This is a genomic window from Phycicoccus sp. DTK01 (genome assembly GCF_017312765.1).
GTDB lineage: Bacteria > Actinomycetota > Actinomycetes > Actinomycetales > Dermatophilaceae > Phycicoccus > Phycicoccus jejuensis.
In genome coordinates this window covers 57290-114433 of record NZ_BOPU01000007.1, presented here as the reverse complement: position 1 = coordinate 114433, position 57144 = coordinate 57290, and the positions used below count along the sequence as shown (strand labels likewise).

The 57144-nt window shown below is 74.6% G+C and carries 53 protein-coding genes (2 of these 53 only partly in view); 26 read left to right on the top strand and 27 right to left on the bottom strand.

What is annotated here, in order from left to right; genetic code table 11:
• On the top strand, positions 1–493 hold the 3' portion of the coding sequence (locus J3473_RS14985) for a DedA family protein (protein WP_207024679.1). 212 nt of this gene lie to the left of the window's left edge; the window shows 493 of its 705 coding nt (coding positions 213–705); its start codon lies beyond the left edge, outside the window; it ends in the stop codon at positions 491–493.
• 10 nt (positions 494–503) lie between these two features.
• Here J3473_RS14985 and J3473_RS14980 read toward each other — a convergent pair whose 3' ends face one another.
• From J3473_RS14980 to J3473_RS14970, 3 genes are read right to left on the bottom strand one after another with little or no spacing between them, the layout of a single operon-like run.
• The gene (locus J3473_RS14980) at positions 504–2279 is read right to left on the bottom strand and encodes an ABC transporter ATP-binding protein (protein ID WP_207024677.1); all 1776 of its coding nucleotides are present in this window, start codon (positions 2277–2279) and stop codon (positions 504–506) included.
• Positions 2279–4003, bottom strand: coding sequence for an ABC transporter ATP-binding protein (locus tag J3473_RS14975; protein WP_207024675.1), 1725 nt, complete (start codon positions 4001–4003; stop codon positions 2279–2281). The genes J3473_RS14980 and J3473_RS14975 overlap by 1 nt, the downstream gene beginning before the upstream one ends.
• A 51-nt stretch (positions 4004–4054) precedes the next feature.
• Positions 4055–4585: an MOSC domain-containing protein gene (locus J3473_RS14970; protein WP_242525897.1), complete on the bottom strand. Its 531-nt coding sequence runs from the start codon at positions 4583–4585 to the stop codon at positions 4055–4057.
• Between the two features lie 226 nt (positions 4586–4811).
• Between J3473_RS14970 and J3473_RS14965 the strand changes: the two genes are divergently transcribed.
• The 7 genes from J3473_RS14965 (at position 4812) to J3473_RS14935 (ending at position 12318) form a co-directional block, all read left to right on the top strand.
• Complete coding sequence (locus J3473_RS14965) at positions 4812–5573, top strand: SURF1 family protein (RefSeq protein WP_207024673.1); 762 nt, start codon at positions 4812–4814, stop codon at positions 5571–5573.
• Between the two features lie 22 nt (positions 5574–5595).
• On the top strand, positions 5596–5940 hold the full coding sequence (locus J3473_RS14960; protein ID WP_256437950.1) for a DUF3817 domain-containing protein: 345 nt from the start codon (positions 5596–5598) through the stop codon (positions 5938–5940).
• Between the two features lie 67 nt (positions 5941–6007).
• Positions 6008–7597, top strand: a complete 1590-nt coding sequence (gene guaA / locus J3473_RS14955; protein ID WP_084696836.1) for a glutamine-hydrolyzing GMP synthase — start codon at positions 6008–6010, stop codon at positions 7595–7597.
• 88 nt (positions 7598–7685) lie between these two features.
• A complete protein-coding gene (locus J3473_RS14950) occupies positions 7686–8612 on the top strand; it encodes an alpha/beta hydrolase (RefSeq protein ID WP_207024669.1) in 927 nt (308 codons plus the stop codon).
• Between the two features lie 172 nt (positions 8613–8784).
• Positions 8785–10083: a Mur ligase family protein gene (locus J3473_RS14945; RefSeq protein WP_030528795.1), complete on the top strand. Its 1299-nt coding sequence runs from the start codon at positions 8785–8787 to the stop codon at positions 10081–10083.
• Entirely contained in the window at positions 10080–10844 is a 765-nt protein-coding gene (locus J3473_RS14940) for a type 1 glutamine amidotransferase (RefSeq protein WP_036830189.1), read from the top strand. The genes J3473_RS14945 and J3473_RS14940 overlap by 4 nt, the downstream gene beginning before the upstream one ends.
• A 208-nt stretch (positions 10845–11052) precedes the next feature.
• Complete coding sequence (locus J3473_RS14935; RefSeq protein WP_207024667.1) at positions 11053–12318, top strand: M18 family aminopeptidase; 1266 nt, start codon at positions 11053–11055, stop codon at positions 12316–12318.
• Positions 12319–12339: 21 nt separating this feature from the next.
• Here J3473_RS14935 and J3473_RS14930 read toward each other — a convergent pair whose 3' ends face one another.
• Together J3473_RS14930 and J3473_RS14925 are read right to left on the bottom strand one after the other, a co-directional pair.
• Positions 12340–13413: a lysylphosphatidylglycerol synthase transmembrane domain-containing protein gene (locus tag J3473_RS14930; protein ID WP_242525896.1), complete on the bottom strand. Its 1074-nt coding sequence runs from the start codon at positions 13411–13413 to the stop codon at positions 12340–12342.
• On the bottom strand, positions 13410–14267 hold the full coding sequence (locus tag J3473_RS14925; protein ID WP_207024665.1) for a PIG-L deacetylase family protein: 858 nt from the start codon (positions 14265–14267) through the stop codon (positions 13410–13412). The genes J3473_RS14930 and J3473_RS14925 overlap by 4 nt, the downstream gene beginning before the upstream one ends.
• 26 nt (positions 14268–14293) lie before the next feature.
• Here J3473_RS14925 and J3473_RS14920 point away from each other — a divergent pair, with 26 nt between their 5' ends.
• On the top strand, positions 14294–15427 hold the full coding sequence (locus J3473_RS14920) for a glycosyltransferase family 4 protein (RefSeq protein ID WP_242525895.1): 1134 nt from the start codon (positions 14294–14296) through the stop codon (positions 15425–15427).
• A 14-nt stretch (positions 15428–15441) separates the two neighbouring features.
• Positions 15442–16092 carry an NUDIX hydrolase gene (locus J3473_RS14915; protein WP_242525894.1) on the top strand — a complete coding sequence of 217 codons (651 nt, stop codon included), beginning with the start codon at positions 15442–15444 and terminating at the stop codon, positions 16090–16092.
• Here J3473_RS14915 and J3473_RS14910 read toward each other — a convergent pair.
• Together J3473_RS14910 and J3473_RS14905 are read right to left on the bottom strand one after the other, a co-directional pair.
• Complete coding sequence (locus J3473_RS14910; RefSeq protein WP_207024662.1) at positions 16089–16469, bottom strand: hypothetical protein; 381 nt, start codon at positions 16467–16469, stop codon at positions 16089–16091. The two genes, J3473_RS14915 and J3473_RS14910, sit on opposite strands and share 4 nt — an antisense overlap.
• A 2-nt stretch (positions 16470–16471) precedes the next feature.
• The gene (locus J3473_RS14905) at positions 16472–17830 is read right to left on the bottom strand and encodes a PspC domain-containing protein (protein WP_207024660.1); all 1359 of its coding nucleotides are present in this window, start codon (positions 17828–17830) and stop codon (positions 16472–16474) included.
• Positions 17831–17945: 115 nt separating this feature from the next.
• On the opposite strand from J3473_RS14905, the gene J3473_RS14900 reads away from it, so the two are divergent.
• Genes J3473_RS14900 through J3473_RS14890 form a run of 3 tightly spaced genes read left to right on the top strand, consistent with a single transcriptional unit; the run spans position 17946 to position 20329 of the window.
• The gene (locus J3473_RS14900; protein WP_242525893.1) at positions 17946–19211 is read left to right on the top strand and encodes an ATP-binding protein; all 1266 of its coding nucleotides are present in this window, start codon (positions 17946–17948) and stop codon (positions 19209–19211) included.
• On the top strand, positions 19208–19921 hold the full coding sequence (locus J3473_RS14895) for a response regulator transcription factor (RefSeq protein ID WP_030528785.1): 714 nt from the start codon (positions 19208–19210) through the stop codon (positions 19919–19921). The genes J3473_RS14900 and J3473_RS14895 overlap by 4 nt, the downstream gene beginning before the upstream one ends.
• Before the next feature lie 51 nt (positions 19922–19972).
• Entirely contained in the window at positions 19973–20329 is a 357-nt protein-coding gene (locus J3473_RS14890) for a hypothetical protein (protein WP_207024659.1), read from the top strand.
• Positions 20330–20450: 121 nt separating this feature from the next.
• Here J3473_RS14890 and J3473_RS14885 read toward each other — a convergent pair whose 3' ends face one another.
• The 3 genes from J3473_RS14885 to J3473_RS14875 all read right to left on the bottom strand — a co-directional run bounded on the left by J3473_RS14885 (position 20451) and on the right by J3473_RS14875 (position 23006).
• Positions 20451–21434, bottom strand: a complete 984-nt coding sequence (locus J3473_RS14885; protein WP_207024648.1) for a quinone oxidoreductase — start codon at positions 21432–21434, stop codon at positions 20451–20453.
• A 125-nt stretch (positions 21435–21559) separates the two neighbouring features.
• Complete coding sequence (locus J3473_RS14880) at positions 21560–22132, bottom strand: GNAT family N-acetyltransferase (protein WP_207024647.1); 573 nt, start codon at positions 22130–22132, stop codon at positions 21560–21562.
• Positions 22133–22172: 40 nt separating this feature from the next.
• Entirely contained in the window at positions 22173–23006 is an 834-nt protein-coding gene (locus tag J3473_RS14875; RefSeq protein ID WP_207024645.1) for a uracil-DNA glycosylase, read from the bottom strand.
• Positions 23007–23082: 76 nt separating this feature from the next.
• Here J3473_RS14875 and J3473_RS14870 point away from each other — a divergent pair, with 76 nt between their 5' ends.
• Entirely contained in the window at positions 23083–24024 is a 942-nt protein-coding gene (locus J3473_RS14870; protein WP_207024643.1) for an FAD-binding oxidoreductase, read from the top strand.
• A 22-nt stretch (positions 24025–24046) separates the two neighbouring features.
• Here J3473_RS14870 and J3473_RS14865 read toward each other — a convergent pair whose 3' ends face one another.
• The 3 genes from J3473_RS14865 to ligD all read right to left on the bottom strand — a co-directional run bounded on the left by J3473_RS14865 (position 24047) and on the right by ligD (position 27041).
• Complete coding sequence (locus tag J3473_RS14865) at positions 24047–25534, bottom strand: peptide MFS transporter (protein WP_242525892.1); 1488 nt, start codon at positions 25532–25534, stop codon at positions 24047–24049.
• A 74-nt stretch (positions 25535–25608) separates the two neighbouring features.
• On the bottom strand, positions 25609–26055 hold the full coding sequence (arfB, locus tag J3473_RS14860; protein ID WP_207024784.1) for an alternative ribosome rescue aminoacyl-tRNA hydrolase ArfB: 447 nt from the start codon (positions 26053–26055) through the stop codon (positions 25609–25611).
• Positions 26052–27041: a non-homologous end-joining DNA ligase gene (gene ligD, locus J3473_RS14855; protein ID WP_207024639.1), complete on the bottom strand. Its 990-nt coding sequence runs from the start codon at positions 27039–27041 to the stop codon at positions 26052–26054. Before ligD ends, arfB begins: the two co-directional genes overlap by 4 nt.
• A 114-nt stretch (positions 27042–27155) precedes the next feature.
• Here ligD and J3473_RS14850 point away from each other — a divergent pair, with 114 nt between their 5' ends.
• From J3473_RS14850 to pcrA, 3 genes are all read left to right on the top strand, one after another.
• Entirely contained in the window at positions 27156–27497 is a 342-nt protein-coding gene (locus J3473_RS14850) for a PadR family transcriptional regulator (RefSeq protein ID WP_030528776.1), read from the top strand.
• Positions 27498–27507: 10 nt separating this feature from the next.
• Complete coding sequence (locus J3473_RS14845) at positions 27508–28221, top strand: hypothetical protein (RefSeq protein ID WP_207024637.1); 714 nt, start codon at positions 27508–27510, stop codon at positions 28219–28221.
• Positions 28222–28406: 185 nt separating this feature from the next.
• Positions 28407–30839 (top strand): DNA helicase PcrA, encoded by a 2433-nt coding sequence (gene pcrA / locus J3473_RS14840; protein ID WP_207024635.1) that lies wholly within the window; start codon positions 28407–28409, stop codon positions 30837–30839.
• A gap of 75 nt (positions 30840–30914) precedes the next feature.
• Here the strand turns inward: pcrA and J3473_RS14835 are convergent, their stop codons facing one another.
• Entirely contained in the window at positions 30915–31694 is a 780-nt protein-coding gene (locus J3473_RS14835; protein WP_207024633.1) for a M23 family metallopeptidase, read from the bottom strand.
• Between the two features lie 405 nt (positions 31695–32099).
• Positions 32100–33029, bottom strand: a complete 930-nt coding sequence (locus J3473_RS14830; protein ID WP_207024631.1) for a triacylglycerol lipase — start codon at positions 33027–33029, stop codon at positions 32100–32102.
• 237 nt (positions 33030–33266) lie between these two features.
• Here J3473_RS14830 and J3473_RS14825 point away from each other — a divergent pair, with 237 nt between their 5' ends.
• The 3 genes from J3473_RS14825 to sucD all read left to right on the top strand — a co-directional run bounded on the left by J3473_RS14825 (position 33267) and on the right by sucD (position 37638).
• The gene (locus tag J3473_RS14825) at positions 33267–35321 is read left to right on the top strand and encodes a M4 family metallopeptidase (protein WP_207024630.1); all 2055 of its coding nucleotides are present in this window, start codon (positions 33267–33269) and stop codon (positions 35319–35321) included.
• 212 nt (positions 35322–35533) lie between these two features.
• Positions 35534–36712: an ADP-forming succinate--CoA ligase subunit beta gene (gene sucC / locus J3473_RS14820; protein WP_207024627.1), complete on the top strand. Its 1179-nt coding sequence runs from the start codon at positions 35534–35536 to the stop codon at positions 36710–36712.
• Between the two features lie 32 nt (positions 36713–36744).
• Complete coding sequence (sucD, locus tag J3473_RS14815) at positions 36745–37638, top strand: succinate--CoA ligase subunit alpha (RefSeq protein ID WP_030528769.1); 894 nt, start codon at positions 36745–36747, stop codon at positions 37636–37638.
• A gap of 129 nt (positions 37639–37767) precedes the next feature.
• Here sucD and J3473_RS14810 read toward each other — a convergent pair whose 3' ends face one another.
• Together J3473_RS14810 and J3473_RS14805 are read right to left on the bottom strand one after the other, a co-directional pair.
• Entirely contained in the window at positions 37768–38580 is an 813-nt protein-coding gene (locus J3473_RS14810; protein ID WP_207024626.1) for a hypothetical protein, read from the bottom strand.
• On the bottom strand, positions 38573–39097 hold the full coding sequence (locus J3473_RS14805; RefSeq protein WP_207024624.1) for an RNA polymerase sigma factor: 525 nt from the start codon (positions 39095–39097) through the stop codon (positions 38573–38575). The genes J3473_RS14810 and J3473_RS14805 overlap by 8 nt, the downstream gene beginning before the upstream one ends.
• Before the next feature lie 194 nt (positions 39098–39291).
• Here J3473_RS14805 and J3473_RS14800 point away from each other — a divergent pair, with 194 nt between their 5' ends.
• From J3473_RS14800 to purH, 4 genes are all read left to right on the top strand, one after another.
• Positions 39292–40533, top strand: a complete 1242-nt coding sequence (locus J3473_RS14800) for a DUF6350 family protein (RefSeq protein WP_207024622.1) — start codon at positions 39292–39294, stop codon at positions 40531–40533.
• A 20-nt stretch (positions 40534–40553) separates the two neighbouring features.
• Positions 40554–41114 carry a phosphoribosylglycinamide formyltransferase gene (gene purN, locus J3473_RS14795; protein ID WP_242525903.1) on the top strand — a complete coding sequence of 187 codons (561 nt, stop codon included), beginning with the start codon at positions 40554–40556 and terminating at the stop codon, positions 41112–41114.
• Complete coding sequence (locus J3473_RS14790; protein ID WP_207024619.1) at positions 41105–41530, top strand: TIGR03618 family F420-dependent PPOX class oxidoreductase; 426 nt, start codon at positions 41105–41107, stop codon at positions 41528–41530. Before purN ends, J3473_RS14790 begins: the two co-directional genes overlap by 10 nt.
• A gap of 220 nt (positions 41531–41750) precedes the next feature.
• Complete coding sequence (purH, locus tag J3473_RS14785; RefSeq protein WP_207024617.1) at positions 41751–43376, top strand: bifunctional phosphoribosylaminoimidazolecarboxamide formyltransferase/IMP cyclohydrolase; 1626 nt, start codon at positions 41751–41753, stop codon at positions 43374–43376.
• Positions 43377–43416: 40 nt separating this feature from the next.
• On the opposite strand, the gene J3473_RS14780 is transcribed toward purH, so the two are convergent.
• The 6 genes from J3473_RS14780 to J3473_RS14755 all read right to left on the bottom strand — a co-directional run bounded on the left by J3473_RS14780 (position 43417) and on the right by J3473_RS14755 (position 48713).
• Complete coding sequence (locus tag J3473_RS14780) at positions 43417–44208, bottom strand: formate/nitrite transporter family protein (RefSeq protein WP_207024615.1); 792 nt, start codon at positions 44206–44208, stop codon at positions 43417–43419.
• Positions 44209–44332: 124 nt separating this feature from the next.
• Positions 44333–44914, bottom strand: coding sequence for a hypothetical protein (locus J3473_RS14775; protein WP_207024613.1), 582 nt, complete (start codon positions 44912–44914; stop codon positions 44333–44335).
• Between the two features lie 166 nt (positions 44915–45080).
• Complete coding sequence (locus tag J3473_RS14770; protein WP_207024611.1) at positions 45081–45755, bottom strand: urea carboxylase-associated family protein; 675 nt, start codon at positions 45753–45755, stop codon at positions 45081–45083.
• Entirely contained in the window at positions 45752–46531 is a 780-nt protein-coding gene (gene gntA, locus J3473_RS14765; RefSeq protein WP_207024610.1) for a guanitoxin biosynthesis heme-dependent pre-guanitoxin N-hydroxylase GntA, read from the bottom strand. Before gntA ends, J3473_RS14770 begins: the two co-directional genes overlap by 4 nt.
• Positions 46532–46637: 106 nt before the next feature.
• A complete protein-coding gene (locus tag J3473_RS14760; RefSeq protein WP_207024608.1) occupies positions 46638–47765 on the bottom strand; it encodes a ring-opening amidohydrolase in 1128 nt (375 codons plus the stop codon).
• 12 nt (positions 47766–47777) lie between these two features.
• The gene (locus J3473_RS14755; protein WP_207024607.1) at positions 47778–48713 is read right to left on the bottom strand and encodes a carbamate kinase; all 936 of its coding nucleotides are present in this window, start codon (positions 48711–48713) and stop codon (positions 47778–47780) included.
• A gap of 201 nt (positions 48714–48914) precedes the next feature.
• Here J3473_RS14755 and J3473_RS14750 point away from each other — a divergent pair, with 201 nt between their 5' ends.
• The gene (locus tag J3473_RS14750) at positions 48915–49850 is read left to right on the top strand and encodes a DMT family transporter (RefSeq protein ID WP_242525891.1); all 936 of its coding nucleotides are present in this window, start codon (positions 48915–48917) and stop codon (positions 49848–49850) included.
• Between the two features lie 99 nt (positions 49851–49949).
• Here J3473_RS14750 and J3473_RS14745 read toward each other — a convergent pair whose 3' ends face one another.
• Both J3473_RS14745 and J3473_RS14740 read right to left on the bottom strand, forming a co-directional pair.
• Positions 49950–51449: a carboxyl transferase domain-containing protein gene (locus J3473_RS14745; RefSeq protein WP_207024603.1), complete on the bottom strand. Its 1500-nt coding sequence runs from the start codon at positions 51447–51449 to the stop codon at positions 49950–49952.
• Positions 51446–52642, bottom strand: a complete 1197-nt coding sequence (locus J3473_RS14740; protein WP_242525890.1) for a CaiB/BaiF CoA-transferase family protein — start codon at positions 52640–52642, stop codon at positions 51446–51448. Before J3473_RS14740 ends, J3473_RS14745 begins: the two co-directional genes overlap by 4 nt.
• Before the next feature lie 334 nt (positions 52643–52976).
• Here J3473_RS14740 and J3473_RS14735 point away from each other — a divergent pair, with 334 nt between their 5' ends.
• Positions 52977–55889 carry a M36 family metallopeptidase gene (locus J3473_RS14735; RefSeq protein WP_207024600.1) on the top strand — a complete coding sequence of 971 codons (2913 nt, stop codon included), beginning with the start codon at positions 52977–52979 and terminating at the stop codon, positions 55887–55889.
• Positions 55890–55977: 88 nt separating this feature from the next.
• Here J3473_RS14735 and J3473_RS14730 read toward each other — a convergent pair whose 3' ends face one another.
• Both J3473_RS14730 and J3473_RS14725 read right to left on the bottom strand, forming a co-directional pair.
• On the bottom strand, positions 55978–56841 hold the full coding sequence (locus J3473_RS14730; protein ID WP_207024598.1) for an NmrA family NAD(P)-binding protein: 864 nt from the start codon (positions 56839–56841) through the stop codon (positions 55978–55980).
• Positions 56841–57144: the end of a hydantoinase B/oxoprolinase family protein gene (locus tag J3473_RS14725; RefSeq protein WP_242525889.1), read on the bottom strand. The gene runs 1688 nt beyond the window's last position; the window shows 304 of its 1992 coding nt (coding positions 1689–1992); its start codon lies off the right edge, out of view; its stop codon occupies positions 56841–56843. The genes J3473_RS14730 and J3473_RS14725 overlap by 1 nt, the downstream gene beginning before the upstream one ends.

Genomic DNA, 57144 nt, shown 5'->3' with positions numbered 1-57144 from the left:
CTACTGGGTCGGCTACGCCCTCAGCTACGAGCGGCTCTACCAGCTGGCCGGCAAGCGCTGGTTCCTCCTCTTCGGGCAGAAGGACCTCGACCGCGGCTTCCGGTTCTTCGACAAGCACGGCTCGGTCGTCGTCCTCGTCGGCCGGTTCATCCCGTTCATCCGGTCCGTCGTGTCGGTCCCCGCCGGGATGGACCAGATGCCCCTGCCGCGCTTCCTCGCCCTCACCGCGCTGGGCAGCGGCATCTGGAACGCCGCCTTCATCGCCCTCGGCTTCCGCCTCCAGGAGAACTACGACGTCGTCGAGCAGTACGTCTCGCCGGTGAGCCGCGGCGTCGTCGCCGTGCTCCTGCTCGTGCTCGTCTGGCTCGTCGTGCGCCGGGTGCGCCAGCGGCGGGCCGTCGAGGCGGGCGAGGAGCCCGCGCACTTCCACCCGCGCTACCAGCCGCCGACCGACGACGACGAGGCGCCGGAGCCCGCGTCCGCCCGCGACTGAGCAGCCGCGCTCAGCCCTCGTCGCGCCAGGAGCGCCACAGGGCCGCGTAGTCGCCGTCGGCCGCCACGAGCTCGTCGTGCGTGCCGAGCTCGCGGACCCGTCCGTCGTCGACGACCGCCACCCGGTCGGCGTCGTGCGCCGTGTGCAGCCGGTGGGCGATGGCGACGACGGTCCGGCCGGTGAGCACCGCGCCGAGCGAGCGCTCGAGGTGGCGCGCCGCGCGCGGGTCGAGCAGCGAGGTCGCCTCGTCGAGGACGAGCGTGTGCGGGTCGGCGAGGACCAGCCGGGCGAGGGCCACCTGCTGGGCCTGCGCCTCGGTCAGCGGGTGCCCGCCGGAGCCGACACGGGTCGCGAGCCCCTCGGGGAGGGCTTGCGCCCAGTCGAGGGCGTCGACGGCGGCGAGCGCGGCGCGCAGCTCGGCGTCGTCCGCCGCCGGCCGGGGCAGGCGCAGGTTCTCGGCCAGCGTCCCGACGAACACGTGGTGCTCCTGCGTGACGAGGGCGACCTCGCCGCGCAGGGCATCGAGCTCGAGGTCGACGAGGGGCACGCCGCCGACCGTGATGCGCCCGGTGCGCGGGCCGTCGACGCCCGCGAGGAGCCGCCCGAGCGTCGACTTGCCGGCGCCGGAGGGGCCGACGACGGCCAGCCGCTCCCCGGGGCGCAGGTCGAGTGAGACGCCGTGGAGGACGTCCTGCCCCTCGCGGTAGGCGTACCGGACGTGCTCGACCGACAGGTCCTCACCGTCCGGGGTCGCGCCGGTGGCGACCCGGTCGGCCGGGACCTCGCCGACGCCGAGGATGCGCGACATCGAGGTCGCCGCGAACTGGATCTCGTCGAGCAGCTCGATGAGCTCGCCGAGCGGGTCGAGGAGCCGTTGGACGTAGAGGACGACCGCGGTCGCGGTGGCGACCGGGACGACGCCCTCCCACGCGAGCCAGCCACCCCAGAGCAGCGCGCCGGCGACGGGCGCGAAGAAGCCGACCTCGAGCCACGGGAACCAGCGCAGGCGCAGCCCGATCGTGTAGCGCTCGGCGTCGTGCGCCTCGGCGAGCGCCTCGTCGAAGCGCGCCCCGCGCTCGGCCTGGAGCCCGAGGGCGTCGACCGTCGCGGCGCCCTCGACGGTCTCGGCCGCGACGCCGTTGAGTCGCGCGTACGAGGCGTGCTCCCAGAGGTAGCCGGGCCCCGCGAGGCGCAGGTAGCGGCGGGTCGGGAGGAACCACACCAGGGGCGTCAGCAGCAGCGGCAGGGCCGCCAGCGGTGACGCCACGACGGTCGCCACGCCGGTCACGAGCACCGTCGTCACCGACACGACCATCGTCGGCACGCCGAAGCGGATGACGTAGCTGATGGCGTCGACGTCGTTCGTCGTGCGGGCGAGCAGGTCGCCGGTGCCGGCCCGCTCGACGGTCGAGAGGGGCAGGCGCACGGCCGAGGCGACGAAGTCCTCGCGCAGCCGGGCGAAGACCTGCTCGGAGAGGACGAACGAGCTGCGCCGCGCCACCCACGTCGTCGCGGTCTGGGCGACCAGGGCGGCGGCGAGCAGGCCGACGAGCACGTCGATGCTGTCGATGCTCGCGCGACCGGTCGTCACGAGCCCGACGACCTGGCCGACCACCCAGGGCGCCGCGAGGCCGACGACGGCGGCCAGCAGGTGCCAGAGCAGCACGAGGCCGAGCGCCCCCCGGTGCTCGCGCAGGAGGACGCGCACGTGGGCGCGCACGACCGGCCCGGCCGCGATGGGCAGGGTCCGGCGCGCGTGGTCGGTGTTCCCGCGCAGGGGCGACATCAGTCCTCCTCGCCGCGGACGACGACCGATCGGTAGGCCGGGCACTCCCGCGAGAGCTGCCGGTGGGTGCCGGTCGCGACGACCTCGCCGTCCTCGACGAGGTGGACGACGTCGGCCCGGTCGAGCAGCAGCGGGCTGGCGGTGACGACGACGGTCGTGCGGCCGGCGCGGTGCGCCGCGAGCCGCTCGGCGATGCGGGCCTCGGTGTGCGCGTCGACCGCGCTCGTCGGCTCGACGAGGACGAGCACCTCGGGGTCGCGCAGGAGGGCGCGGGCCAGGGCCAGGCGCTGGCGCTGCCCGCCGGAGAGCGAGCGTCCCCGCTCCTCGAGCTCGCCGTCGAGGCCGCCCTCGACGGCCGCGAGGGCGTCCGCCGCGTCGGCGACGTCGAGCGCCACCCGGCGGGCGTCGTCGTCCGGGCCGCCGAGGGCCTCGCGCAGGGGACCGCTGAAGAGGCGGGGGTCGGGCTGCGAGACGAGCACGAGCCGGCGCACGTCGGCCACGGCGAGGTTGTCCAGGGCCGTGGCCCCCCACGTGACGCCGTGGCGACCCGCGACCGTCCGGCCGAGCCGGGCCGCGACGCCGGCGGTGTCCTCGGGGCGGGCCGCGACGAGCGCGGTCAGGCGGCCGGGCTCGACGACGACGCCCGACGTGGGGTCGACGAGCGGGCCGGCCGGAACCGTTGCGCCAGAGGCCGGCCCGGCCGGTCCGGCCGGGTGGTCGGGCTCGACGGCGAGGATGCGCGAGATGCGGCGCGCCGCCACGCGCGTCGTGATGAGCTTGTCGGCCATCTCGACGGCGGTCTGCAGCGGGATGGTGAGGAAGGCGGTGTAGCCGTAGTAGGCGACGAGCTGCCCGGCGCTGATCCGGCCGTCGACGGCGAGGTGCGCGCCGACCCCGGTGACGACGAGGACGAAGATGCCGGGCAGCAGGACCTGGGCGGCGTCGAGGGTCGCCTGGGTGCCGGCGACCCGGACACCGGCCCGGCGCACGGTCTGCGACTGGCTCCGGTAGCGCTCGAGGAAGGTGTCCTCGCCGCCGATGCCGCGCAGCACCCGCAGCCCCGAGACGGTGTCGGCGCCGAGCGCGGTGAGCCGACCGGCCTCCTCGCGCTGGGCGGTCTGGCGGCGCTGGAGGGGCTTCATGACGAACGCGAGCGACGCCACGAGCAGCGGACCGCCGACGAGCATGATGAGCCCGAGCAGGACGGAGCCGCGCAGGAGGATGACCGCGACGACGACGAACGACACGACGGCCCCCATGAACCGGGCGAAGACGTCGAAGCTGTGGCCCATCCGGCCGAAGTCGCTCGTGAAGCTGGCCAGCACCTCGCCGGCGGGCATCCGGCGGGTCAGCGCCGGTCCGGCGCGGCGGACGGCGAGGTCGGCGACGGTGCCCGCCCGGAAGGCGGCGGTCAGCCAGTTGCGGACCGCGAAGAGGTGGCGCCCGTTGCCGGCCGCGGCGGAGACGAGGCCGAGGCCGACGACCGCGAGCGACCAGAGCACGAGGGCGCGGCCGTCGCGCGCGACGATGCCGTCGTCGACGGCGCGGCCGACGGCGGCCGGCACGAGCGCGACGGAGAGCATCCACGGGATGCCGAAGCACGCACCCGCGACGAGGGTGCGCCACTGGCGGCGTGCGAGCCAGACGAGGAGGCGGTCGGCGCCGGTGGGCGGCAGGTCGTCGGGTCGCACGCCGTACGACCAGGGGGAGGGGTGCGTCGGCATGGTGCTCTCCACGCTAGAGGCCGGGTCGGCGCTCGGGCCAACGGTTTTCGGTCAGGGCAGGCGGTGTGCGCGCGAGGGAGCCGCAGCGGCGCGCGAGCGGGCGGCGCGCTCGGCGGCCTCGGCGGGGTCGAAGGGCAGCTCCTCGTAGGTGTCGCCGACGCCGATGCGCCCGCCCTCGACCACTCGGAAGACCGTGCCGGCGCGGTCGTGCAGGGCGGCCGCGGCACCGGGGGCCACCTCGTCGTCGAGGATGCGGCAGGGCGCCGCCACGCGGACGACCTCGAGCAGCGTCCCGCCGAGGCGGGCGCGGGCGCCCGGGACGGAGACGACCCGGCCCCCCGAGACGGTGACGTTGCGCCGGGTGCCTTGCGGCGGGACCGGCGAGCCGAGGCGCTCGGCGGCCTCGGCGAGCTGGTCGGCGGACTGCACGGTCACGTGGCGGTGGCGGGAGCCGTGGTAGCGGTCGCCGACGAGGCCGGCGCCCGCCTCGGCCTCCACGGCGTCGAGGGCGCGCATCGGCAGCCGGCGCCCCGGGGCAACGTGCAGGGCGGTGACGACGCGGGCGTCCGGGCTGCTGCTCACACGTGCCCCAACACCCCCTCGCGCCTCCACATTTCGGGGTCACCCCGAAATGTCCACGAGACCCCGGCTCGGTTCCGGGGTCTCGCGGACGAACCGGGGTCCCGGGGCGCCGGCGCACCACCATCGGCCGTCGGCCACCGGCGCACCACCGTCGGCCGTCGGCTGCCGATGCACCGTCCCCGGCCGGCGGGCCGGGCGTCCAGCCGGCTCACGTACCCTCGGGAGCGTGCTGCGGACGGCCCTGACCCCGAGGTTCCTCGGGCTGCTCGGGCTCGTCCTCGTCGTGGGCGTCGTGTTCGTCCAGCTCGGCCGCTGGCAGCTCGGGGTGGCGGAGGGCAACGCCCAGCGCGAGGCCGTCGAGGAGGCCCGCGCCGCGAAGCCGGTCGCCCTCACCGAGGTGCTGGGCCCGCACGAGCCCTTCCCCGGCGAGCTGTCGTCGCGGCCGGTCACGGTCAGCGGCCGCTACGTCGACGGGCAGGTCCTCGTCCCCGACCGCCGGCTCGACGGCCGCGCCGGGTCCTGGGTCGTCACCCCGTTCCTCGTCGAGGCGACCGGCGGCACCCTGCCGGTGCTCCGCGGCTTCGTCACCGACCCCGCGCAGGCCGGCGCCCCGCCCACCGGGACCCTCACCCTCGAGGGCGGCCTCGCCCCCTCCGAGTCCCCGACGGACGCCGTGACCCCCGGCCCCGGCGAGATCGCCTCCGTCGACACCTCGGTGCTCGTCAACACCTGGTCGGGCGACCTCTACAACGCCTTCGTCTTCCTCTCCGCCGAGCGTCCGGCCACCGGCCCGCAGCTGACCAAGGTCCCGACCCCGCTCGCGCCGACGGGCGTCACCTGGCGCAACGCCGCCTACGCCGTCCAGTGGTGGGTCTTCGCCGCGTTCGCGCTCTGGTTGTGGTGGCGGATGGTGCGCGAGGCGCACGAGCGGACCGCTGCACCCGCCATCGCGACGGCGGGTGACAATGGAGCCCGTGAGCACTCCTGAGGCCGGCCGCGCCGGCACCGCGATCGCCCCCGAGGACGTCGACGCCGTCCGCCCCCGCCTCACCTTCTTCAAGGTGATGGCCTTCATCGTCGGCATCGGGCTGCTGGTGCTCGTCGTCGAGATGGTCCTGTCCTACGGCTTCCAGATGAAGGGCCAGGACAACCCGCTGTACTGGTGGCCGCAGCCGCACGGCTTCATCTACATGGTCTACCTCGTCGCGACCGCGCTGCTCGGCTTCAAGGTCGGGTGGCCGCTCGGGAAGATGGTCCTCGTCATGCTCGCCGGCTGCGTGCCGTTCCTCTCCTTCTGGGTGGAGCGCAAGGTCGCCGGCGAGGTCGAGGCGAGCCTCGCCGCCGCGCGCCGATAGCCTTGACGCCGTGAGCGACGCCCCGGAGCTGCCCGCCGACCCCTCGCCCGTCGACCCCTCCCACGCCGTGGTCGAGGGAGGTGAGCCCATCCACCTCGCCGACCGGCCCGTCCTCGTCGTCGACTTCGGCGCGCAGTACGCGCAGCTGATCGCCCGGCGCGTGCGCGAGGCCAGCTGCTTCAGCGAGGTCGTGCCCAGCTCGATGCCGGCCGACGAGATGCTCGCCAAGCAGCCCTCGGCGATCATCCTCTCCGGCGGGCCGTCGTCGGTGTACGAGGAGGGTGCCCCGCGCCTCGACCCGGCCGTGCTCGAGGCCGGCGTCCCCGTCTTCGGGATGTGCTACGGCTTCCAGGCGATGGCCCTCGCCCTTGGCGGCAGCGTCGCCCGCACGGGCCTGTCGGAGTTCGGCGCCACGCCCGCGACCATCACCGACACGAGCTCGACGCTCTTCAACGGCCAGCCGTCCGACCAGTCGGTGTGGATGAGCCACGGCGACTCCGTCGAGGAGCCCCCGGCCGGGATGCGCGTCACGGCCACGACGGCCGGCGCCCCCGTCGCCGGCTTCGAGGACGACGAGCGCCGGCTCTACGGCGTCCAGTGGCACCCCGAGGTCATGCACTCGACCTTCGGGCAGCGCGTGCTCGAGAACTTCCTCAGCAAGGGCGCCGGCCTCTCGGGCTCGTGGACGGCGGCCAACGTCGTCGAGGAGCTCGTCGGCGCCGTGCGCGAGCAGATCGGCGACAAGCGGGCCATCTGCGGCCTCTCCGGCGGGGTCGACTCGTCGGTGGCCGCGGCGCTCGTCCAGCGCGCCGTCGGCGACCAGCTGACCTGCGTGTTCGTCGACCACGGCCTGCTGCGCGCCGGCGAGGCCGAGCAGGTCCAGCAGGACTTCGTCGCCGCAACCGGGGTCGACCTCGTCACCGTCGACGCCTCCGAGCAGTTCCTCTCCGCGCTCGCCGGGGTCAGCGACCCCGAGGAGAAGCGCAAGATCATCGGGCGCGAGTTCATCCGCGTCTTCGAGCAGGCCGCGCGCGACATCGTCGGCTCGCACGAGGGCGAGCACCCGGTCGAGTTCCTCGTCCAGGGCACGCTCTACCCGGACGTCGTCGAGTCCGGCGGCGGCACCGGCACGGCGAACATCAAGAGCCACCACAACGTCGGCGGCCTGCCGGACGACCTCCAGTTCAGCCTCGTCGAGCCGCTGCGGCTGCTCTTTAAGGACGAGGTGCGCCAGGTCGGCCTCGAGCTCGGCGTGCCCGAGGGCATCGTCTGGCGCCAGCCGTTCCCGGGCCCCGGCCTCGGCATCCGGATCGTCGGCGAGGTGACGCGCGAGCGCCTTGACATCCTGCGCGCCGCCGACCAGGTCGCCCGTGAGGAGCTCTCGGCCGCCGGCCTCGACCGCGAGATCTGGCAGTGCCCGGTCGTGCTGCTCGCCGACGTCCGCTCGGTCGGCGTCCAGGGCGACGGCCGCACCTACGGGCACCCGGTCGTCCTGCGGCCGGTGTCGTCCGAGGACGCGATGACCGCCGACTGGACCCGCATCCCCTACGACGTGCTCGCGAAGATCTCGACCCGCATCACCAACGAGGTGCGCGAGGTCAACCGGGTCGTCCTCGACGTCACGAGCAAGCCGCCGGGCACCATCGAGTGGGAGTGACCCGCGGGACGCGCTCCCCGCGCGGGGCGCGGCGTGGCAGGCTGGGCGGCAGTACCCGCCGGTAACCCACCCCCGAGGACGGTCATCCATGGAGAGCTCGACGACGAGCGTCACCGCCACCGACGGCACGGCCGTCTTCGTCCACCGCTGGCTGCCGGACGGTGACGCACGCGGCGTCGTCGTCGTGGCGCACGGGATGGCCGAGCACTCCGCCCGGTACGCCCGCCTGGCCGAGGCGCTGACCGCCGCGGGCTACGCCGTCCACGCCCCCGACCACCGCGGGCACGGGCGCACCGCCTCGGCCGCCGACCACGGCTACTTCGCCGACCGCGAGGGCTGGGGGGCCGTCGTCGCCGACCTGCGCGCGGTCATCGCCGACGCCCGCGCCGAGCACGCCGGCCGGCCGGTCTTCCTCCTCGGGCACTCGATGGGCTCCTTCCTCAGCCGCTCGCTCGTCGTCGAGGACTCCAGCGGGCTCGCGGGACTGGTCCTGTCCGGGACCGCCGGCGACCCCGGGCTGCTCGGGAAGGTGGGGGCGGCCGTGGCCGCCGGCGAGGCCCGGCTGCGGGGCCGCCGGCACCAGAGCGCGCTGATGGACAAGCTGACCTTCGGCCAGTACAACGCCGCCTTCAAGCCGACCCGGACCGACTTCGACTGGCTCTCGCGCGACCCCGACGAGGTCGACGCCTACGTCGCGGACCCGCTGTGCGGCAACACCTTCACCTCCGGGTTCTTCGTCGACCTGCTCGGTGGGCTGGCCGGCATCAACGACCCGAAGAAGGTCGCGCGGGTGCGCCGCGACCTGCCGGTGCTCCTGGTCAGCGGCGACGCCGACCCGGTCGGCGACGGCGGCAAGGGCCCGCGAGCCGTCGCGCAGCAGTACCGCGAGGCCGGGCTGACCGACGTCACCTGCACGCTGTACCCCGGCGCCCGGCACGAGCTGTTCAACGAGACCAACCGCGACGAGGTCACCGAGGACGTCGTCCGCTGGCTCGACGCGCACCTGCCCGGCTGACCGGCCGGCGCCATCCGGGCGGGGCGTCGGCCCGAGACCCCGGTTCGTCCACGAGACCCCGGTTCCGAACCGGGGTCTCGTGGACATTTCGGGGTGACCCCGAAATGTCGATGCGCCGGGGGGCCGGGGTCGGATGCGAGCCGGGGCGGCGTCTCTGGCTAGGGTTGGCCGCGTGTTGAGAACGGCCGCCGCCGTCGTCGCGGGCAAGACCGCACGAGCCATCGCCCGACGCCGGGGCGGGGGGTCGGCCTTCCCCGGCCTCGTCGCCGAGCGGATCGACCCGGGCATCCTGCGGCACGCGCTCGCCGACGTCCGCGGCGGCATCGTCGTCGTCAGCGGCACCAACGGCAAGACGACGACGACGAAGATGCTCGTCGCGCTCCTGCGCGCCCACGGCCGCAGCGTCTTCACGAACCCGACGGGCTCGAACTTCACCCGCGGCGTCCTGTCCGAGATGCTCCCGCAGCTGCCGGTCAGCGGCCGCCTGCGCAGCGACCTCGCCGTCGTCGAGCTCGACGAGGCGCACGCGATGCGCTTCATCGCCGAGGTCCCGCCGACCCACTCGCTCCTGCTCAACGTCGCGCGCGACCAGCTCGACCGGTTCGCCGAGATCGACCACACCGCCGACCTCCTCGCGCGGCTCGGCGCCGCGAGCACCGAGGGCGTCGTCGCCAACGCCGACGACCCGTTCATCTCCCGCGCGGCCGGCGCCGTCGACGTGCCCGTGCGCTGGTTCGGGCTCGACGCGTCCATCGCCGACCGGCTGCCGGAGCTGACCGAGCACGACGCCCGCTTCGACGACGAGCCGACGACGTACGAGCCCGGTCCCGGCGACGCCCGCCTGCGCCCCCGCGACGAGCGCGCCTTCGACGTCGTGTTCGACGACGTCGTCGTCGGCCCGGTCACCCTCCAGCAGCGCGGCCTGGCGGCGATGATCAACGCCACCGCGGCCACGACGACGGCCCGCCTGCTGCTCGGCGACGCCTTCGACGCCGCCACCGCCGCCGAGGCGCTCGCGGCCGTGCGCCCGCCGTTCGGGCGCGGCGAGGTCGTCATGGTCGACGGCCAGCCGCTCGAGCTCGTCCTCGTCAAGAACCCGGCGGGCTTCGGGGTCGCCCTCAGCACGTACGGCACGACGCCGGTCGCGACGATGGTCGCCATCAACGACAACGACGCCGACGGCCGCGACGTCTCGTGGCTCTACGACGTCAGCTTCGCGAGCCTGCGCGAGCGCGGCGTCGCCCTGACGAGCGGGGTGCGCGCCTACGACATGGCGCTGCGCCTGCACTACGACGACGTCCACACCGACCGCGTCGTCCCCGACCTCGACGAGGCCCTCGACGCCCTGCTCGCGGCCCACCCGGACGAGCCCAAGCGCATCTTCTGCACCTACACGGCGATGATGGCGCTGCGGCGCACCCTCGCCGCCCGCCACGGCCTCGACCGCTTCGGGGAGGAGACGCCCGCATGAGCACGACCGAGCGCTACGAGCCGGCCGGGACGAGCAAGGGGACGATCACCCTCGTCCACCTCTACCCGCGCGAGATGAGCATCTACGGCGACCGCGGCAACACGCACGCGCTCGCCGGGCGGATCCGCCGGCACGGGTACACCGCCGAGGTCGTCCTCCACGACCCGGGCAGCGACTTCCGGCGCGACGCGCACCTGTTCACCGGTGGCGGCGGCCAGGACTCCGGCCAGGCCCGCGTCGAGGCCGACCTCGCGGCGATCGGCCCGACCCTGAAGTCGCTCGCCGAGGACGGCGTCCCGATGCTCATGATCTGCGGGATGTACCAGCTCTTCGGCAACAGCTTCCACACCGTCGGCGGCCAGGTGCTGCCCGGGCTCGGCATCCTCGACGTGACGACCCGCGGCAACGACAAGCGGATGATCGGGCCGGTCTGCCTCGAGACCGAGCTCGGCCGGGTGGTCGGCTACGAGAACCACTCCGGCTCGACCGTGCTCGGCAGCGGGCAGGAGCCGTTCGGGCGGGTGCTCGCCGGCCACGGCAACAACGGCGAGGACGGCACCGAGGGCGCGCGCCGGCTCAACGTCATCGGCAGCTACCTGCACGGCCCGCTGCTGCCGGCCAACCCGATGGTCTCCGACGCGCTCATCGCCGTCGCCGCCGAGCGCGCGACCGGTCGTCCCTTCGAGCCGGCCGAGCTCGACGACCCCCTCGCGACGCAGGCCCGCGAGCGCCAGGTGCGCCGCCTCGTCGGCACCCGCTGACGCTCCTCCAGCGCATCCCATCGCGGGCTACACCGCAGTAAGTGCTGCTGTGGCGACACGTACTGCGCCGTAGCGCGCGACACCATCTGCGGGCTCGGTGCGGGCTACACCGCAGTAAGTGCTGCTGTGGCGACACGTACGGCGGCGTAGCCGGCGCCGGGACGGGGTGGGGAGGGTGCGTGACGGGCGCGGCTGACAGGATGGCCGGGTGAGTGAGAGCACCCCGGACGCCGTCGCCGCCGCCTTCGCCGAGTACGTCACCGCCTCGCCGACGGCCTTCCACGCCGCCGCCGTCGCCCGTGACCACCTCGTCGCCGGCGGGTTCACCGAGCTCGACGAGAGGCAGGCCTGGCCGAGCGCGCCCGGTGCGTACGTCGTCGTCCGGGACGGCGCGGTCATCGCCTGGCGCGTCCCCGAGGGCGCCGGCGCGACGACGCCCTTCCGCATCCTCGGCGCGCACACCGACAGCCCGACCTTCCGCCTCAAGCCCAACCCGGTCGTGCGCGAGCACGGCTGGGAGCGGCTCAACGTCGAGGTCTACGGTGGCCCGACCTTCCCGTCCTGGTTCGACCGCGACCTCGCCGTCGCCGGCCGCGTCGTCGACGCCGACGGCAGCACGCGCCTGGTCCGCTCCGGCCCGGTCGCGCGCATCCCGCACCTCGCGATCCACCTCGACCGCGCGGTCAACGACGGGTTCGCCCCCGACGTGCAGCGCCAGCTCCTGCCGGTCGTCGGGACGGCCGACGGCCCCGCCCCGGACGACCGCGCCCACTGGCTGCGCGGGCTCGTCGGCGACGCCGTCGCCTGGGACCTCTTCCTCGCCGACACCCAGGAGCCGGCCCGCATCGGCGCCCGCGGCGACCTGCTGGCCTCCTGGCGGATGGACAACCTCACGAGCGTCCACGCCGGCCTGCGCGCCCTCCTCGACGCGCCGGCCGACACCGACCACATCCCCGTGCTCGCCGCGTTCGACCACGAGGAGGTCGGCTCGGACTCCGTGACCGGCGCCGGGGGACCGTTCCTCGAGGACGTGCTCGGCCGGGTCCTCGAGGGGCTCGGCGCCGGGCGCTCCGACGTCGCGCGGGCCTTCCGTTCCTCGTGGCTGCTCTCGAGCGACGCCGGCCACCTCGTGCACCCGGGCCACCCCGAGAAGCACGACCCCACGAACCGGCCGCGCCCCGGCGGCGGCCCGCTGCTCAAGGTCAACGCCCGCCAGCGCTACACGACCGAGGCCCGGGGGGAGGCGCTCTTCGCCGCCGCCTGCGAGCGCGCCGGCGTGCCGTTCCAGCACTACGTCAACCCGAACACGATCCCCGGCGGCTCGACGATCGGCCCGATCGCGGCGACCCGGCTCGGCATCCCGACGGTGGACATCGGCGTCGGCCTGCTCTCGATGCACTCGACCCGCGAGCTCGTCCACGTCGACGACCTCGCGGCGCTGCACGGCGCGGTCGCGGCTTTCCTCGCCGGCTGACGGAACGAGCCCGAGAACCCCTCAGGCGGGCCTGGCGAAGACCGGCTCCTCGCCCTCGGCGGGGGGCTCGGACTTGGCGCTGAGCGACCACAGCAGCCACCCGAGCCCGCCGAGGGGCACCTCCATGAGGTGGGTGATGATCGAGAAGAGCACGACTCCGGCCGTGGCCTCGGCGTTGCCGGCGCCCCACCCGACGAGGACGATCGTCGTCGCGGCCTCGGTGACGCCCACCCCGCCCGGCGTGATGCCGACGGCGGTGAGCAGCCGGCCGATGGCGTACGCCGCGAAGAGCAGGTTGAGCGGGAGCATGACCCCCGTCTCGCGCATCACGAGGACGAACAGCACGTAGTACGCGCCGAAGAAGCCGACCATCCCGAGGGTCATCGACCACCAGCGCCAGCGGACGACGTCGATGATCCGGCTGCGCAGGTCGCTCACGAGGTCCTCGACGCTCATCGTCGAGTCCGGCCGGCGCCGTCGCACGAGCGGGCGCAGCGCGCGGTCGATGAGCGCCCCCGCCCGCTGGGCCACCCGCTCGCTCGCGAGCATCCCGGCGACGGCGCCGATGACCGCGAGCCCGGTCAGCGAGCCGGCGACGGCGAGGTCGGAGAGCGCCTGGGGGAGCGTGACGCCCCCGACGACGAGGACGAGGATCGCGACGACCGGCAGCGCGATCCGGGCGAGGACGTTCCAGACGCCCGTGACGATCGCCGAGGTCGACGTCGCGCGCCGCGAGAAGCCCCACGAGCGGCACATCGCGTACGTGGCGGCCAGCCCGACCGCGCCACCGCCGGGCAGCAGGTTCGAGACCGACGACCCGCAGAGGTTGATGATGAGCGCCTTGCCGTGCGTCAGCCCGCGCAGCGACCCGGTGAAGGTGAAGGTGTAGCAGTACAGGCCGAGCAGCATGAGCAGCTGGAAGCCGATGACGTGCAGCGGCGGCACGGTGCTGATGACGCCCCAGATGTCGCCCCACGAGGTCTTCGCGAAGAACGGCAGGCCCCAGACGAGGAGGACGACGGCGAGCGCGAGCCCGAGGCCGAACTGGAGCAGCTGCCGGCCGTGCCGCGGCGTCGCGACCGAGGGCGCGCTCACGGCAGCCCCTCGAAGACGTCGGTGGCCACGGGTCCCCCTGCCGGTCGTGACGGGTCGCGGAACCACTCGCGCCCGAAGACCAGATCGTAGAGGGGACGCGGGATGCGCAGGAACGCCGCGAGGGTGCGGTCGCCGGTCTGCCCGCCCGCGCCGACCTCGGCCGCGCCGCCGCCGGTGGCCTGCGACGCGTGCGCGCGCATCGAGGCCCGCTTCGCCGCGACGTGGCGGCGCACGTCGACGCGGTGGGTGATGTCGCGCCGCGCCGAGAACGCGCGCTCGAAGCTCGTCGGGTCGAACTCGGCGGGGAAGCGGTAGACGCGGGTGAGCATCCGGATCGCGCGGACGATCGTGTCGCGCGGGACCGTGGCCTCGAGGACCCGCGGGGTGCCGGCGACGACCGCGGCGCGGGCGGCGACCTCGTGGACGCGCCGGTGGTCGCGGTGCCCGTAGCCGCCGTTGGCGTCGTAGGACAGCAGGACGTCGGCGCGCTCGGTGCGCAGCACGGCGGCCAGGCGCTCGGCGGCCTCCTCGAGCGGCGCCCGGCAGAACCGGGTGAGGCCGGGGGCGTCCGGCTCGGGCTCCGGTCCGGAGCCGCTGTCGGCGTAGCCGAGCCACTCGACCCGGGCCACGCCGAGCGCCGCGGCCGAGAGCTCCGCCTCGTGCAGGCGTCGGGTGCCGAGCCCGCCGTCGCGGCGCAGGTCGTCGGCGGCCAGGCCCGCGCCGCCGTCGGTGGCGAGCACGAGCACGACCCGGTGGCCCTCCGCGGCGGCCTTCGCCATCGTGCCGGCCGTCAGGAGAGCCTCGTCGTCGGGATGGGCGTGGAACGCCACGAGCGTGCGGGACATCGGGCCCATCCTCGCGCATGGCAGGGTGGACCCTCGTGAAGGTCGCCCTCCTGTCGGACTGCTACCCGCCGCGGCTCGGTGGCATCGAGCGGCAGGTGCACGACCTCGCGCACGCGCTGACCGCGGCCGGTCACGAGGTCGAGGTCTTCACGGCGACGACCGGCCAGGATGGCGAGCGCGGTGGCGTCATCACGGTCGAGGACGGCGTGGCGGTGCACCGGCTGGCCATCCCGCTGCCGAACGGCGTGCCCGTCAACCCTTTCGCGCCGCCCGAGCTACGACGGCGCCTCCTCGCGGGTCGCTTCGACGTCGCGCACGCGCACCTCGGCGTGGTCAGCCCGTTCGCCACCGACGCGGTGCGGGTGGCGCTGGGGGTCGGGATGCCGGTCGCCGCGACGGTGCACTGCGTCCTCGGCCGGTGGGTGCCGCTCTTCCGCGCCGCCGGTCACCTGCGCCGGTGGGCCGGGCGCGGGGTGGCCCTCACCGCGGTCTCGCGGATGGCCGCGGCGCAGGTGCGCGAGGCGGCCGGCGGCGCCCCGGTCGGGGTGCTCAACAACGGGATCGACGCCGCGTGGTGGGCCGCCCCGGCCGACACGAGCGACCACGCGGACGGCGCCGACCGCGACGGCGTGCACGTCGTCACCGCGATGCGCCTCGTCAGCCGCAAGCGGCCGCTGGCCCTGCTCGGCGCCCTCCACGAGGCCCGCCGGCGGCTCGACCCCGCAGTGCCGCTGCGCGCCACCGTCGCCGGCGAGGGACCGCAGCGCCGCGCGATGGAGGCCTACCTGCGCGCCCGCGAGCTCGACTGGGTGTCGATGCCCGGACGCCTCGACCGCGAGGGGCTGCGGCGGCTGCACCACTCGGGCGACCTGTACGTGACGACGGCGCGGCTCGAGGCCTTCGGCATCGCCGCCCTCGAGGCGCGGGCCGCCGGCCTGCCCGTCGTCGCGCCGGCCGGCACCGGGGTGGACGACGTCGTCGAGGACGGTGTCGACGGCCTCCTCGCGAGCACCGACACCGGCGTGGCCGACGCCGTCGCACGCCTGGCCGGCGACGACGCCCTGCGGGGCCGGATGCGCGCGCACCTGCGGCAGCAGCCGCCCCGCCAGGACTGGCCCTCGACCGTCGCCGCGACGCTCGACGAGTACCGGCGGGCCGGCGCGTCGTGATCACGGTCCGGGGGGTGCGCGGAGGGCGCGAGGTCGTGTCGTTCGTGCTCGGGCACGGGGAGGACCCCGCGGCGGGCCTCGCGGCGCGCGGCTGGGAGCCGCTCGGGTCGTCCGTGGAGGGCGTCCTGCCGTCGATCGTCCTCACCTTCCGCGTCGAGGCCGTCACCTCGAGGGTGCCGGCGCCGCCCGGCGGTCCCGGTCTGTCCGAGGCGGACCGGGCGCGCGTGGAGCCGCGGCAGCGGGTCGCGGCCTACGCGGTCGTCGTCGACGACGACCGGCTCCTGCTCACGCGGCTCGCGCCGCTCACCGGGGCGCAGGGCCGCTGGACCCTGCCGGGCGGTGGCCTCGACGATGGGGAGAGCCCGCGCGAGGCCGTCGTCCGCGAGGTGCACGAGGAGACCGGCCAGGACGTCGACGACGTGCGCTTCGTCGACGTCATGACCCAGCACTGGGTCGGGCGCTCCGAGCGCGGCGCCGAGGACTACCACGCGGTCCGGCTGCTGCACACCGCCCGCTGCACGCGGCCGACCCGCCCCGTCGTGCACGACGTGGGCGGGTCGACGTCCGAGGCGGCGTGGGTCCCGCTCGGGAGGCTCGGCGGCTACGACCTCGTGCCGACCGTTTCCTACGCGCTGCGGGCGACCGGGGTCGTGCCGCGGCGCTAGGCGCGCGGCTCGCGCTCGCGGCTCCCGCGCAGACCGAGGAGGCCCACGAGGACGACCAGGACGCCGCCGGCGACCACGGTCCACGGCCCGAGGTCGGACCACGGGATGCTCACGTCGGCGACCTCGGACACGACCACCGCGCCGGCGGTCACGAGCCCGAGGACGCCGAGCAGGAGGGCGAAGGGGGCCGGCCCACGGCGCCAGCGGGGCTCGACCGGCCCGGGCACGGTCTCGAGGTGGGTGCGCCCCTCGTCCGCCCCGAGGGCGGGACCCTGCGTGGTCGTCGCGGCGGGGTCCGGTCCGGGCACGGTGGCGGTGGACCGGTCGTCGTCGAGCCCGAGCTCGGTGCGCAGGGGGCGGGTGGTGTCGTCGGTCATGGTCAGCTCTCCTCGATGATGGTCACGTCGCCGATGCCGACGTCGGTCGTCACGACGAGGTCGGGGCGGTCGGCGTCACCGACCGAGAGGGTGCGCGAGACATCGGTGCCCGAGCGGGTCTCGAGCGTCTCCAGCCCGCCGTCGGTGCTCTCGCGGTCGTGGCGCAGCTCGCCGACGCCGACGCGGTTCTCGACCCGGACGTCCAGGCCGTCGGGCACGCGGACGGTCAGCTCGCCGACGCCCATCGACACCGAGACGGTCGCGGGGTCGGAGGTGGCGGGCAGCGCCGCGAGGCCGCCGAGGTCGAGTGTCGCGTCGCCGGCGCCGAGCGAGTAGGTCGCCGGGAGGGCGGTCGCCGTGGGGGTCCAGACGCGGTCGCCGACCCCGCCGCGGGCGGTGGAGTGCGTCGCGCCGAACGCGGCGACCGTCACGAGCCCGAGGACGATCACGAGGAACCCGCTGAAGCCGGATGCCCGGCCCGTGGCCCCGAGCCCGAGGACGACGGCGGAGACCGCGGCGAGGGCGAGGGCGAGGCCGAGGACGACCGGCTCGCCGGTGAAGCCGAGGGGCTCGGCGACGGCGGCGACGAGGCCGACGATCGCGATGACGAGGCCGAGCGAGACGAGGCCGACGAAGCCGCTGGGGCGGCGTCGGCGAGGCGCCGGGGGAGGCGGCGGGCCGAGGGGCTGCGGCGGGGCCGGCGGCACCGGCATCCCGCCGGAGGGGCCCTGCGGTCGGGGTGCCCAGCCCCCGCCGGGAGGCGGCGGCGGTGTGCCCCAAGCCGGCTGCTGCGTGGGCGGGTAGCGGTAGGCGGTGGCCGGGTCGCCGGTGGGCGGCGCCGGGGGCGGTGCGGACATCGTCGCTCCTGCGGGGGGAGGGGGCGGGGCCTGGCCGGCCCACGGGGTCGGGGTGGCGCGGCTGCGCGTCGCGACGAACCACACGACGAGGCCGACCGGGACGAGCAGCCAGAGCGAGCCGCCCCACGCGTTGCCGTCGCCGAGCACCGAGACGGCGCCGACCAGCAGGACGATCCCGGTGAGGACGAGCAGGACGATGGCCCACGCGTCGCTGCCGCGGATCGCGCGCTCGGCGAGGACCTCGCCCCGGGCGTCCGGCAGGAGGAGCCACAGCACGAGGTAGAGCGGGATCCCGATGCCGCCGGCGATGGTCAGCGCGATCGCCGCGGCCCGGATGAGGAGGGGATCGACGTCGAAGCGCGCGGCGACGCCGGCGCACACGCCGCCGAACCAGCGGCGCTCGGTGTCGCGGCGGACGCTCGAGCGGCGCAGTCGGGCGAGCCCGTCGTCGATCGCGGACGGCGCGCCGGTCGGCGGCATCTGGGAGGTGGAGCTCTCGGTCATGGCACCACTGTGGCCGCGCGGGGCGGGGCGCGGCCATGAGGGTCGACCCTGAGCACCCCCTGACCGGACCCCGGCGGGCGGGTCGCAGGCGTCGGTCGTGCGTCAGGATGGAGTCGTGCCCACGCCCTACGAGCCCGCCGCGACCCGCGTGCGGACCGATGCCGGCCCCCTCCCGGGGGCGCCGCCGTCGCGCCCGCCGCTCGTCCGCGACCGCTCGGCGGGCTGGACGCCGGGCGTGTGCGACGCCGTCGCCCGCCACCTCGGCGTCTCGCGCCGGCTCGTGCGCGTCGCCGCGGTCGTCCTCGCCTTCTCCGGCGGGGCCGGTGTCGCGGCCTACCTCTTCCTCTGGGCCCTGACCCCCGAGGCCGACGGCCCGGGGGGCGCGGGCGGCCCGGTGCAGGCACGGGTCTGGTCCGAGCGCCGCCGCTGGGCCGTCCTCCTCGTCGCGGGCGTCGTCCTCGTCGTCGCCGGTGGCGCGCTGCTCGTGCCCGGGGTCGGGATGACCGCGCGCGGGTCGGTCCTGCTGCCGCTGTTCGTCATCGGCGTCGGGGCGGTCGTGGCGTGGTCGAACCTCGATGCCACGCAGCGCTCGCGGTGGCTGACCGGCGGCCCCGACGGGATGGGCTGGGTCCGGGTGCTCCTGGGCTCGGGGCTCGCCCTCGTCGGTGTCCTCGTCCTCGTGACGCGCGGCAGCTCGGTCAGCGTCCTCTGGGACGCCGTGCTCGCGGCGCTCGCCGTCCTCGTCGGTGCGCTCATCCTCGCCGCGCCGTGGGCGCTGCGGCTGTGGGCGGACTTCCGCCGTGAGCAGGACGCCGCCGTCCGCGCGACCGAGCGGGCCGACATCGCCGCGCACCTGCACGACTCGGTGCTCCAGACCCTCGCGCTCATCCAGCGCCAGTCCGCCGACCCCGCCGCCGTCACCCGGCTCGCCCGCGCCCAGGAGCGCGAGCTGCGCAGCTGGCTCTACGACGGGCCGCAGGGGTCGCAGGCCTCGCTGGCCGCGCTCGTCACCGAGGTCGCGCACGAGGTCGAGGACCTGCACGGCGTCCCGGTCGACCTCGTCGTCACCGGCGACCGACCGTTCGAGCAGCACGGGGTGGCGCTCTCGCGGGCGATGCGCGAGGCGCTGCTCAACGCCGTCCGGCACGGCGCGCCTCCGGTCACGGCCTACGTCGAGATCGGGCCGGCCGGGGTCGAGGCGTTCGTCCGCGACCGCGGTACCGGCTTCGACCTCGACGCGGTGCCCGAGGACCGGCTCGGTGTGCGCCGCTCGGTCCTCGAGCGGATGGAACGGCACGGCGGGAGCGCGCGGGTGCGCCGGCGCGACGACGGGACCGAGGTGGAGCTGCGGCTGCCACCGATCGAAGGAGACGACACATGAGCAGCACCCAGACCCCTGCCCCGACGGCCCCCGTGCGCGTGGTGCTCGTCGACGACCACCGGATGTTCCGCACGGGAGTGCGCGCCGAGCTGACCGAGGCGATGGCGGGAGCGAGCCCGGTGTGCGAGTTCGTCGGCGAGGCACCGGACGTCGACACCGCCATCGCCGTCATCCGGGCCGAGACGCCCGACGTCGTGCTGCTCGACGTGCACCTGCCCGGCGGGTCCGGCAACGGGGGCGGCGACGTCATCCGTGGGTGCGCCGGGGTCGAGACGGCCTCCGGGGCGCCGGTGCGCTTCCTCGCGCTGTCGGTGTCGGACGCGGCCGAGGACGTCATCGCCGTCATCCGCGCCGGCGCCCGCGGGTACGTGACGAAGACGATCGGGGCGCGCGACCTGCTCACCGCCGTGCGGCGGGTGGCCGACGGCGACGCGGTGTTCTCGCCGCGGCTCGCCGGGTTCGTCCTCGACGCGTTCGGGGCGGCGGCCGGCGAGATCGCCGAGGTCGACGAGGAGCTCGACCGGCTCTCGGCGCGCGAGCGCGAGGTGATGCGCCTCATCGCGCGCGGCTACCAGTACAAGGAGGTGGCCAAGGAGCTGTTCATCTCCGTCAAGACCGTCGAGACGCACGTGTCGTCGGTGCTGCGCAAGCTCCAGCTGTCCTCGCGCCACGAGCTGACCGCGTGGGCGATGGGGCGGCGCCTCGTCTGAGGCCCCCGGGCGTCGCCGGGTGGTGCGGGCGCAGGCCCTACGCTGGCGCCCATGGAGTTCGTCGAGCACGTCCTCGTCCTGCTGCACCTCCTCGGCATGGCCGCGATCATCGGCAGCGCCGTGTTCGTCGCCCGGGGGAAGGTCACGCCCGCGCTCGTCTGGGGTGCGCGCGCCCAGCTCGTGACCGGGCTGCTGCTCGTCGGCGTCGTCGAGGCCGGTGACGAGCCGGTCAACCACGCGAAGATCGGCGTCAAGCTGCTCGTCGCGGTCGCCGTCGCCGCGTGCGCCGAGATCGCCGCCGCCACGGAGCGCAAGGGCCAGGGCTCGCGCCCGCAGCTGGTCCAGATCGCCGGCTGGCTGGCCGTCCTCAACGCCGCCGTCGCGGTCCTCTGGACCAGCGCCTCCTGACCCCAGCCCGAGGCACACGCGTATCGGGTCATCCGATACCGGTGCGCTTCACCCCGGAACGGTTCTCGGGTGAGGCGCGGTCGTATCGGGTCACCCGATACGCGAGTGGTCTGGAGCGGGGTCAGAGGGTGAGGAGCAGCTTGCCCTGGGTGCGCCGGCCCTCGAGGTCGTCGTACGCCCGCGCCGCGTCGGCCAGCGCGTAGCGGCCGCCGACCGCCACCTGGAGCGAGCCGTCCGCGACGGCCGCGAGCACCTCGCCGGCCCGCCACTCGAGCTCGTCGCGGCTCGCGAGGTAGTGGCCGAGGCTGGGCCGCGTGACGAACACCGATCCGGCGCCGTTGAGCCGCTGCAGGTCGAAGGGCGGCACCTGGCCGCTCGCGGCGCCGAAGAGGGCGAGCATCCCGCGGGGGCGCAGCGAGGCGAGCGAGGCGTCGAAGGTGTCACGCCCGACACCGTCGTAGGCGACGTCGACGCCCTGCGGCGCGACCTCGCGCACGGCGGCGGCCAGGTCGTCGACGGCGCGGTAGTCGATGACGTGCTGCGCCCCGAGCCGCTCGGCGGTCGCGCACTTCTCCGGCCCCCCGGCCGTCGCGACGACGACCCCGCCGCGGGCACGGACCATCTGCACGAGCAGCTGGCCGACGCCGCCGGCCGCTGCGTGGACGAGGGCCGTCGTGCCGTGGCCCACGGGGAAGGTGCTCGTCGTCAGGTAGTGGGCGGTCATCCCCTGGAGCATGACCGCGGCGGCCGTCTCGAGGTCGACGCCGTCGGGCACCGGGACGAGCGTCGAGGCGTCGCGCACCGCGTACCGTGCGGCGCTGCCGACCGACATCGCCCAGGCGACGCGGTCGCCCTCGACGAAGTCCTCGAGCCCCTCGCCGACCGCGGCGACGGTGCCGGCGCCCTCGTTGCCGAGCACGTACGGCGTCTCCATCGGGTACACGCCCTCGCGCTGGTAGACGTCGATGAAGTTGACGCCGACCGCCGCGACCTCGACGACGACCTCGCCCGGCCCGGGAGAAGGTGCGGTGCGGTCCTCGACGGCGAGGACGTCGGAGCCCCCGGCGCGCGTGACGACGAGGGCAGGTCCGTGGAGCTCGCTCATGCCGCCACCCTAGGACGACCCGGTCGTCCGACAGCCCCTCCAGCGCGCGCCGCATCGCGCGCTACACCGCAGTAAGTGTCATCACAGCAGCAGTTACTGCGGTGTAGCCCGCGACGGCGGCGGGGTCAGGAGCCCAGGTCGATCCAGTAGCGGCGCATCAGGTGACGGACGTCCTCGAGGACACCGCCGTTGGCCTCGATGACGCTCGCCGACGCGAGGTTGTCCTCGGAACAGGTGACGAGCACCTCGTCCATGCCGAGGTCCCGACACAGCGGCAGCGACAGTCGCAACGCCTCCGTGGCGATGCCCCGCCCGCGGGCCGACGGCCGGACGGAGTAGCCGATGTGCCCACCGATCTCGATGAGGAACGGCGTGAGCCGGTGCCGGATCGCGAGCGACCCGAGGTGCTCGTCGGGCTGCTCGTCGTCGACGACCCAGAGGAAGGTGCAGGGGACGTGTCCCGGGGTCCGCGGCGCGTCCTCGTCGACCTGGCCGCGCCGGTGCGCGACGAACCGCTCGAACCCGGCGGGAGTCTCGAGCTCGGCGCGCGTGAACTCCACCCCCGCGAAGTCGCCCTCCGGGGCCTCGACCCAGACCCCGTCGCCGTCGCGGGTGCCCTCGCCGGCCGCGTCGAACTCGTCCTGCGCGGCGAGGTAGGACCGGAGGAAGCGGACGTCCGGGGCGACGAGGGAGATCATCCCGGAACGCTAGCCACCGACGTCGAACGGCGCCAACGGGTTACGCGCGCAGGCCGGTCAGCACCTCGTCGAGCATGGCGGGGGTCAGCCGCTTCGTGAAGGTGTTGTGCGGGCTCACGTGGTAGCTGCCGACCAGGCGGATGCTCCGGCCGTCCGGGAGGCCGAGCGTCGCCTCGGCCGCGTGGCCGAACCTCGGCTTCGGCGCGGGCACCTCCCAGCCCACCGCGCGAGCCCCGGCCAGCGCGGCGTCCCAGCCGATCGATCCGAGGCACAGGATCGCCCGCAGGTGGGGCTCCGCGAGCCGCAGGTCGCGCTCCAGCCACGGCGAGCAGGTGGCGCGCTCGGCCGGGGTCGGCTTGTTGGCCGGGGGCGCGCACCGCACCGCGGCGACGATGCGCAGGTCGGTCAGCGCCTGCCCGTCACCGGCGGCGACTGAGGTCGGCTTGGCGGCGAAACCGGTGCGGTGCAGGGCGGCCCACAGGAAGTCGCCGGAGGAGTCGCCGGTGAACATCCGGCCGGTGCGGTTGGTGCCGTTGGCCGCCGGGGCGAGGCCCACGAGGAGCACGCCGGCCCGCGGGTCGCCGAACGACGGCCCCGGCCGCCCCCAGTAGGGCTGGTCGGCGAAGGACGCGCGCCGTCCGGTGGTCGCCACGTCCTCGCGCCACCTCACGAGACGTGCACAGGCCCGGCACACCGAGACCCGCGCCTGGAGCTCGGGCACGTCCGGTGCCGACGCCGCGAGCCGGCGCACGGCGGCGGCGGTCCGCGCCACGGGGGTGTCGGCGTCGGCGGGGTCACCGGGCCAGCCGGCGCCGGGCGGCACGGGCGAGGGGAGGAGCGCGCCCGTCACCGGGTGCGGGTCGAGCGGCTCCATCCCGCGACTCTACGGCGGCCGCCCGGATCGTGGCGTCCTGCCAGCGAACGGCCGCGGGACGGGGGACGATGGATGCGTGGCAGCCGTGACCGTGGTCGGTGGTGGCGTCGTGGGCCTGACGTCCGCCCTGCTGCTGGCGCGCGCCGGGCACGAGGCGCGGTGCGTGCGGGACGTCCCGTCGCCCGGCACCGTCTCGGCGGTCGCCGGCGGCCTGTGGTTCCCGTACCACGTCGAGCCGCGCGACCGGGTCGTCGGCTGGGGGCTGACGTCGCTGCGGCACTTCACGTCGCTCGCAGCCGACCCCGGCACCGGGGTGGCCCTGCGCGAGGGCCTGCTCGTCGAGCGTGGCGGCCCCGACCGCTGGTGGACCGAGGGGCTCACCGGATGGCGCGACGCGACGCCCGACGAGCTGCCCGAGGGCGCGCCCTCCGGCGTCGTCGCCCGGGTCCCGCTCGTCGCGATGGTCGTGTACCTCGACTGGCTCGAGCGCGCCTGCGTGGCCGCGGGGGTCGAGCTCGTCGACGGCCGCGTCGAGGACCTCGACGACCAACCGGGCGACGTCGTCGTCCTCGCGGCCGGTCTGCGTGCACCCGCCCTGCTCCCGGGCCTCGAGGTCTCGCCGTCGCGGGGCCAGGTGGCGCTGCTCGCCAACCCCGGGCTCGACCGCTGGCTCGTCGACGACGGCGCACCCGGCGGGATGACCTACGTGCTTCCGCACCGCGGCTGGGTGGTCTGCGGCGGGTCGGACGCCGCCGGCGACCGCGACGAGCCCGACCCGCAGGAGCACGAGCAGATCGTCGAGCGGTGCCGTCGCGCGGTCCCCGCGCTGCGCGACGCCGAGGTGCTCGGCGCGCGCGTGGGGCTGCGGCCGGTGGCGCCCGCCGTCGACCTGCGCGCCCACGACCTCGGCGGGCGCCCGGTCGTGACGAACGTCGGGCACGGCGGCGCCGGCGTCACCCTGTCGTGGGGCTGCGCCGAGGAGGTCACCGGCCTCGTGGGCGACCTCGTCCGGGGCTGACGCCGCACCCGGCAGGTGCGCCTCAGACGGACGTGACCTCGGCGCTCGCCATCCGGGAGCGGACCCACGGCACGAGCGCGAGCATCGCGGCCGCGACGACGAGGGTGATCGCCGCGTTGACGAGGTAGTACGTCGAGTCGCCCAGCCCGCTCATCGCGGTGATGAGCTGCGCGGCCACGGCCTGGCCGGCGGCGGTGGCGAGGAACCACAGGGCCATGGCCTGCGAGGCGAAGGCGGTCGGCGCGAGGCGCGTCGTGGCGGACAGCCCGACGGGGGAGAGGAACAGCTCGGCCACGGTCTGGAGGACGAAGACGCCGCCGAGGACCCACACCGGCGAGGTGTTGCCCTGGTAGCTCGCGAAGGCCCAGGCCATCGCCAGCGCCGAGACGCCGATGAGCGTGACGCCGATGGTGAACTTCATCGGGGTCGAGGGGAAGCGGCCGGCGCGCCTGACCCACAGGAGGCCGAAGAGCGGCGCCAGGGCGATGATCGCGAGCGGGTTGACGGACTGGAACCATTCCGGGTTGACCTGCACGCCACCGACGGAGGTGACGGTGCGCTCCTGCGCGAAGAGGGCCATCTTGCCCGCGGCCTGCTCGAAGATCATCCAGAAGACGACCGCGCCGACCCACAGCGGGATGTACGCCGCGAGGTGCGTGCGCTCCTGGTCGTCGACCTTGCGGCTGCGGAACATCACGACGAAGTAGGCCACCGGCGTCGCGATGGCGAGGACCGAGATGGCGTCGATGACGGCGAGGAGCACGCTGTCGCGCCACGTCGAGGCGAGGGCGACGAGCAGGGCGACGGCGACCACCGCGCCGAGCACGAGCAGCGGCAGCCGGCGGCGTTCGGTGGCGCCGAGCGGGTTGGGGACGTCGTCGCCCGCGCCGCGCAGGGTGCGCCGGCCGAGGACGAACCAGACGAGCGCGACACCCATCCCGACGGCCGCGGCCGAGAAGCCGGCGTGGTAGCCGAAGCGGTCGCGCAGGAAGGCGACGACGAGCGGCGAGAACAGCGCGCCGAGGTTGATCGACATGTAGAAGATCGAGAAGCCGGCGTCGCGGCGGGGGTCGTCGTCGGCGTAGAGGCGCCCGACGATCGCCGAGATGTTCGGCTTGAGCAGGCCCGTGCCGAGCGCGACCAGCGCGATGCCCAGCCACGCGGTCGGGGTCGCGGGCACGGCGAGGCTCAGGTGGCCGGCCATGATGACGACGCCGCCGTAGAGCGTCGAGCGCCGGGCGCCGACGAGCCGGTCGGCCGCGTAGCCGCCGAGGACCGAGAGCAGGTAGACGGCCGAGCCGTAGATCGCGACGACCGAGGTGCCGGTCGCCTCGTCGATGCCGAGCCCGCCGTTGGCGGCGGTGTCGACGAGGAAGTACAGGAGGATCGCCCGCATGCCGTAGTAGCTGAAGCGCTCCCACAGCTCGACGAAGAACAGCGTCGAGAGGCCCGTCGGGTGCCCCAGGAAGCCGCGGTCGCTGCGGCTGCTCTCGGCGGATCGGGTGGTCACGGACATCGGGTGCCTTCCTCTGGACAAACCCGTCGACCGTAACCCGTGGCCGCCGGATGACCGAATCGCGCAGGTCAGCCGTCGGGACGCAGCCGGCCGCGCGCGGACTTGGTGAGCGCCCGTCGGCGCTTGGCGTCGAGCCGCCGCTCGACGGACCCGCGGGTCGGTCGGGTCGCCCGCCGGGCCGGTGGCGGTGGGGCCAGCGCCTCGCGCAGCAGCTCGGCCATCCGCTCGCGGGCCGCGGCCCGGTTGCGTCGCTGCTGCCGGTGCTCGGAGGCGGTGACGACGAGCCGCCCGTCGACGAGGCGCGCCCCCAGTCCGCGCTCGAGCCGGCGGCGCTGGGCGTCGGTCAGACCGGTGACGACCGCGAGGTCGAGCTCGAGCTCGACGCGGCTGTCGGTGGTGTTGACGCCCTGCCCGCCGGGGCCGGACGCGCGGGAGAAGCGCTCGACGAGGTCGGCGCCCGGGACGGTGAGGCCCTGCGGCACACCGGGTCCCGGCGCGACGACGAGGTCCATCAGGGCTTCCCGGTGTCGTCCTCGGGCTCGGGCGGCGGCTCGGCCCCGGCGGCCTCGTCGCGCTCGGCCCACTCGAGGAGCGGCGAGATGTCGAAGACGGCGTCGTCGATGCCGGCGTGGAGGTCGCCCAGCTCGGCGAAGCGGGCCGGCATCGTCGCGATGGTGAAGTCGTCGGGCTCGGCGTCGTCGACCTCGCTCCAGCGCAGTGGAGCCGACACGGTGCCGATCTCGTTGCCGCGCACCGAGTACGCCGCGGCGATGGTGTGGTCGCGGGCGTTCTGGTTGTAGTCGACGAACACGGCGGCGGGGTCGCGGTCCTTGCGCCACCACGTCGTCGTCACCTCGTCGGGCAGGCGCCGCTCGACCTCGCGGGCGAAGGCGAGCGCGGCCCGGCGCACGTCGGTGAAGCCGTGCTCGGGCGCGATGCGGACGTAGACGTGCAGACCGTGGCCGCCGCTGGTCTTCGGCCACCCGACGGCGCCGAGCTCGTCGAGGACCTCGTGGGCGACGTGGGCGGCACGGCGGACCCGTGAGAACGGCGCGTCCGGCATCGGGTCGAGGTCGATGCGCCACTCGTCGGGCTGCTCCGTGTCGGCGCGGCGGCTGTTCCAGGGGTGGAACTCGACGGTGCTCATCTGGCAGGCCCACGCGACGTCGGCGAGCCGCGTGACGCACAGCTCGTCGGCGTGGAGGCCGTAGCGCGGGAAGTGCAGGCGCACGGTCTCGACCCACGGCGGGGCGCCGCGCGGCAGCCGCTTCTGGTGCACCTTGGCGCCGGCCACGCCGTCGGGGAAGCGGTGCAGCATGCACGGCCGCTCGCGCAGCGCGTTGACGATGCCGTCGCCGACCGACAGGTAGTACTGCACGAGGTCGAGCTTGGTCTCGCCGCGCATCGGGAAGTACACCCGCTCGGGGCTGGAGACGCGCACGTCGAAGCCGTCGACGTCGAGGACGACGGGCTCCCCGAACTCACCCTTGCGCGAGGCCATGGGCCCACGCTAGGGCCTGGCACCGACGGGTGGTCCGGAGCGCGCGACCGCGCGTCGGGCAGTCGCACCGCCGACTAGTTGACACCGCTACCTAGGGCCCCGATGCTGGGCGGTATGGGGGAGGTGGTGCGGCCGGACCGCGAGAGCCAGTGGCTCAAGGGGGTCCTCGACCTCGCGGTGCTCGCCGTGCTCGCCCGTGAGGGGTCGGCGTACGGGTACTCCCTGCTGCGTTCGCTCGCCGACGCCGGGCTGCCCGGCCTGCGCGGCGGCACGGTGTACCCGCTGCTCGGCCGGCTCGAGGACGACGGCCTCGTGCAGAGCGAGTGGACGGTGGCCGACGGGGCCCCGGCGCGCCGCTACTTCGCGCTGACCCCGGCGGGACGACAGGTCCTCGCCGAGGGCCGTGACGGGTGGTCGTCCTTCGCCGACCGGATGACGAGAGCGCTGGAGGTCTGACGTGGAGGGGATGCGACCGGTCGACGGGATGCGTGTCGACGTGCTCGAGTACTGCCGGGTGCTCGCGAGCCAGCTGCGGCTGGCCGGCCTGCCGGAGGCGCGGGTGCGTGTCGTCGTCCAGGACGTGCTGGCCCACGTCGAGGCCACCGGTGAGGACCCGGTCGAGGCGTTCGGCCAGCCCACCGACTACGCCGCGCAGTGGGCCCGCCCGCCCGGGGCCCTCCGGGTGCTCGGGCTGATGGCCGCCACCGCGGTGGCCTTCCCCGGGTTCTGGCTGGTCTTCACGGCGTTCACCTCGCCTGCTCCGTGGGCCGGCGCGGTCCCGGTCACCCCGTTCCTCGTGGCGGCGGTGGCCGGCGCGGCGGTCGTGGGCGGGGTCTACCCGTGGACGGTCGGGCTGTGGCTCGAGCGGCGGGCCGGCCGCCGGGTGGGGAGGGGCCGGTCCCCGCTCGACGCCGTGGTCGCCGTGCTCACCTGGGCCGCGCTGGCCGTCCTCGTGCTCGTCGTCGTGCAGCGGGTCCTGGGACCCGACGGCGACGGCCGGACCCTCTTCTCGGTCCCGCGCCGGGTGCTGCTCGCGGTGGGGCTCGGCGGGATGGCGCTCTCGTTGGTGCTGCCCTCGCCGGGGGCCCAGACGATGCCGCGCTCGCCGGCCGACCACCGGTCGTGGTGGGCCCGCGTGCGCTCCCTCCTCGCGGGCACGGGAAACCGCCGGCGGTTCTGACCGGACCGGGCTGTTCCACCCTGGGGAAATTTGCTTGGACAAACCCTAGACGGCGTGCTCGCGTCGGCTCTACCGTGGTGCCAAGACCCCCGGGTCGCCCCGATCGGAACCCCTGCACCGGTCGAGCGCTCCGGGGGTCCGCCATGTCCGGGCCGTCGGTGCCGCGACGTAGGGTGGACCCCGAGATGAGCACCCTCTTCGACGGCCTCGACTTCGGCCAGACCCACCCTGCCGACCCCGCGACCCACGCGAGCGCCCAGGCGGCCCTCGTCAACGCCGCCGGGGTGCCGACGTGGGCCGAGGCGGCCGCCGAGGGCCGGGGTCCCGACGGCGGTCCGGGCCGCCGCCTCGACGCCGCGGCCCTGCTCGAGGGGCTCAACCCGCAGCAGCGCGAGGCCGTGCTCCACGAGGGTCCGCCGCTGCTCATCGTCGCCGGCGCGGGCTCGGGCAAGACCCGGGTGCTGACCCACCGCATCGCGCACCTGCTCGCCGACCGCGGCGTGCAGCCGGGCCAGGTCCTCGCCATCACCTTCACGAACAAGGCCGCCGCCGAGATGCGCGAGCGGGTCGCCGACCTCGTCGGCCCGCGCGCCAAGGCGATGTGGGTCATGACCTTCCACAGCGCGTGCGTCCGCATCCTGCGCCGTGAGGCCGACAAGGTCGGGATGCGCTCGCAGTTCTCCATCTACGACGCCGCCGACAGCCAGCGGCTCATGGCGATGGTCCTGCGCGACATGGACCTCGACCCCAAGCGCTACAACCCGCGGGCCTTCGGGCACCAGGTGTCCAACCTCAAGAACGAGCTCGTCGACGAGGAGACCTTCGCGAGCCGGGTCGCGCAGGAGGGCACGCACCAGGAGCAGGTCCTCGCCGAGGCCTACACCGAGTACCAGCGGCGGCTGCGGCAGGCCAACGCGATGGACTTCGACGACCTCATCATGACGACGGTCCACATGTTCCAGGCCTTCCCCGACGTCGCCGAGCACTACCGGCGCCGCTTCCGGCACGTCATGGTCGACGAGTACCAGGACACCAACCACGCCCAGTACCAGCTGGTCAAGGAGCTCGTCGGCTCGGAGGAGACCCGCACCGAGCACGGCGTCGAGCCGAGCGAGCTCGTCGTCGTCGGAGACGCCGACCAGTCGATCTACGCCTTCCGCGGCGCGACGATCCGCAACATCGAGGAGTTCGAGGAGGACTACCCGCAGGCGCGGACCATCCTCCTCGAGCAGAACTACCGCTCGACCCAGACCATCCTGCGGGCGGCCAACGCCGTCATCGCGCGCAACGAGGGCCGGCGGCCGAAGAACCTCTGGACCGACAGCGGCGACGGCGCCCGGATCATCGGGTACGTCGCCGACAACGAGCACGACGAGGCCTCGTTCGTCGCGCGCACCATCGACCGGCTGACCGACGCGCACGAGGCCCGCCCCGGCGACGTCGCCGTCTTCTACCGCACCAACGCGCAGAGCCGCGCGCTCGAGGAGGTGTTCGTGCGGGTCGGGCTGCCCTACAAGGTGGTCGGCGGCACCCGGTTCTACGAGCGCCGCGAGGTCAAGGACGCGCTGGCCTACCTGCGGGTGCTGTCCAACCCCACCGACACCGTCAACCTCCGGCGGGTCATCAACGTCCCCAAGCGCGGCATCGGCGACCGCGCCGAGGCCTGCGTCGCCGCGCTCGCCGAGCGCGAGCGCATCCCGTTCGTCGCGGCCCTCGGGCGGCCCGAGGACGCGCCGGGCATCGCGACGCGGTCGGTCGCCGCCATCCGCGGCTTCACCCAGATCCTCGAGGACCTCGGGCGCGTCCGCGACGACGAGGAGACCGGGGTCGCCGACCTGCTCGAGGCGATCCTCGACCGCACGGGGTACCTCACCGAGCTGCGCGACAGCCGCGACCCGCAGGACGAGACGCGCGTCGAGAACCTCGCCGAGCTCGTCGCCGTCGCCCGCGAGTTCGACGACGCGCGCCGCGAGACCGGCGAGGTCATCAGCCTCGAGGACTTCCTCGAGCGGGTCTCGCTCGTCGCCGACGCCGACGAGATCCCCGACAGCGCCGAGGCCGAGGAGCAGGGCGTCGTCACCCTCATGACGCTGCACACGGCCAAGGGGCTCGAGTTCCCCGTCGTGTTCCTCACCGGCATGGAGGACGGCACCTTCCCGCACCTGCGCAGCCTCGGCGACGCCAAGGAGCTCGAGGAGGAGCGCCGCCTCGCGTACGTCGGCATCACCCGTGCCCGCGAGCGGCTGCACCTGTCGCGCGCCGCGGTCCGATCCGCTTGGGGCTCACCGCAGTACAACCCGCCTTCGCGCTTCCTCGACGAGATCCCGGCCGAGCTGCTCGAGTGGGAGCGCGAGCTGTCCGGGGCGGCGGCGGTCGGTCGTCGCGACCAGCGGCCGGCCGTCGCGACCCTCGCGGCCCGGCCCGGGGTGCGCTCGCCCGGCAACCGGCCGGTCATCCAGCTCGCGCCCGGCGACAAGGTCACCCACGACACCTACGGGCTCGGCTCGGTCGTGCGCACGCTCGGCGAGGGCGACAAGACGCAGGCCGAGGTCGACTTCGGCGGCGAGCTCGGTGTCAAGCGGTTCGTCCTGCGCTTCGCCCCGCTCGAGAAGCTCTAGCCGGGGACGCCACGACCCCGGCGGGATGCGCCGGGGTCGTCGATCGTCGAGGGTGCCGCCGTGGCGGCACCGAGGTCACCAGAGGCCGTGGTCCTTGAGCCAGGGCACCGGGTCGAGCGGGGTGTCGCTCGCGGTCGTCCGCTGGAACTCGAGGTGCAGGTGCGAGCCGAAGGAGTGGCCGGTGTTGCCGACGAGGCCCACGCGGTCACCGGGCATGACCTCCTGGCCCTCGGTGACGTCGATGCGGCTCATGTGGCCGTACCAGGAGATGCTGCCGTCCCAGTACTTGATCTCGACCTTGTAGCCGAAGCTGTCGTGCCAGCCGGCGCCGATGACGGTGCCCTTGGACATCGCCGAGAGGGGGGTGCCGGTCGGTGCGCCGAGGTCGATGCCGTCGTGGTTCTTGCCCCAGCGCCAGCCGTAGCCGGAGGTGATGTTCCAGACGCCGATCGGGCGGACCCACTTCTTGGCCTGCTTCTCGGCCTCGGCCTTGGCCTTGGCGACCTGCGCGGCGCGGCGCTCGGCGGCGCGGGCGGCCCGCACCTTGGCCTCCGTCCGGCCCTGGAGGGCGGCGGACTGGATGCTCGCGTCCTGCCGGCGGTTGGCCAGCTCGGCGCCCGTCTCGACGTCGGCGGCCTGCTGGGTGCGGACCATCGCGCTCTGCGAGCTGGTCAGCTCGAACGGCTGGGCGGTGGCCGACTCGGCCATGCTCGCGCCGGTCGCGGTGACGACGAGGCCGGCCGCGGCGACGGTCGGGAGGACGAACCCCGGGCTGAGGGCGCGGGGGGTGCGGGCGCGGCGCTGGACGCGGTGGCGTCCGGCGTAGTGGCGCCCGGTGTACGACCGGGAACTCACGACGGGGGGGACCTCGGGGGTGTCGACGGCAGGGGCCTGGCGGGGCCGGTACACCGTACCGTGACCATTCCGTGACACAAAGGCGGGGGTGTGGACGACCGCTCCGGCCGGCTGACATCGATGTCGGTGCGCAGCCCGCTGACCTGCGAAAACGGTGCCGCGCGTGACGCCGGGCACGCCTGTGAGCCGTCTCAGGAGCCGGGCATCACGTGCTGCGGGCCCCACGATCGTGACGACTCCGCACGTGCGGGCTTTCCGCGCTCCGAGGACGGTCCGGACAGCGATGACCCCGCACGTGCGGGCTTTTCGTGCCCCGAGGGCGGTCCGGACAGCAGTAACCGCGCACGTGCGGGCATTTCGAGCCCGCCGCCCGGTTCGGACAGCGACAACCCCGCACGTGCGGGGTCAGCCGCGGCGGGAGAGGGGGACGACGCCGCGGCGCACCGTGCTGCCGTCGGCGTCGAGCTGGGTCAGCGCGGTCGAGATGCCGTGGACGACCTCGCCGAGCATCGGCAGGGTGAGGTGCCCGGCGCCGTGCAGCCGGACCGACCGGGTCGCGAGGTCCGGATGGCGCAGCGCCGCCGAGCGCTGCGGCACGATGACGGCATCCGTGTCGGACCAGTACACGAGGAAGCGGGTGCGGCAGCCCCGCACGGGCCGCGCGAGCTCGCGCATCAGCCCGCTGCCGGGACGCATCTGGCGCAGCAGCCGGGTCGGCAGGGCGTAGGCGGCCCACGTCCCCTCGTGCGGGGTCCCGAGGGTGACGAGCGTGTGCACCCGCGCGTCGCCGCCGAGCCGCGTCACGTAGTAGCGGGCGATGAGCCCGCCGAGGCTGTGCCCGATGACGTGGATGCGCTCGAACCCCGTCTGCTCGCAGACCGACTCCACCTCGTCGGCCAGGCGCAGGGCCGCGGTGCGGACGTCCGTCGCGACCGTCGAGTAGTTCATCGCGAAGACGTTCGAGAAGCCCCGGCGGGTCAGGCCGCGGCGCAGCACCGTGAAGACCGAGCGGTTGCTGACGATGCCGTGCACGAGCAGGATCGGGGTCCCCGCGGCCTCGACGTCGGCCACGAGCATCCCGCGCTGCACCGGGGGAAGGTGCTCGACGCGGTAGGCGGGACCGGCACCGGAGCGGCCGGAGCCCACCAGCCCGAGCGGCCAGGTCGTCAGGTGCGCCCCGAGCCAGACCGCCTCCACCGCGGCGCCGGCCAGCACGGCCGGGTCACCGAGGGCCCGCACCCCGCCGACGAGCGCACGGCACGGCGAGTCGCCCCTCGGGGCGGAGGGTGCGGCGTCCGGGGTGGGGGCGCCGCGCAGCCGCTGGAGGCTCGTCATCGCGGCCTCACTGTAGGCGCGGCGCTACCACGGGGGAAGCCGGCCGTCGACCGGTGGGCGAGCGGGACTCACAGGCGGCCCACGGGATAGGTCAAGGTCCCCCCGCAGACCGGTAAAGAGTTCCGGCAGGACGGTCAATCTTTCGCAAGATGCCTTGTCCTGCACGGCATCCGAGTTGGATGTTTCCACCCGTGCCCGAACACGGGTGCACCCCCCTCCCCAAGGAGATCTCCGACCGTGAGACGACTCACCACCGGCCTGGCCCTCGGCGCCGCCCTCGCGACGATCGTCGCCGGCACCACCTCCGCCAGCGCCGTCGGCGCCCCCTCCGCCGGCACCCCGGCCTCCTCCCCCTCCGCGGTCGCCGCGGGCTCCGACCACGCCGCCCTCGGGCTGGCCGCGGCCGAGAAGCTCGTCCCCCGGTCCGTCATCACCGACAAGGACGGGACGACGCACACCCGCTACGACCGCACCTGGAACGGCCTGCGCGTCGTCGGCGGCGACCTCGTCGTCGAGAAGAGCGCCAAGGGCGCCCTCGAGGAGGTCCGCTACAACGCCGGCCGCAAGTCCGTCGCCGCCCCCTCGACGACCCCGAAGCTCGGCAAGACCGCCGCGGTCGCGACGGGCGCCGAGCGCTCGAAGGCCTCGGGCGAGAAGAGCCAGGGCGAGCTCGTGGTCTGGGCGGGCTCGGGCAGCCCCCGCCTGGCGTACGACGTCGTCACCACGGGGGTCAAGGCCGACCAGACCCCGAGCCGCCTGCACACGATCGTCGACGCGAGCACCGGCGCGGTCGTCTCGAGCTGGGACGAGATCGTCAACGGCACCGGCAACTCGATGTACTCGGGCACGGTGACGCTCAACACGACGCAGAGCGGCTCCTCGTGGCTGCTCAAGGACAGCCACGGCAACTACACGACCGACCTCAACGGCTCGACGAGCTCGACCGCGGCCGGCACGCAGTTCACCGACGCCGACAACGTCTGGGGCGACGGCACGGCCTCCAACCGCCAGACCGCGGCCGTCGACGCCGAGTACGGCGCCGAGAAGACCTACGACTACTACAACAACGTCCTCGGCCGGGCCGGCATCTGGAACGACGGCCGGGGCGCCCGCAGCCGCGTCCACTACGGCAACGCCTACGTCAACGCGTTCTGGGACGGCACCCAGATGACCTACGGCGACGGCACGGGCAACACCCACCCGCTGACGAGCATCGACGTCGCCGCGCACGAGATGAGCCACGGCGTCACCGAGAACACCGCGGGCCTGGCCTACACGGGCGACGCGGGCGGCCTCAACGAGGCGACCTCGGACATCTTCGGCACCGCCGTCGAGTTCTACGCGGGCTCCTCCGCCGACCCGGGCGACTACCTCATCGGCGAGAAGATCAACATCAACGGCAACGGCACCCCGCTGCGCTACATGGACAAGCCGAGCAAGGACGGCGCGAGCCAGGACTGCTGGACCACCGGCACGAAGAACCTCGACCCGCACTACTCCTCGGGCCCGCTCAACCACTGGTTCTTCCTCGCCTCCGAGGGCAGCGGCGCGAAGACGGTCAACGGCGTCTCGTACAACAGCCCGACCTGCAACGGTTCGACCGTCACCGGCGCGGGCCGCTCGAACATCGAGAAGGTCTGGTACCGCACCCTCGCGACCAAGCTGACCTCGACGAGCAACTACGCCGCGGCCCGCGAGGGCGCCATCGCCTCCGCCAAGGAGCTCTTCCCGAGCAACGCCGCGGTCTGCACCGCGGTCGAGAGCGCCTTCTCGGCCATCTCGGTCCCGGCCGGCGCGCAGAGCTGCGGTGGCACGACCACCCCGCCGCCCACCAGCGGCAACCTGCTCCAGAACGCGGGCTTCGAGTCCGGCGCCACGGTGTGGACCGGCACGGCCGGCCCGATCACGAACAACACCGGCCGCCCGGCGCGCACCGGCAGCTGGAAGCTGTGGCTCGGCGGCAACGGCACCACCGGCACCGAGACCGAGCAGCAGACGGTGACCATCCCCTCGACCGCGACGGCTGCGACCCTCTCGTTCTGGGTCCGCATCGACACGGCCGAGACCACGTCGACCGCCTACGACACGATGAAGGCCCAGGTCGTGGTCGGCGGCACGACGACGACGCTCGCGACGTACTCCAACGCGAACAAGAACAGCTCGTACGTGCAGAAGTCCTTCAACCTGCTGCCCTACAAGGGCAAGGCCGTGACGGTGAAGTTCACCGCCACCGAGGACTCCTCGCTGCAGACCTCTTTCGTCGTCGACGACACCGCGGTGTCCGTGGGCTGACGCCCTCGACGCCCTCCCAGGGGCGGTCCGGCCACCGGCCGGGCCGCCCCTGCGGCGTCCTCCGGCGCGCCGGGACGGGCGCCGGTCGCCGCGTCGACGGCCCGGTCGGCGTGAGATTCCCCCCATCGGACGCCTCGGGTTCGGCCCTGCGACGTGGCGCGGATACGCTGCCCTGCGGACCACTTTCGCCGACAGTGAGGACGGATCGCCTCGTGGACCTCTTCGAGTACCAGGCCCGTGACATGTTCGAGAAGCACGGTGTCCCCGTGCTCGCCGGGGCCGTCGCCACCACGCCCGAGGAGGCGAGGGAGGCGGCCGAGCGCATCGGCACCGCGAGCGGCGGCGTCACCGTCGTCAAGGCCCAGGTGAAGACCGGCGGGCGCGGCAAGGCCGGCGGCGTCAAGGTCGCCAAGAGCGCCGACGAGGCGCAGGAGCACGCGAGCGCCATCCTCGGGATGGACATCAAGGGCCACACCGTGCACCGCGTGATGATCGCGCAGGGTGCCCGGATCGCCGAGGAGTACTACTTCTCCATCCTGCTCGACCGCGCGAACCGCACCTACCTCGCGATGTGCAGCAAGGAGGGCGGGATGGAGATCGAGCAGCTCGCCGTCGAGCGCCCCGAGGCCCTCGCGCGGATCGCCGTCGACCCCAACACCGGCATCGACGACGCCAAGGCCCGCGAGATCGTCGAGGCCGCCGGCTTCGAGGGCGAGGTCGCCGCGAAGATCGAGCCGGTCCTCAAGACCCTCTGGACGGTCTACCGCGAGGAGGACGCCACCCTCGTCGAGGTCAACCCGCTCGTGAGGACCGAGGACGGCGACATCGTCGCCCTCGACGGCAAGGTCTCGCTCGACGCCAACGCCGACTTCCGCCACCCCCACCACGAGGCCCTCGAGGACTTCGCCGCCGCCGACCCGCTCGAGGCCGCGGCCAAGGAGAAGGGCCTCAACTACGTCAAGCTCGACGGCTCGGTCGGCATCATCGGCAACGGCGCCGGGCTCGTCATGAGCACCCTCGACGTCGTCGCCTACGCCGGTGAGGAGTTCGGCGGCCAGAAGCCGGCCAACTTCCTCGACATCGGCGGCGGCGCCTCGGCCGAGGTGATGGCCAACGGGCTGCACATCATCCTCGGCGACGAGCAGGTGAAGTCGGTGTTCGTCAACGTCTTCGGCGGCATCACCTCGTGCGACGCGGTCGCCAACGGCATCGTCGGCGCGCTCGACGCCCTCGGTGACGAGGCCACCAAGCCGCTCGTCGTCCGGCTCGACGGCAACAACGTCGAGGAGGGCCGCCGCATCCTCGCCGAGCGTGCCCACCCGCTCGTCCTCATCGAGGAGACGATGGACGGCGCCGCCCGCAAGGCCGCCGAGCTGGCCTCCCAGAACTGACCCGAGCGAGCGAGAAGAGAGAACAGACACCCATGGCCATCTTCCTCACCGCGGACTCCAAGGTCATCGTCCAGGGCATGACCGGCTCCGAGGGCATGAAGCACACGCAGCGGATGCTGCGCTCCGGCACCGCCATCGTCGGCGGCGTCAACCCCCGCAAGGCGGGCACCGACGTCGAGTTCGAGGACGGCGTCTCCGTCCCCGTGTTCGGCACCGTCGCCGAGGCGATGGAGAAGACGGGCGCCGACGTCAGCGTCGCGTTCGTCCCCGCCGCCTTCACCAAGGCCGCCGCCGTCGAGGCGATCGACGCGGGCATCCCGCTGCTCGTCGTCATCACCGAGGGCGTCGCCGTCAAGGACACCGCGGAGTTCTACAACTACGCCGCGCAGAAGGGCGGCACCCGGATCATCGGTCCGAACTGCCCGGGCCTGATCAGCCCCGGCGCCTCCAACGCCGGCATCATCCCGGCCGACATCTCGGGCGGCGGCCGCATCGGCCTGGTCTCGAAGTCGGGCACGCTGACCTACCAGATGATGTACGAGCTGCGGGACTTCGGCTTCTCGTCCGCGGTCGGCATCGGCGGTGACCCGGTCATCGGGACGACGCACATCGACTGCCTCGAGGCGTTCGAGAACGACCCCGAGACCGACGCGATCGTCATGATCGGCGAGATCGGCGGTGACGCCGAGGAGCGCGCGGCGGCGTACATCAAGGACCACGTGACCAAGCCGGTCGTCGGCTACGTCGCGGGCTTCACCGCCCCCGAGGGCAAGACGATGGGCCACGCCGGCGCCATCGTGTCCGGCTCGTCCGGCACGGCGCAGGCGAAGAAGGAGGCCCTCGAGGCCGCCGGTGTCAAGGTCGGCAAGACGCCGTCCGAGACCGCCCAGCTGATGCGCGACATCATGGAGTCGCTCGCCGGCTGACGCCACCGCGACCGACCGCCCGCTCGGGGTGCCCCCACCCCGTCGAGCGAACAGGACACGCCGCCCGCGCCCGTGCGCCGGCGGCGTGTCCTGTTCTCTCGAGGGATGGGTCGAGGCGGGGGAGCAGCGTCAGTCGAAGTACGGGAAGGTCGGCGCCATCGGCGGGATGACGACGAGCGCGGCGACGGCGCTGCGGTCGAGGTAGGCCGACGGGCGGCCGAGCTGGAGCCGGACCCCGCCCTCGAGGTCGAGCAGGTAGACGCTCGAGGACTCGTCGAGGTGGACCCGGCCGGGGAACTCGTCCTCGAACGCGCCGACCGGCGAGCCGACGCCGAGGCCGTGGATGCGTGCGGTCGCCGGCGCCACGAGGGCCGAGAGCCGGTCGGTCTCGCGGTCGAAGGTGCCGATGACGTCACCGTCACCGACCCCGGTGCCCGCGCCAGGTTGCAGCAGCACGCGGTCGACGATGCCGCCGCCCACCTCGCGCGCAGCGATGCGGACCGTGCCCTCGAGGCCCGCGGACACGATGGCCTCCTGCACCATCGCACGGTCCATGCCGGTGCGGAACGGCCCGAGCGAGCCGTCGTCGCCGATGACGTCGGTGCTGCGCGACCCGGCGGCGTCCGGGGTGCCGTCGGAGGTGTCGGGCGAGGCGGGCGGGGTGCCGGTGGCGACCGGGGTCGTGGCCGAGGGGCCGGCGGGCACGCGGTCCGGGTCGTCGCGCCCGAGGAGGCCGATGACGCCGACGAGCGCGACGAGGACGACCGCGGCAGCGACGCCGGCGACCCCGAGGAGACGGCGTTGGCTCCGTCCTGCGGTGTGCCGCAGGTCGGCCGGGTCGGCGAGGACGAGCGCGTCGACGTCCTCACCGAGGAGCAGCAGGGCCCTGCGGGCGGCGTCGTCGGCCTCGTCGTCGGCGTCGAACACGGTCAGGTCATCCACGGTCGACCTCCTGCGGGTCGGGGAGGGCGCCGCCGTCCTCGGGAGAGAGGAGGGCGCCGAGCTGGTGGCGACCCCGGCGCAGCCGCGCCTTGACGGTGCCGACCGGTGACCCGGTCTCGTCGGCCACCTGCTCGACGCTGAGGTCGGCGAGGTAGTGCAGGGCGAGCGCCTCGCGGACCGGCTCCGAGAGCCGCCCGAGGGCCTCGAGCACCGCGACCCGGTCCGGCGTGGGGGCCGGCACGGCCGACGCCGCACCGTGGCGGGCGTAGGCACGGTCGCGGGCGCGGTGGTGCCGCCACTGGCTGACAGCGAGGCGCCGCGCGACGGTCCGCACCCACGCGAGCGGGTCGCGCATCGCCGAGACCGAGCGCCACTGCGTCCAGGCCCGGGCGTAGGCCTCCTGCGCGCACTCCTGCGCGAGCGAGAGGTCGCCGGTCGTGGCGTAGACGAGGTGCACGACACGGTGCACCGTGCCGCGGTAGAACTCGTCGAACTCGGCTGCCGCGTCCGCCCCCATGACCCTCCCTCCGGTGCCCTCACCCCACCCGACGCACGAGCACCCCGTGCAGGATGCCCCACCGCCCGGGATTTCTCCGGACGGCGGGCATGGTGCGCCGTCGGGGCGCTCGGCGGCCCGCTGCGTGGCCGGCCCCGCCGCCGCACGGCGCGGCACCACGGCTCGCGGCTGACCGTGCCGCAGACTGGTCCGCGATGACCGTCACGGACCGCACCACGTCCTCACCGGCCGGCACCGAGCCCGCCGGTGACCACGTCCACCCGCTGGCGCCCGGCTGGCGGCGCTCCGGGCTCATCGGCGTCGCGACCGGGCTCGTGTCCGCGGTGCTCGTCGTCGGGCCGGTCCTCGCGGCGTGGGCGGCCGACCCGCTCTCGAGCTCGGACGGGTCGTCGGCGACGGCGGTCGGCGCCTCGGCCTGGCTGCTCGCCGGCGGCGCCCACCTCGGGGTCGGGACCGCCACCATCGCGCTGACGCCCCTGCTGCTCCTCGGTGTCCTCGTGCTCGTCGCCCGCCTGGGCGCGCGCGAGGCGATGGTCCGGGTCAGCTCCGAGGGGGAGTGGTGGGCCGGCCTGCTGCCGCGCCCGCTGGCCGCCGCGGTCGGGGCCTGGTGGGCCGGCTACGCGGCCGTCGTCGGCATCGGCTGGGTGCTCGCCGCGAACGGCCCGCTGCCGCCCCGGCCCTGGACGCTGCTCCTGCCGGCGGTCCTCGTGCCCCTCGTCGGGCTCGGGTACGCGCTGCGCGCCGTCGGCCGCGACGACCCCGACGTCCTCGGGCCGCGCCTGGTCCTCCCGCTGCCCGACAGCATCCGTCGCTCGGTCGGTCCGGGGCTCGCGGGCGCCGGCCTCCTGATCATGGTCGGGATGGTCGCCGTCCTCCTCGCGGTGCTCCTCGCGTGGCCGCGGGTCGTGTCGATCCAGTCCGACCTCGCCCCCTCGGGTGTCGGCGTCGCGGTGCTCCTCGCGGGGCAGCTGGCCGGCCTGGCCAACCTCGGCCTGTGGGTCGTCTCGTTCGTCGCCGGCCCGGGCTTCTCGGTCGTCGAGGGGGCCTCCGTCACGTGGGACGGCTCCGAGACGGGGTTGCTGCCGATGGTCCCCGCGCTCGGTGCGCTGCCCCAGCCGGGGCGCTTCCCGGGGCTCGTCGGCGTCGTCTGCGTGCTGCTCCTCGTCGGCGCCGGGATGTGGGTCGGGCGTCGCGCCGTCGCGACCGTGGCCCGGCTCGCCCGGCTGCGCACCAAGCTCGTCGTCGCCGTGTCCTCGTGCGTCGTCACGGCGCTCGCCATCGGGCTGCTCGACGCCGTCGGCGGCGGGTCGCTCGGGGCCTACCGGCTGTCGTCGGTCGGGGCCCCGGCCCTCGAGATGGCGCTCTCGGCGCTCGCGTGGCTCGTCGTCGGCGCCGTCCTCTTCGTCCTGCGTGACGCGTGGCGGCTGCGCCGGTGAGCGCGGGGTCAGGTGGCCCGCTGCGGCTGGCCGTGCTCGTCTCCGGCTCCGGGACCAACCTCCAGGCGGTCCTCGACGCCGGCGACGCGCCCCTCGAGGTCGTCGTCGTCGGAGCCGACCGCGACGGCACGCGCGGGGTCGAGCGGGCGCAGGAGCACGGCATCCCGACGTTCGTCTGCCGGGTGCCCGACCACGACACCCGCGCCGACTGGGACGCCGCCCTCGCGCGCCTGGTCGCCGCCCACGACCCCGACCTCGTCGTGTCCGCGGGCTTCATGAAGGTGCTGGGGCCGGCCTTCCTCGAGGCGTTCCGGGTGGTCAACACCCACCCCGCTCTGCTGCCGAGCTTCCCCGGCGCGCACGGCGTGCGCGACGCGCTCGCCCACGGGGTCAAGGTCACCGGCTGCACCTGCCACTGGGTCGACGCGGGGGTCGACACCGGGCCGATCATCGACCAGCGCGCCGTGCGCGTCGAGGACGGCGACGACGCCGCCTCGCTGCACGAGCGCATCAAGGAGCAGGAGCGCGGGATGCTCGTCGACGTGCTGACCCGGCTCGCGCAGGACCGCTCGTGGCGCTGACCCCCGACGCGCTCGCGCCGAACGTCCTCGCCTTCCTCCGCGAACGCCACCTCGCGACCCTGACGACGCTGCGCCGCGACGGCAGCCCGCACAGCGTGCCCGTCGGCTTCACCTGGGACGAGGAGCTGCTCGTCGCCCGGGTCATCGCCGGGCGCTCGAGCGCCAAGGTCGTCCAGGCGCGGGCCGGACGTCGCGCGTCGCTCACCCAGCACGAGGGGCGGCGGTGGGTCACCTTCGAGGGGACGACCCGGGTGCTCGAGGACGCCGACGCCGTCCGCGACGCCGAGGAGCGCTACGCCGTCCGGTACCGACCGCCCCGGCCGAACCCCGAGCGGGTCGTCGTCGTCCTCGACGTGGACCGGGTGCTCGGTGGCTCCTGGCCCGACCCGCTGCCCCCGTCGCCCTACGCCCGCTGACCGGGAGATTTCGGGGTCTTCCGCCTCCTCGCTACAGTGAGGGACGACGACTGGCGCGGGTGGGTCACCACCGGCGGGTCCTGAGGGTGAGGCACCCGACGCCATCGTCGGAGGAACGACGACGACTGGCGCGGGTGGGTCACCACCGGGAAGTCTGCAGTCGGGGCATCGCCCGCCTGGGTGCTCCGGGACCGACCCCGTCGACCCCGAGGAGCCCTCCATGGCATCCGTCTCCGCCCCCGGCCCGACCCAGGACGTCCGCCCCGTGCGTCGCGCCCTCGTCTCCGTCTACGACAAGACCGGCCTGCCCGAGCTCGTGCAGGGCCTGCACGACGCCGGCGTCACGCTCGTCTCGACCGGCGGCAGCGCCGCGCTCATCGAGTCGCTCGGCCTGCCCGTCACGCGCGTCGAGGAGCTGACCGGCTTCCCCGAGTGCCTCGAGGGCCGCGTCAAGACCCTCCACCCACGCGTCCACGCCGGCCTGCTCGCCGACACGCGCAAGCCCGACCACCTCGCGCAGCTCGAGGACCTCGGTGTCGAGGCGTTCGAGCTCGTCGTCGTCAACCTCTACCCCTTCCGCGAGACCGTGGCCTCCGGTGCGACGCCCGACGAGTGCGTCGAGCAGATCGACATCGGCGGCCCCTCGATGGTCCGCGCGGCCGCGAAGAACCACCCGAGCGTCGCCGTCGTCACCGACCCTGCGGCCTACGGCGTCGCCCTCGAGGCGGTGCGCTCCGGCGGCTTCACCCTCGAGCAGCGCAAGCGCCTCGCGGCCGAGGCGTTCGCGCACACCGCGAGCTACGACGTCGCCGTCGCCTCCTGGATGGGCAACGCCTACGCGGACACCTCGGACGGCACCGGCTTCCCGGCGTGGACCGGCGCGACCTGGGAGAAGTCCGCGGTCCTGCGCTACGGCGAGAACCCGCACCAGCGCGCCGCGCTCTACACGCACTGGCGGCCCGGCCTGGCGCAGTCCGAGCAGCTGGCCGGCAAGGAGATGTCGTACAACAACTACGTCGACGCCGACGCCGCGCTGCGCGCCGCGTACGACCACGGCGACCAGCCGACGGTCGCGATCATCAAGCACGCCAACCCGTGCGGCATCGCGGTCGGCGAGACGGTCGCCGAGGCGTACACCGCCGCGCACGACTGCGACCCGGTGTCGGCCTTCGGCGGCATCATCGCGACCAACCGCCCGGTGACCCGCGAGATGGCGCTGGCGACGAACGACGTCTTCAGCGAGGTGATCGTCGCGCCGGCCTTCGACGACGACGCCCTCGAGATCCTCCGTGAGAAGAAGAACCGCCGGCTGCTGCGCCTGCCCGAGGGCGTCGAGCGCTTCAGCGACCCGGTCGAGTTCCGCGCCGTCTCCGGTGGTGTGCTCCTGCAGGTCCGCGACGCGGTCGACGCCGTGGTCCGCGACGACGAGGGCGCCACGACCGGCGGCGACGACGCCGCGCACTGGCGCCTCGTGTCCGGCGACGCCGCCGATGAGCGCACGCTGACCGATCTCCAGTTCGCGTGGCGGGCGGTGCGCGCGGTCAAGTCCAACGCCATCCTCCTCGCCAAGGACGGCGCGTCCGTCGGCATCGGGATGGGCCAGGTCAACCGGGTCGACTCCTGCCACCTCGCGGTGACCCGCGCGGGGGCGCAGCGGGCGCGCGGCTCGGTCGCGGCGTCGGACGCGTTCTTCCCGTTCGCCGACGGCCTCCAGGTGCTGCTCGACGCCGGCGTCCGCGCGGTCGTGGCGCCCGGCGGCTCGATGCGCGACCCCGAGGTCGTCGCCGCCGCGCAGGCCGCCGGCGTGACGATGTACTTCACCGGCACCCGCCACTTCGCGCACTGACGGGTCGCGCCCCCGGCCGCGGGTCGGGGGCGGGCGCGGGTCAGGTCGTCGCCGACCGCTCGCGCTCGTCCTCGACCCGCGGCGCGGAGCGCACGAGCCGCAGGAACGTCACGAAGCCGACGCCCCCGACGATGTTGCCGAACGAGGCCCACAGGACCGCGACGACGACGTCACCGAACGCGATGTCCGAGCCGGCGATGGCGGCGCCGATGACGAGGATCCCGTCGAGCACGGCGTGGAAGAGCTCGGCGCCGACGAGCACGGCGCTGAACAGCAGCGCGGGGACGATCCGGATGCCCATGCTGTCGGTGCCGTGCTGCATCCGGGTCATGAGCGTGATGACGAGGCCGGCGAGCACGGCGAGCATGAAGCTGCGCAGGCTGACCCCGAGCTCGGCGTAGTGCTCGCCCGTCTCCCGCGTGACCTCGGCGAGGTCGGGCCGGGCCACGAGGATGACCCAGATGACGAGCGCGCCCCCCGCGATGTTCGTCAGGAGCGTGACGACCCACAGGCGCAGCAGCCGGCCCCAGTTGCCCTTCTCGGCGACGGCCGTGGTCACGGGCACGAGGAAGTTCTCGGTGAACAGCTCGCTGCGCGCGAGGAGCAGCGCCACGAACCCGACCGAGAACGCGAGCGCGGCGAGCAGCTGGCTGTCCGTCTCGTGCTTGACGACGAGGTAGGCGAGGATGCCGACGCCGACGTCGATGCCGCCGAGCAGACCGGTCGGCAGCAACGTCCAGATCGGTCGCTCCAGCCGGTCGCGCCCCTCCTCGAGCAGTCGCTCGAAGGCCTCGTCGATCTCCTCGTCGGGCTGCTCCTCGGCGGTGTCCACGACCGGAACCTACCGCCCCCCGTCCCCGCCGACGACCCCGCGAACGTGTGTGAAACCGCCGGGGAAGCCCGGCGAGCCCACACGCGTTCGCGGCACGGGCGTGGGCGTCGGAGAGGGCGGGGAGTCAGAGCGGGAGGAGACCGTCCGTCCGTGCGCCGAGGAGCCCGCTCCACTGGCACCCGGTCCAGAGCTCCAGCCGGGCGGGGTCACGGGGCGAGGTGTACCAGCCGGCCGGGTGCGGTGTCGGCAGGGGAGCGGCCCGGACCTCCCCGGACGGTCGGAGGTACCAGAGGCCCGAGAGGTCCCAGACGACGGAGCGTCCGCGCTTGGGGCCGTTGCGGAGCCACCACGAGGCCGTCCGCGGTCGCGACGTCGTGTAGCCGAGCTCGATCTCGGCGACGAGCGAGCGTCCCCACCGCCGCAGGAGCAGCAGGACGCCGGCGGCCGCCAGGACCATCGACGCCATCCCGACCGCGGTGCCGGCCGCCGGGGCGAGGGACCGGGTGGCCGCGGGCAGCCCGAGGATGCCCCCGGCGAAGAACGCGACGACCCCGAGCGCGACGTGGCGCAGGGTCCTCGCGGAGGCCGGTTGCACGGTGACGGCCGGCGGCGTCGTCGGGACGTGCGGCGGCCGGGTGCGGTGCAGGGTGCTCGCGGGCTGTGGCGTGGTGGACGGCATCGACGACGGGCCGGGGGCGCTGGTCACGCGCGCCAGCATCGTCGGACGACCGCGAGCTCCGCAGCCGCTCCGGCTCCGACCGTCCGTTCGACCGACCCCGAGCCCCGCTCCTCTCCGCGAACGCGTGTGGAACCGCCGGGCAAGCCCGGCGGTTCCACACACGTTCGGGGGAGAGAGAGGGGGGAGTGGCGGGTCAGCGGGGGGCGGCGTCGACGCGGTAGTCGATGGGGGTGCAGCGGCCGTTGTTCGACTTCTCCGCCGAGCAGGCGGTGACGGCAGCGACGAGCGGCTCGCGCGCCTCGATGGTGAAACGGTCGCCCGGACGGGTCGGCGGCGGGTCGATGTGCAGCTCGCCGCGCTCGTCGGTCCAGACGTCCATGAACACGTTGAGCGTCACCCCGACCCGGTCCGCGTCGACGCCGTACGGCTCGAGGGCGCCGACGATGTTCGCGAAGCAGCTGGGGTGCGGGGCGCCGTCGAGCTCGGGGTAGAGGACGTCGAAGGTCGCCTGGCTGCACGGGGTGAGGGTGAGGTCGTGGACCCCGACCGTGTCGTCGACGACCTCGGCGAGGATGCCCGAGCGGTTGCTCCAGAGCATCGAGCCGGTCGAGACGTAGATGCTGTTGCCGAAGTCCGTCGTCCGGCCGGACGAGAACTGCTCCGCGACGTCGTCGGACCGCACGAGGTAGAGGTCGCTCACCTGCTCGCCACACGGGTCGAGGAGGGTCAGCCGGTCACCGGGGGCGAGCTCGACGGCCACGCCGGTCTGCGGGCCGATGCGGTGCCACCCGTCCGCGGCGCCGTCGACCCCGCCGGCGTACGGCGGCGGCGCGGAGGCACGGGGGAAGCGGGTGCGGGCGGGGTTCATGCGGGCTCCTCGACGGGGGCGGGGTGCGGGGTGGAGTGCGGGGCGAAGGGCGGGGTCCAGTCGGCGGGCACGGCGCGGCCGGAGTACTGGCGGGCCTCGGACGCCGCCCCGTGGTCGGCGACCATCGGGTTGACGCCACCCTGGAGGTCGGTGTCCCGACGACGGATGGTGTCACGCATCCGCTGGTAGCGGCCGTCGGCCCGTAGGCGCTCGAACTGGTCGTGCAGGTTGAAGACGAGGGTCGGAAGGGGCGCGCGCCGCGCGATGCGGGAGGCGCCGGGGTGCAGGCCGACGACGAAGAACGGCGTGCCGCCGTGGCTGAAGGCGAAGTGCGGGTCACCGGGGTCGGCCGCGACGTGGCCGGGCCACGGCCGGTCGTCGTGGGCGTGCAGGTGGCGCAGGGCCGCCCACAGCTGCTCCTCGAAGCCGCGCTCGTCGGCCCGCGGGCCCCGGAAGCAGGCGACGAACGAGACGAGGTCGCCGTCGGGGTCGGCTCCGGCCGCGAACGACCGCAGCCGCTGGCCCAGCTCGTCGAGCGACCCGCCGGGCCGGTCGTCGGTCAGGTCGTCGAGGACGTGCGGAGTGACGGCATCCCGACGGAACACCGACCGGGCTCCCAGACAGGGGTACTCGGGGTGGGCGACCATCTCGGCGAGGGCGTCGACGACGGCGGTGTCCGGGGCGGTGGCGAGCTCGTCGGCGCGCGAGGGATCGAGCAGCCCCGGCGGGGGCGCCGGGGGAGGGGTGGGGGACGGCGAGGATGCGGTGTGGCTCACCCGCGGCCGGTACCCCGTCCGTCCCCGGTCATGCGTCAGCGCCCCGGACGTGCAGGAGCCGGCCCTGCCGCAGGGGGTGCAGAGCCGGCTCCGGTTCGGGGGTGCGTCAGGCGCGGTAGCCGGTGGGCTCGTCGCCGAGGTCGATGATCGCCGCGACCGGGCCGCCGCCCTCGGGGCCCTGGTGGGCGGCCGAGACGGAGACGAACACGGCCGGGTCGCCGGTGACCGACGCGGTGACGCCGCCGACGCAGGACTTGATCTGGCGGTGCCAGTGCACGTCCGAGTCGTCGAGCATCGCGTTGCGGCGGCCCTGGACGGTGCCGTCCTGGCTCGCCTCGCACTTGAGGAAGACGTTGACGAGGCGGCCACCGAGGTCGCTGCGGTGCGGGCGCTCGGGCAGGTCGAGCCCGGCGTCCTTGATCGCGGCCCAGATGCCGTCCTGGTCGAGCGCGTCGTTCATCACCGAGTGGCCGATGCGGTAGCGACCGCCGACCCCGCGGGCGTTGCCGACGACGACGACCTGCGCCTGGTCGAGCTCGACGCCCGAGGAGCACGACGCGACCGAGGAGTACAGGTCGCGGTTGTGCATGACGTCGGCGTCGGTCGGCATCTCGATCTCGCCGAGGGCGACGGCGATGCCGAGCGCGGTGCAGCCGTTGGAGAGGTCCATCGACTCGTGCGTGTGCTCGGTCCACACCTTCTGGCCACGGGACTTCGCGTCGCGGATCGTGTGGATGGTGAGCAGCGGCGTCTTCGTCTGGACGTAGTGGACGTCGGCCGGGTCGGTGATGCCGGCCCGCTCCATCGCGACCTTGACCGCGGCGGCGACCTTCTCGACCATCGGCAGGTAGCCGATCTCCTCGGGGGCCAGCTGCTCGCTCATCGCGAAGCCGACGGTGAGGCGCGGCTCGTCGGTCTGCGGCGCCTGCTCGGCGGGGACGGTCGCGAAGACGGTGGCGTGGGGGCTGATGACGCCGTCGGTGCCGCCCGACCAGACGATCGGGATCTCCTTGACCTTGGCCGGGTCGGCGCCCTTCTCGACGAGGATCTCGCGGAAGGCGCGGTCGGCGATGATGCGCGTGTAGTCGTTGACCCCGCCGTTGCCCTCGGTCTTCCCGATGACGGCGATGACGCGGTCGGCCTCCATGACGCCGGCGTCGATGAGCTTGCCGAGCTCGGAGGCGTCGGAGACGGTGTGCAGCGGGACCTTGCGGACCTCGATGGCGTCGGGCACGGGATGTTCCTCTCAGTCGGGTTCGACGACGGTGCCGAAGCCGCCGTCGACGGCATCGGTGATGTGGGTGAGCGAGGTGATGACGCCGCGCGGTCCTCCGGCGGCGACGAAGCGCGAGACGGCCTCGACCTTGGGGCCCATCGAGCCGGACGCGAACTCGCCGGTGGCGGCGAGGTCGTGCAGCTCGGAGAGGGTGACCCGGCCGAGGTCGCGCTGCTGCGGGGTGCCGAAGCCGACCGCGGCGTGGTCGACGTCGGTGGCGATGACGAGCACGTCGGCGCCGAGCGAGCGGGCGAGCAGCGCGGCGGTGAGGTCCTTGTCGATGACGGCCTCGACGCCGCGCAGGGTGCCGTCGGCGTCGCGGACGACGGGGATGCCGCCGCCGCCGGCCGTGACGACGACGTAGCCGGCGTCGAGGAGCGTGCGGGCGGCCGGGACGTCGAGGACCTCGAGCGGCTCGGGGCTGGCGACGACCCGCCGCCAGCCGCGCTCGCCGCGGTCCTCCCAGACCTGGCCGTGCTCGACCATCCGCTGGGCGGCCTCGGCGTCGACGTAGCGGCCGACCGGCTTCGTGGGGTGCGTGAAGCCGGGGTCCTCACGGTCGACGAGCGTGCGGGTGACGAGGGCCGCGACCGGCCGCGGCGTGCCGGCGGCGGCGAGGGCGGCGTCGAGCGCGTCGAGGATCGTGAAGCCGAGGGTTCCCTGCGTCTGGGCGCCGCACCAGTCCAGCGGCACCGGCGGGACGACGTGCGCGGCGAGCTCGTTCTTGACGAGCAGGTTGCCGACCTGCGGGCCGTTGCCGTGCGTGACGACGACCTCGTGGCCGGCCGCGACGAGGCGGGCGGCGGCGCCCATCGCCTCGGTCACCGCGGCGATCTGCGCGGCGGGGGTCGCGCTGCCGTCGGGGCCGGTCATCGCGTTGCCGCCGAGGGCCAGGAGGACCCGCATCCGTCACCTCGCTCCCTGATCCGCCGGACGGGGTGCCCGGGAGACCGACCCTAGGGAGCCGGGACGCGGCCCCGCGTTGGCAGGTTCTGCCCAAGGGCGGGCCGGGCGTTGGCAGTCCGACGTCGACCGCCGGTGTCTCGTCCTTCGACATCTCGCGGGGCCGGTGGTGGCCGCGGGGCGCGCGTGGTCCACGCTGTGTCCATGACCGACCGGACGTCCGACCGCACCTGGCTCGTCGCCCTCGCCGCCTCGCTCTGGGGCCTGTCCTCGCTGTGGCGCGGACCGCTCGCCGCGGAGTACCCCGCCCTCGCCGTCGTCCTGTGGGAGCACCTCGTCCTCGTCGTGCTCACCCTGCCGTGGCTCGTGCCCGCGCTGCGGCGGCTGCGGACGACGTCCCTGCGCACGAAGGTGAGCGTCGTCGTCATCGGCGCCGGATCGTCGGCGCTCGCGACGACCCTGTTCACGGCGGCCTTCCGCACCGGCGACCCGATCACGCCGCAGGTGCTCCAGAAGCTCCAGCCGCTCATCGCCATCGCGCTCGCGGCGCTGCTGCTCGGCGAGCGGCTGCGCCCGGTCTACGCGGTGTTCGCCGTGCCGGCGCTCGTCGGGGCCTGGCTGCTGGCCTTCCCCGACCCGCTGGCCGTCAGCGTCTCGAGCGCCACGGCGGCGCTGCTGGCCGTCGGCGCCGCGGCGCTGTGGGCGGCGGGGACGGTGCTCGGGCGCGCGGCGTCCGCCGAGCTGCGCTTCTCGGACCTCACGGCGCTGCGCTTCGCCTTCGGCCTCGTGACGCTCGCAGTGACGGCCGGGCTGACCGGCACGCCGGTGCTGCTCGGCTCCGACGCGGTCGTCAACATCCTCCTGCTGGCCCTCGTGCCGGGCCTGCTCGCGCTCGTCCTGTACTACCGCGCGCTCGGGCGCACGCCGGCGTCGCGGGCGACCCTCGCCGAGCTGGCCTTCCCGCTGTCGGCGGCGCTCGTCGGCGTCGTGTGGCTCGGGGCGAGCCCGAGCGCGACGCAGTGGCTCGGCTTCGCGGTCGTGCTGGTGTCCGTCGTCGGGCTGGCGCTCAACGAGCAGCATGCGCGGCGGCCCTCCGTCGTCGCGCCCGAGCGCGCCGAGGACGCCCTCCCCGTCGCCTGACCCCCCCGGGTTTTCCCGACTTCTTGCGAGTTCCGCCGCTCGACACGCCGCTGACGCGGCGCGTCGGCGGCGGAACTCGCAATCAGTGGGGGACGGGGGTCAGAGGGCGCGCCAGCGGTCGTGACGGGCGGTGAGCCGGGCCGCGTCGTCGAGCGCCGCGAGCTCGGCCAGCTCGTGGCGGACGGCCTGCGCGAGCCGGCGGCAGAACGCCTCCGGCTCGTCGGCGGCGTCGGGGTGCTCGGCCACGACCCGGTCGACGATGCCCGCGCGCAGCAGGTCGAGCGAGCGCACGCGCTGCTGGTCGGCGAGCTCGGGGGCACGCTCGGTCGTGCGGTGGAGGATGGCCGAGGCACCCTCCGGCGGCAGCGGCGAGAGCCAGGAGTGCTGCGCCGCGAGCACACGGTCGGCGGGCATCAGCGCGAGCGCCCCGCCCCCGGTTCCCTGGCCGAGCAGGACGCAGACCGTCGGCACGGGCAGCGTGACGAGCTCGGCGATGCACCGCGCGATCTCGCCGGCCATGCCACCCTCCTCGGCGGCCTTCGACAGGGCGGCTCCCGCGGTGTCGATGAGGCTGACCAGCGGCAGCCCGAGCTCGGTCGCGAGCTTCATCCCGCGCCGGGCCACCCGCAGCCCGGACGGCCCGAGCGGCGCCTCGAGCGCCTCGGCCCGGCGGTCCTGGCCGAGGACGACGCACGTCGCGCCGTCGAAGCGGGCGAGCGCGAGGAAGAGACTGCGGTCCCACTCGCCGGCGCCGGTGCCGAACAGCGGCAGGACGTCGGACGCGCCGAGCCGCAGCAGGGCGCGGATGCCCGGCCGCTCCGGGCGGCGGGAGCGCGTGACGGAGTCCCAGGCCGGGACGTCGGCGAGCGGTTCCTTCGGCACGTCGGGCACCGGGGTCAGCTCGCGCGGCGCCGCGAGGATGTCGAGGAAGCGGCCGGCGATCTCGGTCAGCGCCTCGACGGGCAGCACGGCGTCGAGCAGGCCGTGGGCGTAGAGGTTCTCGGCGACCTGCACGTCCTGGGGGAAGGGCTCGCCGTACAGCGCCTCGTAGACGCGCGCGCCGAGGAAGCCGATGGTCGCCCCCGGCTCGGCGACGGTCACGTGGCCGAGCGACCCCCACGACGCGAGGACGCCACCGGTCGTCGGGTGCCGCAGGTAGGTGATGTATGGCAGCCGGGCGGCCTTGAACGCGGCGACGGCGCCGCTGATCTTCACCATCGTCACGAAGGCCGGCGTGCCCTCCTGCATCCGCGTGCCGCCGGACGAGGGCGCGGCGAACAGGGGCAGCCGCTCGGCGGTCGCGCGCTCGAAGGCAGCGGTCACGCGCTCGGCGGCGGCCCGGCCGATCGAGCCGGCGAGGAAGCGGAACTCGCCGACGACGACGGCGACCCGGTGCCCGCCGATGCGCCCCTCGCCGGTGACGATGGACTCGTCGGTGCCGGCGCGCTCGGCCGCGGCGGCCAGCTCGACGGCGTACTCGCTACCGGGCTCCGCGACCCTCAGGGGCGCCTCGTCCCACGAGGTGAAGCTGCCCGCGTCGAGCACGGCGTCGAGCAGCTCGTGGGCGCCGGGCCGGCGCGCCCGCGCCTCGGCGGTCACGGGCGGCCCCCTTCGGCCGCGTCGGCCGCGTCCGCCTCGTCGAGCCAGGCACGGACCGTGGCGTCGTGCTCGCCGAGACCGGGGGGCGGCTGGTGGGTGTCACGACCGCCGCCGAAGGCGTTGTCGTCGAACCGGATCGGCGGACCGGGCAGCTCGATGCGCCCGAGCACTGGGTGCTCGACGTCGATGACGAGTCCCTGCGAGCGGGTCTGCTCCCAGTCGTAGACCTCGTCGATGGAGCGCACCTTGCCCGACGGGATGCCGAGCTCGGCGAGCCGGGACAGCAGCTCCTCGGCGCGCCACGACGCGAAGGCGGCGTCGATGACCTCGACGAGGTGAGCGCGGTTGCCGACACGGGCGGAGTTGGTGGCGAGCAGGGGGTCGGCGGGGTCGATGTCGAACGCCTCCGCGAAGCGCACCCAGAGGCCCTGCGAGCCGACGGCCACCTGCACCGGGCCGTCGCTCGCGTGGAAGAGACCGTACGGCGCGAGCGACGGGTGGTGGTTGCCCTGCGCCCGACCGACCTGTCCCGCAACGGTGTACGCGGTGCCCTGAAAGGCGTGCACTCCGACGACCGAGGCGAGCAGCGAGGTGCGCACGACGCGCCCGCGGCCGGTCAGCTCACGCTCGCGCAGGGCGGTGGCCACGCCGAAGGCGCCGTGCAGCCCGGCCAGCAGGTCGCCGATCGGCACGCCGACGCGCTGCGGCTCGTCGGGCCCGGTGCCGGTCACCGACATCAGGCCGGCCTCGCCCTGGGCGATCTGGTCGTAACCGGGGCGGCCGCCCTCGGGTCCGTCGTGGCCGAACCCGCTGATGGCGAGGACGACCAGCCCGGGGTTGAGCTCGTGGAGGCGCTCGACGTCGAACCCGAGCCGGTCGAGGACACCCGGGCGGAAGTTCTCGATGAGCACGTCGGCGTGGCGCACGAGGCGGGTCAGCGTCTCGCGGCCGTCGTCGGACTTGAGGTCGAGGACGATCGACTCCTTGTTGCGGTTGCACGAGAGGAAGTACGTCGACACCGGGTCGTCCTCGGGGCCGACGAAGGGCGGTCCCCATCCGCGGGTGTCGTCACCGGTCGGGGACTCGACCTTGACGACGCGGGCGCCCATGTCGCCGAGGAGCATCGCAGCGTGGGGGCCGGCGAGGGCGCGCGAGAGGTCGACGACGGTGATGCCGTCCAGCGGTCCGGTCACGGGTGGGGCTCCTCGGTGCTCGGGGCGGTGCGCCGACGGGGTGGGGCGCCGGCGTCTCGTCAACCTAGCCGCCGGGAGGAGGGCGCCCATCGTCGTCCCGAGCCCGTGAACCGGCCGATCCGCTGGCACCTTCTGCCAGTCCGGCGGTCGGCGGACCCGCGCGCTGACGAAGACTTGACCAAGACTTGGTCTCTCACAGGTTCTTCTCAGGGGCTCCAGCGGGTTGGGTGGACGGCACGCGACGGGGCCGGGGCAGGGGCCGTCGTCCGCCGGGACCCGGTGGACCGCGGAGCCCGGTGCTTCCCGTGGCGACCCCCCACCGAGGAGCATCCGGATGAGACGCAGGAACCCAGCGACCCGCGCGGTCGCGACCGGCCTGACCGCCGCCGTCGCGCTGAGCCTGGCGGTGACCGCCCAGCAGGCGGCCGCCGCCGAGGAGGCGCCGGCCGACATCGTGTCGACCCCGCCCGGCGAGCGCGACCACGACCACGGCCTGCCCGACCTCGACACGCGGACCGGCTCGGCCGCGCCGTCGTCGGCGCAGCGCTCGTCGGCGCAGCGCTCGACCGACACCGGGCGCGCATCGGGTGCGAAGTCGGTGACCTGGAACCGGTTCGGTGCGCCGGCCAGCTACGTGCTCGACGGCACGTCACCGGTCGCGCGCGGACTCGCCAAGGACCCCGAGACCGCGGCCCGCGACTTCCTCGCCGGCGAGCGGGCGGCCTTCGGGCTGACGAGCGACCAGCTGGACGACGTCGAGCTCGTCGGCACCAACCGCATCGGCGACGCCACCGTCGTCCTGCTGCGGCAGACCTTCGGCGGTGTCTCCGCGGGCCTCGACGGCATGGTCGCCGTGGCGGTCCAGAACGGGTCGGTCCGCTACGTCAGCTCGACCTTCACCCCCGACGCCGCGGCCCCGGCCGCCGCGAAGGTCTCGGAGAAGGACGCCGTCGCCGCGGCGGCCCGCAGCGTCGGCGCCGACGCCGGGTCGCTCGTCTCGCAGCGCACCGAGGAGGTCGCGGTCCCCGTGCCCGGCAAGGACCCCCGGCGCGCGTTCCGGGTCGAGATGGTCGTCGACGCCGAGACCGCGTACAGCATCCACGTCGATGCCGTGACCGGGAAGGTCATCGCCCGCGAGAACCTCGTCGACGCCGACAGCGACAACCCGCGCTGGAAGGTCTTCACCGGCACGCCGCTGACCGACCGCTCCTCCACCGACACCCGCAGCACCTTCTGCTGGGTCGCCGCCGAGGGGTGCGACGAGGTCGTCGCGAGCCCGGCCTCCCCGAAGGCGTGGGACCTCGACCCCTCGACGGACATCAGCACGTTCACGACGAACGGCAACAACGCGCTGACCTACGAGCAGTGGCGCACGACGCCCGGCCTCACGGCGACCCCGAAGGCCGACCGCAACTACGTCTACGACTGGACCAACGTCTGGCAGACGAGCAAGTGCGACCCCGCCGCGTACTCCAGCCCGACCCGCAACGACATCGACGCGGCGACGGCCAACCTCTTCGCGATGCACAACCGGATGCACGACTGGTCCTACCGGCTGGGCTTCACCGAGTCGGCGTGGAACCTCCAGCGCGACAACTACGGCAAGGGCGGCACGGGCGGTGACCCGGAGGTCGGGCGCGCCCAGTCCGGGGCCCAGGTCGGCCTGCGCAACAACGCGAACCAGCTGACCCTCGGCGACGGCGGCACCGTGTACTCGAACATGTACATGTGGCAGCCGGTCGCGGGCTCGTTCTATGCCCCGTGCGTCGACGGCTCGTTCGACATGTCGGTCATCGGCCACGAGTACGGCCACGCCATCAGCAACCGGATGGCGGGCGGCCCCGTCCAGGGCCTGTCCGGGCTCCAGGCCGGCGGCATGGGCGAGAGCTGGTCGGACCTCATGGCGATGGAGTACCTGCAGGAGAACGGCTACGCGCCGCTCGGCGGCGAGGCGACCCCGATGGGCGCCTACGTCACCGGCAACCCGCAGCAGGGCATCCGCAACTACAACATGGGGCAGAGCCCGCTCAACTACTCGAACGTCGGCTACGACCTGACCGGTCCGCAGGTGCACGCGGACGGCGAGATCTGGTCCGCGACGAACAACGACATCCGGGCGGCGTTCATCGACCGCTACGGGCTCGGGGACGCCGCGACCCAGAAGGCCTGCGCCGACGGCGAGCGTGCCGCCACGCAGTGCCCGGGCAACCGGCGCTGGATCCAGCTGGTCTTCGACTCGTGGCTGCTCATGCCGAGCGGCGCCGTCTCGATGGTCGACGCCCGCGACCGGATGCTCGCCGCCGACCTCCTGCGCTTCGGCGGGGCCAACCAGGACCTGCTGTGGAACGCCTTCGCCGCCCGCGGCCTCGGACAGGGCGCGACCTCGGCGGGTTCCGGTGACACGCAGCCTGTCCCGAGCTTCGCCTCGGCGTACGCGAAGGACGCGACGCTGCGGTTCAGCCCGACCGACGAGGAGGGACGGCCGGTCGTCGGCGCGAAGCTCTACGTCGGCGAGTACACCGCCCGCTCGCGCCCGGTGGCCGACACCGACCCCGCGACCGCGCTCGGTGACACGTTCTCGATCGCCCCGGGCGAGCGGACGTACACCGCGTGGGCGCAGGGCCACGGGCAGGTCCGGGTCACGCTGACGGCCAGGCCGAACCAGACCCGCAACCTCCCGGTCAAGCTGCGCGACAACCTCGCCAGCACGGCCCGCGGGGCCACCGTGACCGGCGAGGGCGTCAACCTCGGCAAGCTCGTCGACGACGACGAGGGCACGACGGCGACGACGGTCGACCGCCCGACGGCGGCGCAGAAGGCGTTCACCGTCGACCTCGCCGGTGGCCGCCAGGTCGTCCGCCGGGTCCAGGTCAGCTCCCTGCCGGAGCCCGGGGTCGTCGGCCGCTTCCAGGCGATGCGCCAGTTCCAGGTGCTCGCCTGCGACGCCCGCGGCCGGGTCGACTGCTCGCGCGACGCCGACTACCGCCCGGTGTGGACCTCGCCGGCCGACGCGTTCCCCGCCGGGGTCCCGCGGCCGACGGCGCCGGCGCTCAAGATGCGCTCGTTCGACATCCCGCAGACCGCGGCCACCCACCTGCGGTTCGTGGCCGTTGCCAACCAGTGCCAGGGCGGACCGGCGTACGCCGGTGAGCAGGACAACGACCCGGCCAACGCGACCGACTGCGCCACGAACTACAGCGGCGCCGAGAAGGTCGGCATCTCGGAGGTGCAGGTCTTCCGCCGCTGAGGCACCTCCCATCCCCGGAGTCGAGTGCGGAAGTGGTTGCCCTGGGCGCCACTTTCGCACTCGACCGTGTGGGGTCAGGGGGCCGGGGTCAGGACGGGGGGAGCGCGGATGCCGTGCCTGCTGCTGCGAGCGTCTCGGCCCAGGACGTGGGGCGCCGGCCGAGCAGGGCGGTGAGCGCCGCGGGGTCGCCGACCAGACCGTCCTCGTCGTAGGCCGCGAACATCGCCGCCAGCGCCTCCGTGGCCGACGCCGGCAGGCCGGCGCCGGGTCCGGCCGCCCACGCCCCCGGGGTCCCGACGGTGAGCCGTACCGGCCGGCCGAGCACCTGCTCCGCGCGGCCCACCATCTCGCGGGTGGTCAACGCCTCCGGCCCGACGAGGTCGTGCACCTCGCCGTCCCGCGCGGGGTCGAGCAGCGCGGTGGCAGCCACCTCGGCGACGTCGGCGAGCGCGACGGTCGTGAACGGGGTGTCGGCGGAGTAGGGCAGCGCGACGGCGCCGTCGAGCACCTGCGGCAGCAGGTTCTCGTGGTAGGCGGACGGTCGAAGCACGACGAGGGAGCCCGGGACGCGGTGCCGCAGCGCGCGTTCGGCGACCCCCTTGCGCAGGTGGTGCGGCATCCGGACGTCGTCGGGGTGGAGCACCGAGTGGAAGACGAGGTGCCTCAGTCCCGTACGCCGCGCCGCGTCGCCGACGCGCTCGGCGATGCCGACCTCGTCCGGGTGGACGTTGGGCGCCAGGTGGTACGCGGCCGCGCACCCCTGCAGCGCGGCGTCGAGGCCGCGACCGTCCGTCAGGTCCACGGCGACGGGCTCGGTGCCCGCCGGGGCGGACGGCTCGCGGCCCGGTCGCACCGCGGCCCGCACGGCGGCGCCCCGCGAGAGCAGGGCGCCGCACACGGCCCGGCCCGTCTTGCCGGCGGCGCCGACGACGAGGACCGGGCCGGTGGGCATCAGAGCCAGTCGACGTCCGCCGCGCCGGCGCCGCCGGCCAGCTGGGCGTACCCGGGGCCGCGGTCGAAGAACGGCTCCTCGCCGCGGGCGACCCGGCGCTCGGCGCGCAGCGCGTCGGAGGCGGCGACGTCGACGACGGGCTCGTCCTTCGTGCCCGACGCCACGACGCCGTAGTCCTCGCGGGCGCCGTCGAACGACACCTTGCCCCAGCGCAGGTCGCGCTCGACCTCGTCGTAGGGGCGCTCGAGCGGGTCGCCCCAGCCGCCGCCACCGGTGGTCCGGATGCGGATGACCTGGCCGGCC

What these genes read in the sequence shown, in the direction of transcription:
- J3473_RS14980 (WP_207024677.1), bottom strand. Translation starts at nt 2,279, where the DNA reads ATGTCGCCCCTGCGCGGGAACACCGACCACGCGCGCCGGACCCTGCCC.
- J3473_RS14975 (WP_207024675.1), bottom strand. Translation starts at nt 4,003, where the DNA reads ATGCCGACGCACCCCTCCCCCTGGTCGTACGGCGTGCGACCCGACGAC.
- J3473_RS14950 (WP_207024669.1), top strand. Translation starts at nt 7,686, where the DNA reads ATGGAGAGCTCGACGACGAGCGTCACCGCCACCGACGGCACGGCCGTC.
- J3473_RS14940 (WP_036830189.1), top strand. Translation starts at nt 10,080, where the DNA reads ATGAGCACGACCGAGCGCTACGAGCCGGCCGGGACGAGCAAGGGGACG.
- J3473_RS14925 (WP_207024665.1), bottom strand. Translation starts at nt 14,267, where the DNA reads ATGGGCCCGATGTCCCGCACGCTCGTGGCGTTCCACGCCCATCCCGAC.
- J3473_RS14910 (WP_207024662.1), bottom strand. Translation starts at nt 16,469, where the DNA reads ATGACCGACGACACCACCCGCCCCCTGCGCACCGAGCTCGGGCTCGAC.
- J3473_RS14905 (WP_207024660.1), bottom strand. Translation starts at nt 17,830, where the DNA reads ATGACCGAGAGCTCCACCTCCCAGATGCCGCCGACCGGCGCGCCGTCC.
- J3473_RS14895 (WP_030528785.1), top strand. Translation starts at nt 19,208, where the DNA reads ATGAGCAGCACCCAGACCCCTGCCCCGACGGCCCCCGTGCGCGTGGTG.
- J3473_RS14890 (WP_207024659.1), top strand. Translation starts at nt 19,973, where the DNA reads ATGGAGTTCGTCGAGCACGTCCTCGTCCTGCTGCACCTCCTCGGCATG.
- J3473_RS14885 (WP_207024648.1), bottom strand. Translation starts at nt 21,434, where the DNA reads ATGAGCGAGCTCCACGGACCTGCCCTCGTCGTCACGCGCGCCGGGGGC.
- J3473_RS14880 (WP_207024647.1), bottom strand. Translation starts at nt 22,132, where the DNA reads ATGATCTCCCTCGTCGCCCCGGACGTCCGCTTCCTCCGGTCCTACCTC.
- J3473_RS14875 (WP_207024645.1), bottom strand. Translation starts at nt 23,006, where the DNA reads ATGGAGCCGCTCGACCCGCACCCGGTGACGGGCGCGCTCCTCCCCTCG.
- ligD (WP_207024639.1), bottom strand. Translation starts at nt 27,041, where the DNA reads ATGGCCTCGCGCAAGGGTGAGTTCGGGGAGCCCGTCGTCCTCGACGTC.
- J3473_RS14850 (WP_030528776.1), top strand. Translation starts at nt 27,156, where the DNA reads ATGGGGGAGGTGGTGCGGCCGGACCGCGAGAGCCAGTGGCTCAAGGGG.
- J3473_RS14845 (WP_207024637.1), top strand. Translation starts at nt 27,508, where the DNA reads ATGCGACCGGTCGACGGGATGCGTGTCGACGTGCTCGAGTACTGCCGG.
- pcrA (WP_207024635.1), top strand. Translation starts at nt 28,407, where the DNA reads ATGAGCACCCTCTTCGACGGCCTCGACTTCGGCCAGACCCACCCTGCC.
- J3473_RS14830 (WP_207024631.1), bottom strand. Translation starts at nt 33,029, where the DNA reads ATGACGAGCCTCCAGCGGCTGCGCGGCGCCCCCACCCCGGACGCCGCA.
- sucD (WP_030528769.1), top strand. Translation starts at nt 36,745, where the DNA reads ATGGCCATCTTCCTCACCGCGGACTCCAAGGTCATCGTCCAGGGCATG.
- J3473_RS14805 (WP_207024624.1), bottom strand. Translation starts at nt 39,097, where the DNA reads ATGGGGGCGGACGCGGCAGCCGAGTTCGACGAGTTCTACCGCGGCACG.
- J3473_RS14800 (WP_207024622.1), top strand. Translation starts at nt 39,292, where the DNA reads ATGACCGTCACGGACCGCACCACGTCCTCACCGGCCGGCACCGAGCCC.
- purH (WP_207024617.1), top strand. Translation starts at nt 41,751, where the DNA reads ATGGCATCCGTCTCCGCCCCCGGCCCGACCCAGGACGTCCGCCCCGTG.
- J3473_RS14770 (WP_207024611.1), bottom strand. Translation starts at nt 45,755, where the DNA reads ATGAACCCCGCCCGCACCCGCTTCCCCCGTGCCTCCGCGCCGCCGCCG.
- J3473_RS14755 (WP_207024607.1), bottom strand. Translation starts at nt 48,713, where the DNA reads ATGCGGGTCCTCCTGGCCCTCGGCGGCAACGCGATGACCGGCCCCGAC.
- J3473_RS14750 (WP_242525891.1), top strand. Translation starts at nt 48,915, where the DNA reads ATGACCGACCGGACGTCCGACCGCACCTGGCTCGTCGCCCTCGCCGCC.
- J3473_RS14735 (WP_207024600.1), top strand. Translation starts at nt 52,977, where the DNA reads ATGAGACGCAGGAACCCAGCGACCCGCGCGGTCGCGACCGGCCTGACC.
- J3473_RS14730 (WP_207024598.1), bottom strand. Translation starts at nt 56,841, where the DNA reads ATGCCCACCGGCCCGGTCCTCGTCGTCGGCGCCGCCGGCAAGACGGGC.